The sequence below is a fragment of the Nocardia sp. NPDC057440 genome, from assembly GCF_042802915.1.
Taxonomy (GTDB): domain Bacteria; phylum Actinomycetota; class Actinomycetes; order Mycobacteriales; family Mycobacteriaceae; genus Nocardia.
This window is the reverse complement of the sequence record NZ_JBHVDF010000005.1, coordinates 474,942-517,704: the sequence shown is the minus strand read 5'-3', so window position 1 is coordinate 517,704 and position 42,763 is coordinate 474,942. Positions and strand designations below refer to the sequence as shown.

Here is a 42,763-nt window from a genome sequence, read left to right as displayed (position 1 = left end):
CCGTCGAAGCGCACGCGACGAAGTCGCAAGTCTCGACGGCTCGGAAGCGAGACCAAGGGGGCCGCGAACACGCAGCGCCGCAGGCGCTGCCAAAAAGACACACGCCGCAGGCGCCGCAAATTCAACACAGTAGCCTCGCGGCGTGTCTATTGGTCGCTCCGAGAGCTCCACACCTGCGGATGAGCGGCACGTTTCGCTGCGGAGCGCGCTGCGTGCAAGCCCCGGTGTGCTGCGGCTGGCGATGGTGCGTTTCACCGGGCAGTTCGGTGACGGCATGTTTCAGGCGGCGCTGTCGGGGGCGATTCTGTTCAATCCTGAGCGGGAAACCGATCCGCTCGCGATCGCGGCGGCCTTCGCGGTGTTGCTGCTGCCGTACTCCCTGATCGGCCCGTATGCCGGGGCGCTGCTCGACCGGTGGGATCGGCGCGCGGTGCTGCTGGTGGCCAATGCGCTGCGAGCGGTCCTGATCGGCGCGGTGAGCATCGGGCTATTGGCGGGTGCGGGTGCGAAACCGCTACTGCTGCTTGCGCTTGCGGTGGTCGGGATCAGCAGATTCGTGCTGTCCGGTGTGTCGGCGGCGCTGCCTCGGGTGCTGGACCAGCACTGGCTGGTGGCTGCGAATTCGGTGCTCGCGACGGTCGCTTCGGCGTGCGCGGGCATCGGGGCCGCGGCGTCGGTGTCGATCATCGGACTGATCGGTGCGGGCGATGCCGCTTCAGCGCTCGCGGTGGCGATCAGCGGCGTCTGGTCGATAGTCGGTGCGGTCCTCGCGGCCGGGTTCGCCCCCAGGGTGCTCGGCCCGGATCGGAAGAGCACCACCGAGGGGAGCGCGGTTCGGGCGATCGCCACCGGCCTGCGCCACGGTGCCGCAGCGGTCTGGGGATCGGTGCATGTCACCACCGCGATGCTCGGTATCGGCGCGCACCGGATCGTGTTCGGCACCAACACGCTGATCATGGTGCTGGTGCTGCGTCAGGCGCCCGCCGACGGCAGCACCATGAACAATGGGCTGACGCGGTTCGGGCTCGCCATCGGCGCGGCCGCGGCGGGCATGCTGGTCGCCGCGATCGTGGCGCCATGGCTGATACCTCGGCTGGGCAGGCCACGGACGGTGATCGCCGGGCTACTCACGGCGACGCTGGTCCAATTGGCGTTCGTCACTCCCACTGCGGTCGCCGAGGCCGGTCCCGGCGCGCACCGGGCGCATCAATTGCTGCTCGTCGGTGCGTTTCTGTTCGGATTGGCGGGGCAGACGATCAAATTGACGGGTGACGCAACCATGCAGATAGATATTGATGACACGCGGCGCGGCCAGGTATTCGCGTTGCAGGACACGGTCTTCAACATTGCCTTCGTCTTGGCGATCGCGATCACGGCACTGGTGATCCCGGCCGACGGACGCTCGCTTGCCGTGGTGGTCGCGGGTGCTGGAATATATTGCGCCGGAATAGCGGCCATCGCGCTCAATTCACGGCGCAGACCGATTACCCTCTGACGACTCGCCGACTCGCCCTTCGAAATTGGGCAGTTCGGTCGCACGGTCACCCGTCGCGGCGCGCTGGTTGTGTAATGCGCCGATTTGATCGAGCGGCGCCAACCGGTCGGCAAACGCGGACGGATTGCCGAGCGGCGCATCGGATTCCGCTGGTGCGGCGCCGATTTCCGCGCCGACACCATGGTCCGGCGCCGGGCCGGTGCGCACGATCCAATCGAGCTGCTCGCTGCCCGCATCGGACTCGGCGCCGGTGACCAGGTGATTCCAGGTGCCGAGGCCGGAGGGGTCGGTATAGAAGTGATCGACGACGCCGTCCTCGTCCAGATCCAGCGCCGCCACGTCGGCGATTCCGGCGCTATGGGAATCCCATAGCGCGTCATCGGCAAGGCCGTCACCGTCGAAATCCAGTTGCAGTGCATCGGCGACACCGGGGCCCGACAACTCCAAATCGGCCTGGCTCGACCAGACATGAATCGTGCCGTCACCCGTCCCGAAGACGTACTCGATCTCGTTCATGTCTTTTTGGACGCAACGGGCCCGCTTTCGGTTCCCTGCTGAGCCGGATCGATGCAGATTCAATGGGCTCGCCGTCCCGCATTCGGACGCCGAGGTCCGGTAAGTTGATCTTTCGGCGACCCGATTCGACAGGGAGGCAACATCACATGCGATTTCTGCCGGACAGGTCGCGAGCGTTCCTACCCGCCGCCGCCGCGAAGTGACGACAGAAATACGACCCGACGTGACGTCCCGAATCGGCGTCACTTCTTCCTGCGCCCCCGCACTGTTCGCCGTGCTCCTCGCGGGACTGTTCGCGGTGCCCGCACCCGCGCAGGCAACGCCGCACCCATGGGCGCCGCCACCGGTGAACAGCTGCGGTGAGACCGGCTTCGACCCACTCGCCCGCGAGCCGGACCCGAATGCGCCACCGCAGCCGCCCTTGCCGCCGCAGATCGATATCCCGATACCTATTCCGCAGTTCACGCCGGTCCCGGTGCCCGATCCGCCGCAGGACAACACCCGCATCGATCCCGAGCCGCTGCCCGCGGACCCGTGTGGCAATCCGTGCCCGGACATCCGCGACGCGCCCAGACCGCAAGAAAGCAGCACCGCCCCAGACCCAACCTCCGGCGCTCCTCTGCAGAGCGGCTCGAGTTCCGGCTCGGGCTCAGGTAGCGGCTCGGGCTCAGGTAGCGGCTCAGGTTCAGGTAGCGGCTCGGGCCCAGGTAGCGGCTCCGGGTCCGGTTGGCCGATCACGGTGCCGCGCATCGAGATCAGGCCCGAGATCGAGCCGATTCCGATCGCCGTAGCCGGCGGCGAGGGTGCGCCTGCGCAACCCGCGCCGCCGGCGGTGGTGCATCCGGCCGTGTCCGGCCCGCTCGCCCCGGCGGTCGCCGCGCCTCGAGTGGACTCGGTGCGGCTGGTCGGGCAGCTGACCGGACACGGTTCGGAGAACCGGACCGACATGCGCTGGCAGGTCGACGGCACCGATCTCGGTCTGATGTGGGAGACGAAGCCGGGAGAGGTCGCCGTGGTGTTCGGCGACACCTTCGGCACCGGCTGGAGCGGTGGCGGCGTAGGCGGTGAAGACGAGGATTGGCGCAGCAACGTGCTCGGCTACAGCACCGATCGCGATCTGTCCGACGGTCTGACCATCGACACGATGGTCCAGGACAGCCGCTGCCACGCCGTCGAATTGCTGGGCAGCCGCAAGATCAAGAACTGGGAGACGACCACCATCCCGACCTCCGGGTTCGCGATCGGTGATCGCCAATACCTGAGCTACATGTCGGTGAACCGGTGGAGCCGGATCCCCGGGCTGTGGTGGACCAACTACGGCGGCCTCGCCTACTCCGATGACAACGGGCGCACCTGGACCAAGGATCAGCATGCCAAGTGGGACAACCTCTTCGGCATGGGCCGCTTCCAGGTGGCGGCCATGGCCGCGCAGGGTGATTACGTCTACATGTTCGGCACCCCCAACGGTCGCATCGGCCTGATCGGGCTGGCCAGGGTGCCGAAGGCCGAGGTGTTGAACAAATCGGCCTACCAATACTGGGTCGGTGGAACGTGGGCGCCTGCCGCCGAAAATCAGGCCACCCCACTGGTTCTCGGCATGGCCAGCGAGTTGTCCGTGCGCTTCGACCAGACATCGCAGCAGTGGCAGATGGTGTATCTGGATCCGGCGCGCGGCGCGATCGTGATGCGTACGGCCGCCGCGGCCCAGGGCGCCTGGACCAATGCGGTGCCACTGGTCTCGACCGCCGATTATCCGAAGTCCTACGGCGGCTTCATCCATCCGTGGTCGACCGACAAGGATCTCTACTTCACGATTTCGGCGTGGGACAGCTACAACGTGTACCTCATGCACGCACGACTGAATCCGCCGAGCTGATATCGGCAGAACCATTGCCGGGCATGGTGTTTTCGCCGACCACGATCGGGGTGCTCGATCACCGGGCGCGGCGGAACCGCAGTGGCTGCCCGGGACGGGCCTGGGCCATCGCATCGACGTCGACGTCCACGACCACCGCTATCACCGGATAGCCACCGGTGATCGGGTGATCGGCGAGGAATACCACCGGCTGACCACTAGGCGGCACCTGAATAGAACCGAGCGCCATGCCCTCGGTGGGAAGTTCCCGCGAAACACTGCGCCGCAGCGGGGGACCGGCGCGCCGATCGAGGCGGGCGCCGATCCGATCGGTATCGGCCGACACGACCCACGCACCGTCGAAAAGCGCGTCGGCATCGAGGAACCAGTCGGCGCGCGGACCGAGTACGGCTCGGATCGTCAACGTTGCGGCGGGCAGGTCCGCGACCGGTGCGAACTCGACGTTCGGAAGGGTGTGCGGCGCAGGTCCGATCGGCAGCCGAGCACCGGAACGCAGTGGCCGCGGACCGATCCCGGACAAGGTGTCGCGACTGCGCGAGCCGAGCACCGGCGGCACGTCGACGCCGCCACGCACCGCGACGTAGCTGCGGAGTCCGGTGCTCGCCATACCGAGCCGAAGCGTTTGCCCCGCGGCCAGTTCCAGCACACTCGCGTGTCCGACCGGAGTGCCGTCGACCGAAGCGGGAGCCGGCGCACCGGTCACCGCCATGGTGCACCGCCGGTCGGCCCGCAATGTCAATCCACCGAGCAGTACCTCGATTCCGGCGCACCCCTCGGGGTTTCCGACCAATCGATTGGCCAGTCGGAAGGAAGCCCGGTCGGCCGCGCCTGCCACGCCGACGCCGGAATCGAACCAGCCCGGCCGTCCCAGGTCCTGGATCGTGGCCAGCGGACCCACCTGCTCGACAACAATCATCGGCGGCTCAGTCACGCCGGCCCGCGTCCACGAATCGCACCGGCGCGCCCACCCGAATGAGCGCAGGGGGATCCCGGTCGACATCCCACATCTCCAGGTCGGTGCTGCCGATGAGCTGCCAGCCACCCGGGGTGCTGCGTGGGTAGACGGCCGTATATCCACCGGCCAGTGCGACCGCGCCGGCCGGAATCGAGGTGCGTGCCTCGGACCGGCGCGGAACCGTCAACCTGCCGTCCGGTGACTCGAGATAGCCGAAGCCAGGGGCGAATCCGACGAACGCACACCGCCATAGGGTTCCAGTGTGCGCGGCGACGACCTCGGCGGCGCTCAGCTCGAGCGCCCGAGCCACCTCGTCGAGGTCGATGCCGTCATATCGGACGGGGATCACCACCACGTCATCGTGGATGCCGCTGTGCGGCAGTGTTCCACGGGAAACAATGTTCGAATCCTGCTCGCGCCCAGATTTATACATCTTCGCTATCAACGCACTCAGCTCCCGGCGTACCGGCTCCGAGTCCAGCGCGGAACGCAGCGTCACCAGAATCGTCTCCGCCGCGGGCAACACATCCTGGACACCGGGAATCGGGTCGCGCCGCAGTGCCGCAACGAGTTCTGTCACCGCAGCATGCTCGATCGCGGTGATCAGCAGGGCCCGGTCGCCCGCCGCTCGAATCATCCGATTCGGGTCGAGATCCGTCGCGCCGGATGCGGGGTCGCTCCGAGGGGAAGTCATCACGGCACCGGCCTCAGCAGAATGCGCTCACCGGCACGCCGCCGTCGTCCAGGGCTGCTCGGATATGTCTGGCCATCTCCACTGCGGCGGGCGAATCGCCGTGCACACAGATGCTCGCCGCGGACACCGACACCTGACCGGATCCGTCCGCGGTCCGCGCGGTGCCCGACATCGCAATCGATATCGCCTGGGCGACAGCTTCGTTCGGCTGCAACACCGCGCCGGGCGTGCCGCGCGCCGCGAGGGTCCCGGTCGGTGTGTATGCGCGATCGGCGAACCCCTCGCCGACAAAACGTATCTCGGCGTCCGCGGCGGCGCGCTCGAGCTGAGTGCCCGCGGGGCCGAGCAACGCCAGCTCACGATCGTATTCGGCGAGCGCGGCCAGCACCGCGTCGGCGAGTGCGCGCTCCTTCGAGGCCGAGTGATAGAGCGCGCCATGCGGTTTCACGTAGCGGACCCGATCGCCCGCGGCCCTGGCGAAGGCATCGAGACTGCCGATCTGATAGAGCACCTCGTCGCGCAACTCGGCAGGGGCCATGGTGATCGCGCGCCGCCCGAAGCCCGCGAGATCGCGATATCCGACGTGCGCGCCGATGCGGACGCCCTTCTCGACCGCGAGCGCACAGGTGCGGCGCATGATCGACGGATCACCGGCGTGGAAGCCGCAGGCGATATTGGCGCTGGTGACGATGTCGAGCATCGCCGCGTCATCGCCCATCGTCCACGCGCCGAATCCCTCGCCGAGATCGCTGTTCAGATCCAGCGACATGTGCCTCCTTCCGGTATTCGCTCCGGCCCTACCGCCTAGGACCTGCGTCACACTTCAGCGTGCCACGTCCCGGCGGCCGGATTTGCTCCCATCAGGATGACCGATGTCGAGAATGTCGCATGCCGGGGCGGAAGGCGTGGTCGAAGGATCGGATCGGATCAGCCCGGCCGGAGGACCCTTCCCTCGGTCGATACGGACAAAACACCCACGTGACCGGACTTGCTCGCATGCGCGTGTTCTCCGATGGCAAGTACTCTCGGAGCAATCATGGCCACGTATTTCGATCCGACGTCATGGTCACCGATGCGGGCCGTCGATCTCGGCAAGCGCCTGTTCGACCAGTCCCTGCTCGAGCAGTGGGTCTCCTTCACCACCGCATGGGTGGATCCGGTGGCCGACTTGAGCGCGGGCGCGGTCACGGCGCTGATGCCGGATGTGCTGATGACCGTGCTCAGCGAGGGCATTCTCAGCCGGTTCGGTGGCCAAGAGGTCACCGCGACATTGCTCGGACACGACCTGAACGCCACCTTGCAGGTGCTCAAGGTCCGGCGCCGCGGCGCGCACTTCCAGACCAAGACCGTGCTGTCGCGGATGCGCTGGGACGATCACCGTATCGAGTCGGTGACCGTGATCGCGCACGGCGTCCGCCTGATTCCCGGCATGCCGACCAGGGTGCGGACCCAGCAGCTCGACCTCGACGGCACCGTCACCACCGAAGCACTGGTCGGGTGGCTCAACACACTGCCGCTCGACTGGGAATTGCAAGTCGACGCGAGCGGGCTGATCAAGGCCGTACATCGGCGCAGGCTGATCACCGCGGTGGTGGACGCCGAGGTGCGCGACAACCTGCTGACCGTCGAGATCCGCCGGGCGAACTGGCTCGGCATCCGGGTGCCGCGAAAGATGCTGTCCGCACCCGAGTTACGACTCGCGGGCCTGCCGAACGATGCGCGCGTCGTGCACGCGAGCCGTGAGGGCGACCTGATCCGATTCCGGATCGAGCTGCCGCAGATCACCGGGTCGTTCGATCTGGCGCAGATCCGCTCGGCCATCGTCACCGGGACCACGCTGATCGTCTTCTGACCAGCCGATTCAGCCCTGTCTCTGCCACCATTCCATCAGCGCGGCCTCGGCCTCGTCGCGAGTGAGCGGTCCACGATCCAGCCGCAGCTCTTTCAAAAACCGCCAGGCCTTTCCGACCTCCGGACCCGCGGACAGGCCGAGCAGTTCCATGATGGCGTTGCCGTCCAGATCCGGCCGCACTCGATCCAGATCCTCCTGCTCCTGCAGGTCGGCGATCCGCGCTTCCAGCTCGTCGTAGGTGGCGCGCAATGCCGCGGCCCTGCGCTTGTTGCGGGTGGTGCAGTCGGCGCGGACCAATTTGTGCAGCCGCGGCAGCAGATCGCCCGCGTCGGTGACATACCGGCGCACCGCCGAATCGGTCCACTGCCCCTTGCCGTAACCATGGAACCGCAAGTGCAGGAACACCAGCCGGGCCACGTCCTCGGTGATCTGCTTGGGGTACTTCAGCGCCCGCATCCGCTTGCGCACCATCTTCGCGCCGACCACCTCGTGGTGGTGGAAGCTGACGCCGCCGCCCGGCTCGTTGCGCTTGGTGTCCGGCTTGCCGATGTCGTGCAGCAGCGCGGCCCAGCGCAGCACCAGATCGGGATCGCCCTCCTCCTGATCGATGGCCTGTTCCAGCACGGTGAGCGAATGCCAGTACACGTCCTTGTGCTGGTGATGCTCGTCGATCTCGAGTTTCATCTCCGGCACCTCCGGCAGCACCCGCTGGGCCAGCCCGGTCTCGCACATGATGTTGATGCCATCGATCGGGTGCGCCGCGCCGATCAGTTTGTCCAGCTCGGTGCGCACCCGCTCCGCGGTGATCCGATCGATCTCGGCAGCCATCGCGGCGATCGCGGCCCGGACCCTCGGATGCAGCTCGAAACCGAGCTGCGCGACGAAACGGGCGGCGCGCAGCATGCGCAGCGGGTCATCGTGGAACGAATCCTCCGGCGCCGCAGGGGTATCCAGCATTCCTTCGAGCAGCGCTTCCATCCCGCCGAGCGGATCGACGAACTCCATCGCCCCGTCCGCACCGATCCGCACCGCCATCGCGTTGACCGTGAAGTCCCGGCGGACCAGGTCGCCCTCGAGCGAGTCACCGAAGGTCACCTCGGGATTGCGGGAGACCCGATCGTAGGAGTCGCTGCGGAAAGTAGTGACCTCCAGCTGCTGATCGGCCTTGGACGCGCTCACCGTTCCGAAAGCAAGCCCGCCGGTATCCCACAGATGATCGGCCCAGCCGCGCAGCATCTCCTGCACCTGCTCCGGCCGCGCGTCGGTGGTGAAATCCAGATCCGTCCCCAACCGGCCGAGCACCGCATCCCGCACACTGCCCCCGACCAGGTACAGCTCGAATCCCCGCGCCGCGAACAATTCACCGAGTGGCGTCAGCACGTCGGACAACCTGCCGAGCGTGACCGCGGCCGCAGCCAGCAATCGGGTACGTCGATCCTGCGCTGCTACATCCTCAGACTGGGGCGAAACCACGAATCAGCAGCTTACCGAGCCCCGCCAACCGATATTCCAGCGCAACCCACGCAGCACCCCTCAGATATATAAGGCCCCTCGCATAGCCGACCCCGGATCCCGGCCACGCAGCCGGTTCAGGTCGAACCGGCTGCCACCGACCCGGCCCACCGCGGCGAGCGCCGTCCCACGAATCCACCTTCGTCGCGCGCCGATCGACCGGCGACCACAGGGCCGACCACACATACACCAGATCGCGAGCATCACCCACGACCTACGCACCCACTCGGCACCATGACACCCTCCAAGCGCAGCGAGACCCAGCACCAGAGTCCGCGGCCCGTCTCGCTTCCACAGCCGCCGGAGAGCATCGACCGAAGTCACAAGCCCCGCTACCGACACACCCACTCGGCACGATGACATCTTCCAAGCGCAGCGAGACCCAGCACTAGAGTTCGCGGCCCGTCTCGCTTCCGAGCCGTCGAAGCGCACGCGACGAAGTCGCAAGTCTCGACGGCTCGGAAGCGAGACCAAGGGGGCCGCGAACACGCAGCGCCGCAGGCGCTGCCAAAAAGACACAGCACACACGCAGCGCCGCAGGCGCTGCAAAGGCAACACAGTAGGATTGCTGGGTGTCTCCGGCCGATCGTGCGAACAGTCGACGCCGCCAGCCTCGGCGCCGCGGTTCGGCCGCCAACGCGGCGAAACCTCGCATGCGTACGGTCCGGGAAACCTCGGCCGGCGGGCTGGTCGTCGATGGGCTGGATGGTCCGCGGGAAAAACGCAGCGCGGCACTGATCGGGCGCACCGATCGCCGCGGCAGGCTGCTGTGGTCGCTGCCCAAGGGACATATCGAAGAGGGCGAGACCTCTGAGCAGACGGCGATCCGTGAGGTGGCCGAGGAGACCGGAATCAACGGAATCGTGGTCGCCGAACTGGGCAGCATCGATTACTGGTTCGTCACGGAGGGTCGTCGGGTACACAAGACCGTGCATCATTATCTGCTGCGTTCGGTCGGTGGCGAACTTTCCGACGCCGATGTGGAGGTCACCCAGGTGGCGTGGGTTCCGTTGAGCGAGTTGGATTCTCGATTGGCATACGCCGACGAACGGCGTCTCGCCGAGGTGGCGAATCGGATGATCGACCGGATGGAGACCGGCAAGCGATGACGCGTGGACTGTTCCGGATCATCGTGGCGGTCCTGACCATTCTCAGTTCGGCGACGGTGGCGCCGATGTTGCTCACGCAGCATGCGGCGGCACAACCGACCGGGTCGAGCGGGTCGTCGGCACCGAAATTCTTGAAGCTGTCACTGGATTCGGTGACTCCGACCGCCGTGACTACGGTCAGCGATCCACTGCTGACAGTGTCGGGCACCGTCACCAATATCGGTGACCGGGTTGTCGACAATGTCATCGTCCGCATTCAGCGCGCTGCCGCGGTGACCTCGCCGAGCGTGTTGCGTTCCACGCTGCGCCTCGACCAGGTCAATTACGATGTGACCGGCCCGTTCGAGGATGTGGCCGAGCGGTTGAGCCCAGGGCAGCGCAAGCAGTTCACGTTGGGTATCGCGCTGCGCCCCGGCGGTCGTGATTCGACATCATCGCTGGATATCACCACGCCCGGTGTGTATCCGTTGTTGCTGAATGTGAATGGTGAACCGGCCTACGGCAGTCAGGCCCGGCTCGATGACGCCCGTTTCTTGCTGCCGGTGCTCGGTGTTCCGCCGACGACGGATGCCGAATCGGGCAGCGCTGGGGCACAGGCGGTGGCCGCCGCGACAGATGCGCCGGTGGCGACGACGCTGCTGTGGCCGCTGGCCGACCGCCCCCGACTGGTCGCGGGTGTCCCTGGTTCGGTCAACGGGAAGGTGGAGCTGACCGATGACGAGTTGGCCGCCTCGCTCGGCAAGGGCGGCCGTCTCGATCAGTTGCTCGGTGCACTGGAGTCGGCGGTCGGCACGAACAACGGCCGCGATCGGTCTCTGGCGAGCGCGGTGTGCGTCGCGGTCGATCCGGATCTGCTCGTCACCGTGCAGGCGATGACCAACGGTTATCGCGTGCTGGCGAGTCCGTCCGATCCGGACGGCGCGACCAGGCCGGGCACCGGCGCGGAACAGGCTCAGACCTGGCTGGACCGGTTGCGTGCGCTTGCCGCGTCGGTGTGCACGGTGGCTTTGCCCTTCGCTCAGGTCGATATCAAGGCGCTCGCGGCGGTGAACGATCCTGATCTATCGGCACGTGCCCTCGACGCGCCTGCTGACATCGTCGACTCGATCCTGGCCACCCGGTCGGTGCGCGGGGTGAGCCTGCCCGATTCCGGCAGTATCGACGCGAGCGCCGGAATGTTGTTGCGCAGCCACGGTTTCGGAACCGCGGTGCTGGCGGATACCGCCGCTGTCACGGACGGTTCCGCGGGCTCGGATGATTCCCCGCCCGCGACCAGTGGCGGGGGGCGCGATCAGCCGACTTCGACGCTGAGCTCGGCGAACCAGACGATTCCGGATTCCGCGGCGCCGGACATCGTCCGATTGCCCGAGGTCACTGTGGCATTGCCCGGCGCGAACAGCACTGAGGTCACCGTGCCGGAGCCGGCGCCGACCACAGCCGCGACGCCGACCGCTGCCCCGCCACCCGCCAACGGCGCGAACCCGAACAACCCAGCCCCGCCGGCAGGCCCGGCGTCAGATCCAGCGCTGCATGCCGCGACCTTCGACATCTGGTCCGCGACGGCGCTCGCCGCGGTCGGATCCAATCCGCCGACGCCGTCGTTCACGCCCGCGAAGGTGCGCTACGACGTCACCAACGACTCGCGGATGGCTCGGCTGCAGGACGCGCTCGGCGCCGTCTCTTGGACCGCGCTGAACCCCCAGGCGAATCGGCCGCGCTCGATGCTGCTCGTCCCGCCGCAGCAGTGGGGAGCCAGCCGGGACGAGGCCACCGCCCTGCTACGCCAAGTGGAACTGTTGATGCGCAATAACCTCGCCACACCGCGCGCGTTCCACGAGCTGCTCGCCGAACCGCCCGACGCTCAGCCCCATGAGCTGGACTATCTGCCCCAAGCAGCGCAGGACGCCGTACCTGACCGCTTCGTGCTGCCCACCCGCGACCAAGGGCTGCGGATCAGTGAGCTGATGCGCTCGCTGGTCGAGTTGCCGGAGGCCGAGCCGACCCCGCGCCAATTCCTGACCCCGCTGCGCGACGACCTGCTACGAGTGCTGACCCTGTCCGATCGACGCACCGGCGATGCCACCCAGCCGGACACTTTCGCGCAGCGACGGCTCGACCAGACCACGCGGACGCTGGACAACCTGTATCGATCGGTCACCGTCCTGCCGCCGGGCGGGGTGTACACGCTCGCCTCCGAGCAGAGCCCGTTGTTGCTGGTCGCCCGCAACGAACTGCCGGTCGCCATCCGCGTCAAGTTCCGGATCGAGGCGCCCGCGGAGACGAAAATCACCGATATCGGTGAACAGGTGCTGCCGCCGACCGGGACTCGTTCGTTCCAGATCCCGACCGAGGTCAGCGACAGCCGCAACCTGGTCATTCCGATCTTCCTTACCACGCCCGACGGAATTCCGCTCGGCAATCCCACCTCGGTTTCGGTGCGCTCGAACGCCTACGGTCAGGCGTTGGCAATAATTACGGCGTGTGCCGGAATACTGCTGTTTCTGTTGGCCGGGCGTCGGTTGTGGCGTCGGTTCCGCGGACAGCCGGATCCGGCGGACGAGGGTTTCGATCCGCCAACCCGGCGTCGAGTGAACAGGTACCGGCGTGCGCGGCAACGAGTACTACGGCAACAGGAGCACCAGGAGGCACCGTGAGGGACCCGAACGAAGGGCCCTCACCTGCATCGATTGGCTGTCCCGCAGTGCACGATGGCACAGTGGTGGACAATCACGTTGCGCCCTCGGCGAGGCCGATCGGCCGCGGGCGGTCGGTCGAACTGGGGAGTCACGGTGAGCGGAACAGTCGAAATGCTGCTCACCGAACCGCCGGGATGCGCCCGTTCCGGCGGGTACAGGAGGCATGATGAGCGACGATGACTTATCCGCTCATCGGCATCGACCTGGCGATAGGTACGACGGGCCACCGGCCCGCCGCGCTCCCGCAGCGCCGTGGGAACGACGCTTGCAGCCATCCAACGAGGATCCGGAGATGAATTCCGGCGACCCTTACGGCGACCCGGGCAGGCCGATGCCTCGGATCAGCCGTCCCGCAGGCCCACCACCGGGCCAGCGGATGGCGCCGCCACCGCCTTCCGCCCCTATCCCGCGACTGCCCGGCCCGCCACCGCCTTCCGGCCCGATCCCGCGACAGCCGGGCCCCCCGCAGCGCCCTGTGCCACACCCGCATCCGGGTCAGCGCCAGTACCCGGTGCCGCCGCCGGGTAACTCGGTGCCGCCGCCGGGGCCGAGCCAGGCCCGTCCGCTGCCGCAGAACCAGGGACGTCCCGGACCGGCCCAGCCCAACCGGGTGTCGCCGGAACGTTTCGCGCCGCCACCTGCGCGGCCGCAGCCGTACCCACCGCAACAGCGGCAACAGCCGCCCGCGCCGCCTCAGCACATCCCGGCCGACAACCGCCCGACCACTCGCGAGATGGCGGCCCGGAGCAAGCACGCGACGGATGCCGCGGAACCGAAGCAGAGCGCGAACTCACGTCTGCTGCGCGATTCCGGTTCGATCGCGTTCGCCACGCTGGTCAGTCGCATCACCGGGTTCGGCAAGCAATTGCTGCTGCTCACCGTGCTAGGCCCGGCCATCGCCAGCTCGTTCACCTCCGCGAGCCTGATCCCGAACATGATCACCGAGCTGGTGCTCGGCGCGGTGCTCACGGCCATGGTGGTGCCGACACTGGTCCGCGCCGAACAGGAGGATGCCGACGGCGGCACCGCCTTCGTCCGGCGACTGGTGACCGCCGCGTTCACAGTGCTCGCCGCGGCCGCGCTGCTGGCTACCGCGGCCGCACCGATCCTGGCGACGCACGTCTTCGTCTCCTCCGACGGCAAGGTCAACACCGAGCTGACGACGGCGCTGACGTTCCTACTGCTGCCCGCGATCCTGTTCTACGGCATGTCGGCGCTGTTCACCGCGATTCTGAACACTCGCCAGGTATTCAAACCCGGTGCGTGGGCGCCGGTGCTGAACAACCTCGTGGTGCTCGTTGCCCTAGGTCTCTACGCGCTGACGCCGGGGGAGATCACCCTGAACCCGGTGCGGATGAGCGATCCGAAACTGCTGGTGCTCGGCTGCGGCGTCACGCTCGGCGTGATCACCCAGGCGGTGAGCCTGCTGCCCGCGATCCGCAGAGAAGGCATCGATCTGCGGCCACTGTGGGGCATCGACGCCAGGCTCAAGCAGTTCGGCACCATGGGCGGCGCGATCATCCTGTACGTCCTGATCAGCCAGGTCGGCCTGATTTTCGCCAACAACATCTCCTCGCACGCCGATGTGGCGGGTCCGGCGATCTACTCGCAGGCCTGGCTGCTGCTGCAGCTGCCCTACGGCATTCTCGGCGTCACGCTGCTCACCGCGATCATGCCGCGCTTGAGCCGCAACGCCGCCGCGAACGACACACCGGCCGTCGTGGACGACCTCTCGGTCGCCACCAGGCTGACGATGATCGCCCTGATCCCGGTGGTCACTTTCCTCACGCTTGCGGGCCCACAGGTGGGCGAGGGGCTTTTCGGCTACGCGCGCTTCGCCGAGGACGCCTCCCGCCTCGGCCACGCGGTGAGCTGGTCGGCCTTCGCGCTGATCCCGTATTCACTGGTGTTGATTCACCTACGCGTGTTCTATGCCAGGGAGCAGGCCTGGACGCCGACCTGGATCATCCTCGGCATCACCGGCGTGAAGATCCTGTTCTCGGCGCTGGCGCCGGTGGTCGCGAGCAGTAGCGACGAGGTCGTCATCGTGCTCGGTGTCGCCACCGGCCTCGGTTTCACCGCGGGCGCGGTGATCGGCGGCTATCTGCTGCACCGCAGCCTCGGCGATCTGCGCATGGCCAATGTCAGCCGGACGGTGACCCGCGTGGTGCTGGCTTCGGTCGCGGGCGGCGCGGTCATGCTGATTGTGGACAAGGTGCTCGGGCTGGATCGGTTGTCCGGCGGTATCGGCTCGCTCCTGCGCGTCGCGGTGTCGGCGATCGTGATGTTCGCGGTGGCGTTCGGGCTGATGCGCCTGGCCGGGATTCCGGAAATCGTCGGAATCACCGTGGCGATCTCGCGGCGGCTGGGCCTCACACCGCCTGCTCCCGACCTCGATCTGGACGGCCCGGTGGAGGACGTCTACGCCACGCAGGTGTTCCGCAGGCCTGATCCGTATGCCTACCCACAATTCGACCCGTACATGGATGCTCAGACCATGGTGCTACCCGTGATCAGAGGCGATGCTGTTGACATCACCGGCAAGGGTGAGTTCCCGTACCCTGTTCGGCAGAGAAGCACAAGTGGCGAATTCGCCGGAACCTCGACATATCAGGGCGAAGGAGGACCGAGGGTGAGCGACGACGCGGCAGTGGGCGGCGGCGTCCCGGCCGCCGATTCTTCTGCGGCCACGGCAGGCGGGCTCTCCACTGACGTCCCGCCGAAGGCCGGGGATGCGTCGGATCCCGCATACGCGCACCAGGAGGCCGTCACCGGTCCTCCTGATCGCGATGCGGGACCGGCACCGGGCGAAGGCAAGTTCCACGCACCGGAACGTGATCCGATGTACGACACCGGCATGATTCCGATCCCGCCCCAATTGCCGCCCATGGGCGGCGATGCGAGCGGTCGACGAACTCCGCGCGGCCCCAAGCTGATTCCCGGTGCCTCGGTCGCCGGCGGACGCTACCGGCTGCTGGCCGGCCACGGCGGTTCTCGCGGACTCAAGTTCTGGCAGGCACTCGATATCAAGCTCGACCGCGAGGTCGCGCTGACGTTCGTCGACGCCGATCAGAAGGCGAGCGAGAATTCGGGTCACGACGGTCCGCAGGCGATTCTGTCGCGCACGCTGCGGCTCGGCCGGATCAACTCACCCGGTCTAGCGCGGGTCCTCGACGTCGTGCGCGGCAGCTCCGGCGGCATCGTGGTGGCCGAGTGGACACCGGGCCGGTCACTGCGTGAGATGGCCGAGACCGTGCCGTCGCCGATCGGCGCGGCCAGAGCGGTCCGTGCGCTCGCCTCGGCCGCCGAACTCGCCCATCGGGGCGGCGGCTCGCTATCGATCGATCATCCGGATCGGATTCGGATCAGCGCATCCGGCGACGCGGTGCTCGCATTCCCAGGCACCCTGGGCGATTCCGACGCGCAATCGGACGTGCGTGGTCTCGGCGCGATGCTCTATGCGCTGATCACGGCGCGCTGGCCGATCCGTTCCGGCGGTATCACCGGCTCCGCCGCGACGATCGGTGGACTACGGTTGGCCGATTTCGGCCCCGACGGCACTCCCATCGAACCGAGGCAGATCCGGCCCGAGGTGCCGTTCGAGATCTCGGCGGTCGCGGTGCGCTCGCTGGAATCGAACAAGGGTGTGCGCACTGCCGCGACTGTGCAACATGTGCTCGAACAGGCGTCGGTGGTCGATCAGAAGACCGACTTCATTCCAGTGCTCCGGCTCGGTCAGCGCCCGCCGAGCGCTGTCGAGGAATCACTTGCCGATCCCGAGCTGCTCGCCGCGGAACGGGAGCGTTCGCAGCGGATGATGTGGATCATGGTCGGGCTCGGCATCCTGGCCGCGCTCGTCGTCGGCGTCGTGATCTGGTGGATGGTCAGTGTTTTCGCGCCCGGTGCGTCCGATGCGCCGCTCAACGAGCAACGCAATATCGGTCTGACCACGAACAGTTCGCCCGCGCCCGCACCCGCTCCAGGGTCGAATCCGAACCCTGAGGGCGGCGTTCCCCTTCCGGTCACCCATGTGTCGGTGTTCTCCCCGGAAGGCACGCCCGACGGCATCGGCAGTGTGGGGGCGGTGCTCGATCACGATCCCGCCACCCTCTGGCGGACCGATCAGTACTTCCAGCAGTTCCCGGCCCTCAAGAAGGGGATCGGGCTGATGGCCACGCTACCGAGCCCGGCGAAGCTGACGAATGTGTCGATCACTTCGCCGAGCGCGGGCACCGCGGTCGAAATCCGCACATCGCCGACCGCGTCGCCGACGCTCGACCAGACCCAGCTGATCGGCTCCGCGCGATTATCCGACGGCGACACCGAGATTCCGGTGCGCACCGACCAATCCGCTCGCTATGTGCTCGTCTGGATCACCGGACTCGGCAACTCCGGTGCCCAGTTCCAGACCTCGATCGCCGAGATTCGTTTCGACGCCGCGCCCTAGCCGCCGCTCGCCGCTCGCCGCACGTGTCCGCACCGTGCCGCCGCTGAGTCGTGTTCCGGCCTTGTCGCGCAGGCTTTCTCGCCGCCGTCGTCCCGATCGGTCTGGTTGCTGCCGAATCGTGACTGACGATATGATCTGTTCCGCGCTCTCAGCAGGGGAGCTTCCCGGGTTCTGGTGTTTCGATCCTGGATGCTGCGAAATTTTCGGTTAGCGGTCACCCATGTCCGTTTGCCACCGTGAGCGCTGTCCAAGGGGTTGGCTTTTTGTCCGAACTGAACGACGAGTCCCGTGGGGGGAGATCGCGGCCGGTGACGTATCGCGAGCGCTCGTTCGTACCCGACGAGCTGACCGACATCGAACTGCTCCACGCGCATGTCCGTGGCCAGCGGCAGGCCTTCGCCGAGCTGCTGCGCAGGCACAACGACCACCTCTGGCAGACCGCGTTGCGCACGTCCTACACGCGCGAAGACGCGGCCGACTGCCTCCAGGACGCATTGCTCTCCGCCCACCGCACCGCCGCGTCGTTCCGCGCAGAGGCAGAGGTGCGCAGCTGGCTGCACGCGATCGTGGTCAACGCCTGCCTGGACCGAATCCGGCGCAACAAGACCCGCCGCGCGGTCTCCCTGTCGCCGGAGAACATGCCGGAACCGCGTGATGAGCGCGACAATATGGCCGAACTGGAGATGTCGCTCGTCATCGACCGCGCGCTGTTCTCGCTCCCGCCTGACCAGCGAACGGCGCTCGTCGCGATCGACCTGGAGGGGTATAGCGTGGCGGAAGCGTCCGCCATGCTCGGTGTTCCGGAGGGCACGATCAAGAGCCGGTGCGCGCGCGCCAGGCAGCGACTACAAGAACGCTTGGAATTTCTGCGGGATCCGGGGAACCGGAAGTAGCCGAGATGCGTCATTAACAGTGACGAACCGTTAGACGATGTACTTGCAGTCCCCCGCGTGGGCGGTGGGATCCACGTCAGATGAGAGAACCGGAGGTGCGATGGCGACCCGATCCGTACCGCAGCCTCCGTTCTCGACCGAACTGCTCGCCGATCTCCATGCCGACAACGTCGCGCCGGAGCTGGGGGAGCAGATATGGCCCGCTGTCCGACGCGACCCCGATGCACTGCGGTATCTGCACTCGCTCGACGAGGTGAGCGCGCAGCTGCGCACCCTCGGCCATGACGACAACATCATTCACGCCATGCCCGCCGATATCGCCGCTCGGCTGGAACAGTTCGTCGACGGACTCGACTTCGACGAGGAGCCCGCCGAGCAGGTGGCGACCCTTCACCAGCTGCCGTTCGCGGCCGCTCCCGAATCCGTAGACACCCCAGCGGTTTCCGACCCGGATGCGCGACCACACGACATCGCCGCACCGATCTCCCTGGACGAACGGCGCGGCCGCAGACTCCGCTGGCTCGCCGCCGCGGCGGCCGCCGTCGCCGTGATCGCCTGCGCCGCCGTGGCGGTGTCGACGTTCGGCGGCCGCGAGGTCGCCCCGACCGCCCAGCCGACGACCGGCAATGTCGAACTCGGTGACGATCTGAACGCCACCGCGGCGCTCGCCGCGCTCGGCCGCCACGACGTCACCGGCGCACTCGGCAGCCAAGCCGCCCTGAACCGCTGCGTGCACGCCAACGGCCTCGACCGCACCCTCCTCGGCTCGACCAACACCACGTTCCATGGCCAGGCCTCGGTGCTGATCCTGCTCACCGGCCCCCGCCCGCACAAGATCACCGCACTGGTCGTCGGGATCGGTTGCACCACCGACGATCCGCAGCAACTCGCCCTCACCGACATCGGGTGACGCGGTCGAGGCGTCGACCACACCTTTGCTCGGGAACAACAACGTTTAGGCTGTTGTTGACCGACACGTCCCAAGATTTCTCCCTCGGAAGGGTCACATGAGCACGCCAGTTCGCGACTTGATCATCGTCGGCTCCGGACCCGCCGGCTACACGGCCGCCGTCTACGCCGCCCGCGCCGAGCTCCAGCCGCTGCTCTTCGAGGGCACCCAGTTCGGCGGCGCACTGATGACGACCACCGAGGTCGAGAACTTCCCCGGCTTCCGAGACGGCATCATGGGCCCGGACCTCATGGAAGAGATGCGCGAGCAGGCCAAGCGGTTCGGCGCCGACATCCGCACCGAGGACGTGGACGCGATCGACCTGAGCGGGCCGGTGAAGACCGTGACCGTCGGTGACGAGACGCACCAGGCCTACGCCGTGATCCTCGCCATGGGTTCGGCCGCGCGCTACCTGAACGTGGCCGGTGAGCAGAAGCTGCTGGGTCGCGGTGTGAGCGCCTGCGCGACCTGTGACGGCTTCTTCTTCAAGGGTCAGGACATCGTCGTGGTCGGCGGTGGCGACTCCGCGATGGAGGAGGCCACCTTCCTGACCAAGTTCGCCGCGAGCGTGACCATCGTGCACCGCCGCGAGGAGTTCCGTGCCTCACGCATCATGCTCGAGCGAGCCAAGGCCAACGAGAAGATCAAGTTCGTGCTCAACGCCGAGGTGGCAGCCGTCAATGGCGACACCAGTGTGACGAGCCTTACGCTGCGCGACACCCGCACCGGTGAGACCTCGGAGCTCGCCGCGACCGGTCTGTTCGTGGCGATCGGCCACGACCCGCGCAGCGAACTGGTCAAGGACCAGGTCGAACTCGACGACGAGGGCTACGTCCAGGTGCTGCACCCGTCGACGGCAACCAAAGTGCCCGGCGTTTTCGCCGCGGGCGACCTGGTCGATCACACCTACCGGCAGGCGATCACCGCCGCGGGCACCGGCTGCCGCGCGGCGATCGACGCCGAGCGCTGGCTCGCCGACCAGGGCGACATCACGTCCAACACACTGGACCATGCCGGCACCCCGGTTGCCGTGCCCGCCAACTGATCTTCATCACTTTTTCCATCGCAAGGAGCTACCCATGTCCAAGAGTGCCAACACGGTCACCGTCACCGACGCGTCTTTCGCCGATGACGTGCTGCTCAGCGAGAAGCCTGTGCTCGTGGACTTCTGGGCCGACTGGTGCGGTCCGTGCAAGATGGTCGCCCCGGTGCTGGAGGAGATCGCGGGCGCGCACGCGGACAAGCTGACCATCGCCAAGTTGGACGTGGACGCCAACCCGGGCACCGCCCGCGATTATCAGATCCTTTCGCTCCCAACTATGATGCTGTTTTCCGGCGGTAAGCCGGTCAAGCAGATCGTGGGAGCCAAGGGCAAAGCCGCCCTGTTGCGCGAACTCGACGGCGTCATCTGACGCGAAATCGAGTCCCCAAAGGCCGCCGTTATCCAACGGCGCGCCGTTAGGATGCCTGGATTCGGGAATTGTCGAATTCCCGTCCGGGTCTGAGACAATCGACCGACCTCCGGTCGTGCGAGGGTGTATGCCGTCGCATGAGTGGGTACCCGGGTTGACGGAAGGAAAGGGCTCTCACGCATGCACCGACTTCGTCACGGCGATACCGGTCCAGCCGTCGCCGAGGTTCGGAGCACCCTGGCAAGTCTCGGGTTTCTGCACTCGCACGCCGTCGGCACCGATCACGCCGATGCACGCGAGTATTGGAAGGACACCGACGCCTCCTTCGACCCTCAGCTGGATTCCGCGGTTCGCGCCTTTCAGCAGCACCGCGGGCTGTTGGTCGATGGCATCGTCGGGCCGGCCACTTATCGAGCGCTCAAAGAGGCGTCCTACCGCCTCGGTGCCCGCACCCTGATCTATCAACTGTCCGCGCCTCTCTACGGTGACGATGTGGCAACCCTGCAGCGCAGGCTGCAGGACCTCGGTTTCTATGTGCATCGCGTCGACGGCTACTTCGGCCCGCACACCCACGAAGGCCTGACCGCGTTCCAGCGCGAGATCGGGCTGTCCGCGGATGGCATCTGCGGGCCGGACACGTTGCGGTCACTGGAACTGCTCGGTGCGCGCGTCACCGGCGGCAATCCGCATCGCATCGCCGAGGAAGAAGTGGTGCACCGGGCCGGGCCACAGCTCACCGGCAAGCGCATTGTCATCGACCCCGGCCTCGGTGGTCAGGACAAGGGCCACGCGGTGCCCACAGAGTACGGCGACGTCTACGAGTCGGAGATCCTGTGGGATCTGGCCAGTCGGCTGGAGGGTCGCATGGCCGCCACCGGCATGGAGACGTTCTTGTCCCGGCCCTGGGGCGCCAACCCTTCCGATGCCGAACGGGCCGAGACCTCCAACGCTTTCGACGCTGATCTGATGATCTCGCTGCGCTGTGCGACCAACCCGAGTCCGTCGGCGAACGGGGTGGCGAGCTTCCATTTCGGTAACTCGCACGGCTCCGTGTCGATGATCGGTCAGGTGCTGGCCGGGTTCATCCAGCGCGAGGTCGTTGCACGAACGTCGTTGCAGGACTGCCGACTTCACGCCCGAACCTGGGATCTGTTGCGGCTGACCAAGATGCCGACCGTGCAGGTCGATATCGGCTATCTCACTAATGAATACGACGCGACGGTGCTCACCAACCCGCGGATGCGCGACGTGATCGCCGAGGCCATCCTCATTTCGGTGAAGCGGCTGTATCTGCTCGGTCAAGACGATCAGCCAACGGGCACATACACTTTCGCCGAACTGCTCGCCGAGGAGTTGGCTGCGGCCGACCGCATGTAGTGCGACTCGAACTCCGAAACACCTACGCCCCCGCCGACTTCGGTCAGCGGGGGCGTGGTCGTCTGTGCCCTCGGCAGGCTAGGGCGCGCCGATCCGGAAGGGGACCGTCAGCGCCGCCGCCGCGAGCAGTTGATCAAGGGCCCGCTCCACGTCTTCCTTCCAGCCGTGGTCGGAGTCGAGCTCGAGACGCAGTCGCGGGAACCGATGATGCGGCGCGATCACCTCGAATCCGACGTCCTCCAGAAAGTCCGCGTCGATCATGCACGTTTCTGGCGAGCATGTGGTGGCCGCGGTCGCTGAGCCCGAATCACGGACCGGTGAGCCGATTCGCTCCATCAAGGTCATCGAACCCAGAGATCGATCCGACATCGCCTTGGTCGGGGGATCGGTGCGAATACCGAAGGCCTCCAGCGCCCGAACACCGCGACGCACCAGATCCGCCACCACAGCCGAGATGAGCTGGTGGGCTATGTCGGCATCGGAATAGGGGAATTCGGCGCTCAGCGTGGTCAGCAGGACCGCGTCCGGGCTCACCGGTGACGTGGGGAAGAGAGCGGCACGCGGCACCGCGCTGGGTGGCGAATACAAAGCGCAGCCCGCCACGTTGCCGTTCACGTTGGCCACCTGGCCGCACGAACCCCATTCCAGCATCACTGTCGAGAGCCAGGCCTCCTTCTCGAAGACTGGATCGCTGAACTCTCGCGAGTTCTCCGCGACAGCGGGATCGATCTCCCAGAACACACAGCGCCGAGCGTGTGTGGGGAGCTTGTCCAGTCCGCCGAGGGTAAGTGCTGTGACGCTGGTCGACACCGCTCTACTCAGCCTCCAGCTGTCCGATTCATCCACGCTCACGCCGCATCAGTACTTGCTCGCCAGCAAGAATAAGCGATCAACGAGATCCCGCCTCATTCCACGTCACTGTGCTATTGGTCAGGAGCCGTGCGCCGGTCCCACCGAGGGCCACGCCGACGCTGCATCCCTCTTTTTCCGCGCCGTCACTGTGACGTTTCGGCGCCAGGCCCGTACTTATCGGAAACACGAGGCCATTTTCGCCACTTTCGTCACGTGCCGAGCTGCTGTTGCTCCATCATGCCGACAATCCGCTCGAGATCTTCGACCGAACCGAACTCGACAACAATCTTGCCCTTGCGCTTGCCGAGACTCACCGTGACCCGAGTGTCGAACGATTCCGACAACCGCTCGGCAACGTCCTGCAAACCCGGCATGTGGATCGGCTTGCGTCGGGGAGCGGTCGGGGCCGCGGCGTCCGGATCGCGGTTCGCCAGGGTGACGGCTTCTTCGGTAGCGCGGACCGACAACCCCTCGGCGACGATGCGCGCGGCAAGGACCTCTTGGGCGTCCGCTCCGGCCTCGAGACCGAGCAGGGCACGAGCATGTCCCGCCGACAGCACGCCGGCCGCCACTCGCCGCTGCACGGGGATCGGCAGCTTCAACAGACGGATCATGTTCGTCACGACTGGTCGGGACCGGCCGATTCGCGATGCCAATTCCTCGTGGGTGACATCGAACTCTTCGAGCAGCTGCTGGTAGGCCGCCGCCTCTTCGAGCGGGTTCAGCTGCACCCGATGGATGTTCTCCAACAGTGCGTCGCGCAGCATGGATTCGTCGGCGGTCTCGCGGACGATCGCTGGAATCGTCGTCAGGCCTGCCTCTTGGCAAGCCCGCCAACGGCGCTCGCCCATGACGATCTGGTACCGATCCACCGCGGGCTCGACCCGACGCACCACGATCGGTTGCATCAGCCCGAACTCGCGAATGGAGTGCACCAGCTCGGCGAGCGCCTCCTCCTCGAAAACATGCCGCGGCTGCTTAGGATTCGGCTCGATCTGCTCCGGGCTGATCTCGCGATAGATCGCGCCGCCGGGGGAGGAGAGCTCCTCCTCGGTCGGATCGGGGACCCGATGGAGGAATGCGGAAGCCGGTTGCGGGCCGATCGGATCGAGACCGATGACCACATTCGCCGCGGCACTGCCGAGACCCGGTGTGGCCGCCGGCCCCGTCGGGATCAACGCGGCAAGACCGCGTCCAAGCCCACCCTTCTTCGCCTGAGTCATCGGTCTACCGATCCCTTCTCTGTTCGCCACCACGCCAGTCCAGCCGACCCCTACGGGTCATCGCGCGCCTTCTGCTGCCCCACGCCGGGGCACCGACCGCGCCGCCATCTCACGACCAGCATCGAGATAGCTCATCGCACCTCGGGAGCCTGGATCATAATCGAGCACTGTCATTCCGTAACCCGGAGCTTCGGAGACCTTGACACTGCGCGGGATCACCGACCGCAGCACCACGTCGCCGAAGTGTCCACGCACCTCCTCCGCGACCTGGTCGGCCAGCTTGGTCCGGCCGTCGTACATCGTGAGAACCACGGTGGAGACGTGCAATTCGGGATTGAGATGCGCCTGCACCAAGCCGATATTGCGGAGCAACTGACCGACACCCTCCAGCGCGTAGTACTCGCACTGGATCGGGATCAGCACCTCCTTGGCCGCGACCATCGCATTGACGGTGAGCAGACCGAGAGACGGCGGGCAGTCGATCATTACGTAGTCGATGTCGTAGCCCGCGATGTTGGCCTCCTGGATCGCGGCCTTGAGCCGACCCTCCCGAGCCACCATCGACACCAGTTCGATCTCCGCACCAGCGAGATCGATAGTGGCCGGGATGCAAAGCAGACGCGGACTGTGCGGGCTCTGCTGAATCGCGTCCTTGACCGAGATCTCACCGATCAGCAGTTCATAACTCGACGGGACACCCGAGTGATGCTCGACGCCGAGGGCGGTACTTGCATTGCCCTGCGGATCGAGGTCGATCACGAGAACTGTCATCCCTTGGTGCGCAAGGGCGGCTGCGAGGTTTACCGCTGTCGTCGTCTTACCGACGCCGCCCTTCTGATTGGCAATGGTGATGATGCGCTGCTCGTGCGGTTTCGGCACTGTCACCTTTCCTGGATGCAATATCTGACTGGCGCGTTGCGCTTCGGCCGCGATCGGGGTCTCACTGGCGGAGATGTGCCCGAACGGTGTGCTTCCGAAGGCCTCCGCATCGAGATTGCTGGAGTCCAGCATTCCCGGCACGCGCGACGTAGTTTCCCGTGAAACATTCGCCGGACCACCGCTCGACATAGACAGCTCCTAACGCGAGAACCTCAGATCACGACCCCCCGACGAGCGTCGGCGCCGTGTCATCAATAGCTGTGTCGGATCGAACATGATGCTCAATCGGAACCGCGGCGCCCGATCGACCGAGCGGAGCTCTCGCCGCTGTGACACCCTCCGTGGCACCAACGCTCACGCCCGACGGTGACTAGCTTGCCAGCACCGAGCGTGATTAGAAAGCTGAATCGCGGCAACGCACAAAGGACACGCAAATCTGCGGCGATTCTCACTGCCGCGGTCGATATTTCGACCACTCGAGCCGATGTTTCACATGAAACGTGGTGCCGAATCCGAGCTTCCGCGCCGATCGATCGGACGCGCCAACGCGCACTCCGCCGGGTTCGGACAGCCCCGAATCCTGCTGACGCCGTTGGCTACGCCCACCTCCGCCGCAGACCCGTGGAGGTCACGCCACTCTTACTGGATGCAGATCTCGTTGCACCCCTCGCGTTGTGCCGTCGAGTCACACCACGTGGACACATCACCGGGATGTCGTCGAGTCACGCCGATGGACCTCACTGGGTAACGCTGTCGACGCGCACCGTAGGGCTGAGTCGTTCACACCGTCGAGTCTGACAGTTGGGTCGCCGCACTGGATCGCGCATCATCCTATTGGTTCGTTGTGTCACGCCCTGGACCGAATCGTCGTGGCGCTGGAAGACGTGGTTGAGTCGCGTGGTTGAGTCGCGTGGTTGAGTCGCGTGGTTGAGTCGCGTGGTTGAGTCGCGTGGTCGAGTCGCGTGGTCGAGTCGCGTGGTCGAGTCACACCGTCGAGTCACACCGTCGAGTCACACCGTCGAGTCACACCGTCGAGTCACACCGTCGAGTCACACCGTCGAGTCACACCGTCGAGTCACACCATTGGGGTCCATCGTTGGGGTCCATCGTTGGGGCAGGCCGTTTGGTCTTGAGTCTTCGCTGACCTCCCGCCCGCCACTGGACTGCCCAGGGCGCTCGACCACTTCGGTTGGGTCAAGCTGTTGGAACGCATCATTGAGCGACGCCGCTGGCCACATGTTCGGCGGCACCGTAGAGCCATCTCGTTCGCGTCACTCGGAAATATCCCTGCTGCGCCCTCGCGTCGCGCCGCGCGAGTTCGCGTCGCTGGGCCGCGTCGCCGGGCCGCGTCGCCGAGCTGCGTCGCGTCGCGTAGCTATCGCGGGCGCGCGGGCACACTGTCATTGGGTCTGCGGGCGCAGTTCACCCGTCTCCCTAACCCGCTGCCCAAACTGTCACGTGGAGAATCTGAGCGGTCTGCGGTACCCAGGAAATCACCCGACCCGGGCGGTGTCGCTACTAAGTCGGGTCGTCTGTCGGTGTCGGTCCAGCGCATGATTGTTCTGGGATGCACATTGGCCAGGCTTCACAGGGAACATCGGGCCGAGGCCCGTGTTCCGGCAAAGTTGCCTTCCGGGTCTACCGAGCGGCACTGAGCAGGGATCGCTCGGCGCGGGGGAGGGGAGCGATCGGGCCGGGTTTCACATGAAACATCGGCCGAGACCGTTCGGGTTACGTCGCCTTCCGCGCCTGCCGGGCGGCGCGGCGCGGCGCTCGCTCAGCCCGGGGAATGCGCTCGGCGCTGATCACCAAGGTGGGCGTCGAGACGATTCCTACGCCGCATTCCAGGACAGTCGCGTTGCCTGCGCCAGCACGTGCCAAAGCCGCTCCGTCGCGCTCGAGTTCCTCGGCGGCGCTGACTCCCTTGAGTGCCAGCATCCGTCCGTGATCACGGAGCAGGGGGAGCGACCACTGTGCCAGCTTCGCCAAGGGCGCCACTGCGCGGGAGGTGACCACATCCGCGCCGCCAGCTTCCTTCATCACGCCCGACTGTTCGGCCCGGCCGCGCACCACCGTGACGTCGAGTCCGGCCGCCTCGATGAACTCGCTGAGGAAGACGGTTCGACGCAGCAGTGGCTCCACCAAAGTGATCCGGAGGTCCGGTCGCGCGATGGCCAAGGGGATTCCCGGCAGGCCCGCACCGCTACCGATGTCGACCACCGTCGCGCCCTCGGCGATCAACTCGCCGAGCACCGCACAGTTCAGGATGTGCCGATCCCAGAGCCGAGGCACCTCTCGGGGACCGATCAAGCCGCGCTCCACTCCGGCGGTGGCCAGCGCCGCACAGTAGCGGCGCGCGAGATCGAGACGATCGCCGAACACCGTCGCGGCGATCGCGGGCGCCTCCAGCTCAGCCGGCAGTGCAGTGGCTCCACCGAGATCTCGTTCCACGTGAAACATCCTTCCGAGCTCGAGTCGATCAGGCAGCAGGCGGGTGATCTGTCGACTGCTCGCACGATCGACCGCTGGCGTTGAATCAGGCGACAGACGTGACATGTGACATGAATAAGGGCCCCCGGTCCGAAGACCAGAGGCCCTATCCAACCATTGCTCATCCGGCCGCCAAAAATGGCGTCCCGGAAGCGGTTCAGGAGGGTACGACGACCACGTGCCGATTCGGCTCGACGCCTTCGCTCTCGCTGCTGACGCCATCGACCACAGCCACCGCGTCGTGCACGATCTTCCGCTCGAACGGGGTCATCGGCGCCAATGGCTCCGGCTCACCCGACTCGAGCACCCGTTGCGCGGCAGCGGTTCCGAGGGCACTCAGCTCGGCGCGGCGCTTGGCCCGCCACCCGGCGACATCGAGCATCAGCCTGCTGCGCACACCGGTCGTCTGCTGCACGGCCAGCCGAGTCAGCTCCTGCAGCGCGTCGAGCACCTCGCCGTTGCGGCCGACGAGCTTCGACAGATCGCGGCCACCATCGATGCTGACGATCGCGCGGTCACCCTCGACGTCGAGGTCGATATCACCGTCGAAGTCGAGCACGTCGAGCAACTGCTCGAGGTAGTCGCCGGCGATCTCGCCTTCTTCGATCAGAGCTTCCTCGGCGTCGCTCGCGACATCACCGGGCTCCGCCCCGGTTTCTGATTCACGACCCGCCGTGGTGTCCACCATCGTCGTCGTCGCCACAGTGGCGTCCCCTCCGTCGGTCTCAACAGTCATTTGATTTCCTTCATCTGCTTATCGCGCGGACCCGGTGACGGGGCGCCGGCCGGAAGCGCGATCAGGGGGTTGCTCAATGCGTTCAGCGCCGGCGCTTCTGGTTCGCACGGCCTCGGGTTCCCGGCCGCCGCTGGCCACCGGGCCTGCGTTGTCCGGATGCCTTGCCTGTCGCGGGCTTCGCGGTGCCGTTCGTCGACGGGGGAGCGTCGGCCGACTCGTTGTCAGTCGATTCTGCGGCGTCGACCGCGGTCTGCTTCTTCTTGGTACTGACCGGCTTGGCGCCCGGCTTCGGCGCGTTCTGCGCACGCAGCTCCAGCTTCGCCTGCTTCTTCTCTTCTTCTTCCTTGGCCATGCGGCCGAAGACGAGGTGTTGCTGCCCGTAGGTCCAGATGTTGTTGGACACCCAGTAGAGCAGGATGGCGATCGGCAGGAACGGACCACCGACGAGCACGCCGAGCGGAAACACCCACAGCGCGAGCTTGTTCATCATCGCGGCCTGCGGGTTGGCGGCCGCTTCGGGAGTCTGGCGCTGCACAGACGCCCGCGCGTTGAAGTGGGTTGCCAGACCGGCGATGACCATCAACGGAATCGAGACGAGGGCGATGCTCAGCTTCGACGGCACGCCGCCGTAGTCGGCGAACGCCTCGAGCTGACTCATCGGGCTGGTGATGAAGGCCGAGATGGGGGCGCCGAAGATACGCGCCGTCAGGAAGGACTGGACGTCGGTAGCGCTGAAGACATAGTTCGGCGTGTGCGCGTTGTCGTAGGCCGACATACCGAGCTGTCCGATGCCGGTGCCGGTGCGGTTGAAGGAGCGCAGCACATGGAACAGACCGAGGAACACCGGTACCTGCGCCAGGATCGGCAGGCAGCCCATCACCGGGTTGAAGCCGTGGTCCTTCTGGAGCTTCTGCATCTCCACCGCCATCTTCTGGCGGTCGTTCTTGTACTTCTTCTGCAACTCCTTGATCTGGGGCTGCAGCTCTTGCATCTGCTTGGTCGTGCGGACCTGCTTGACGAATGGCTTATAGAGCAACACTCGCAGCGTGAAGACCAGGAACACCACGGCAAGGGCCCAGGTGAGTCCATTGTCCGCGCCGAACGCGAACCCGAAGACCCGATGCCAGAACCAGAGGATCCAGGACACCGGGTAATAAATGAAGTCGAGCACGGCTCTATGCACTCCCGTCGTTCGTGTCGCCGATCACCGCGCGCGGTGATCCTTTACAAGCATCTGGCGCCGGCGTCTCAGGGTCGGCGGCCGACTCGTTCCCTGCGCGTTTTCTGCGCTCCGGAACGGGGTCCCACCCACCAGGGTGCCAGGGCGCACATTTCGCCAATCGCACGACCGTCAATACGAGGCCGACGAACAGTCCGCGCGTGCGAAGCGCGGTGACGGCGTACTCGCTGCAGGTCGGGGTGAAACGGCACACCGGCATGCGAGTGGGGGAGACGTAGGTGCGGTACAGCTCGATCACAAAGATCAGGGCATTGGCAGGCAGTCGAACAAGGGTCGCCTTCACGACCGATCACCAGCGGCCGCGCCACGGGGCTCTGTTGTGATGCCCAGCTTGCGTAATGCGCCGCGTAGCTGACGAAGCAGTTCTTCCGAGTCGGCCTCCGCCGCGCCGGGTAGCGCGCGGATCACGATGTCGGTCTCGGCGGGCACGTCGGCGGTCACCTTGGCGCACATATGACGCAGGCGGCGGGCCACCCGGTGTCGAACCACCGCGGAGCCCACCGCCTTGCTGACAATCAATCCGAACCGTGGCCCGCCAATGCGAACCACCGATCCGGCTGTTGCCGGATCGTCCTGTCGTCCACTCGCGCCCACGATTCCGTCATACCCCTGCGCAAGCGCATGTACGACCAGATCTCGCCTCCCGATTCGCTGGCCGCGGCGCACCGTCCGGGAGAAGTCGGCACGATGATGCAACCGATACGGCTCAGGCAGCACCCGAGCGTCCGAAAGCGAAGATCAGGCAGTGAGGGTTTTGCGGCCCTTGCCGCGACGCGCGGAAACGATGGCGCGACCCGCACGGGTCCGCATCCGGAGACGGAAGCCGTGAACACGCGCCCGACGACGGTTGTTCGGCTGGAACGTCCGCTTGCCCTTGGCCACGGTCAACACTCCTCGAGTAAGTGGGCGCCAGTCGGCACCCGAAGTATGGGTATTACGTATTCGCGATGAATCGCAGTCTGGTCATCATCGGCGCGCGTCGGTCCTGGCGCACAGGTCTGGCTTGACCAACCGCGGTCAGCACAGGACCGCCACCGCACCAAGGGGTGACTGTACGAGGGTACTGATCGGCCAGGAGCGGGTCAAACTCGGCCCACCTCTGCGCAGGTTACGAATTCGCGTGGTCTGCGTGAGTTCGTCCACACCCCTAGCCGCAGGCCACCTCGGCAACCTGTGCTTGTAGCCAGAAGCTTGCTGAAGAACTGCAGGTCCGGGCGTTGTCACGGACGAATGCGAGCACGTTTCACCTTTCCCCAGAGTTCTCCACATCTGTGGATAATTGTGTGGAAAGACCCCTGGAGTGGCATATTCGTAGGGCCGACGGTGCCACGTCGCCGCCTGGGATGGGGGAATCCGGGCAGCGTCCGAACCTAACGGACGTACGCAGGATCATCAAAATCTACCTTGCCCGGTAGCTGCCCGCGTACCCCGGCCGTCTGCTCCTATCGCCTACTTCCGGGGAGGAACCTGCATGGACGACGAGCAGAACGTGTTGGCCACCGTGTGGCCAGAGGTGGTTGCCGAGCTCACCACCGGCTCACCTGATGGTGCCATCCCGCCGGTGACCAGGGCGCAGCAAGCCTGGCTGAAACTGGTCAAGCCGCTGACCGTGGCCCAGGGTTTCGCTTTGCTCTCGGTGCCCTCGTCGCTGGCTCAGGAAGCCATCGAACGCGATCTGCGCGAACCCATCCTGCGCTCGCTGGCCCGGCGCCTCGGCCCCCAGGTGGAAGGACTCGGCGTCCGGATCGCGGCGCCGACCACCCAGCCGTCGGAGCGGCCCGGCAATTCGGCGCGCCACGCCAGGATGACAAGCAGGCCGGAGCGGAGCAGGGACACCGGTCGTGGGCCTGCCGGGTATCCGTCGGCCGACTATCCCGGCCGCAGTGACTATCAAGCGCCGCGCTACGCCCCCCAGAGCGACTTCCCAGCGCCGTCCAATGACTACGCACCGCAGTCGAACGACTACGCCCCTGCGTCCAATGACTACGCGCCGACGTCGGACTACCCGGGTGCCGACTACGAACCTGAGTACGTGCCGTCCCAGGACTACGTGCCCGCCGCCGAGTACACACCCAACGGCGACTACCACACCGATGATTACCCGACCCGTGGCGACTACCCGAGCCAGGGCACTCGCAGGGAAGGCCCCGGCGGACCGACGCCGGAGGTAATGCCCGCGCCGCGCCGCGACTCCGGGATGCCGCCGCGCCGCGACTCCATTCCGCCAGGACAGGAGTCACTGTTCACCCCGGAGCCTCCGCCGATGCGCGGTCCGGCCAGGACGCCGATGCGTGAGGACAGCCGCCCGAGCGAAGATCCAGCGATCGCCGCGGCACACGAATCGGTCCGTGAGCCGATGTCCCGTGAACAGATGTCCGACAATCCGCGCGACCGCGACGACGAGCCCGTCGTCAACGTGCGCAACTCCTGGCCCACCTATTTCACCAAGACCCAGGAGACCCCGGCGCAGTCGAACTCCTCGGCCAGCCTCAATGCGAAGTACACCTTCGAGACGTTCGTGATCGGCGCATCCAACCGCTTCGCGCACGCCGCCGCCGTGGCCATCGCCGAGGCCCCTGCCAGGGCTTACAACCCACTGTTCGTGTGGGGCGCTTCCGGTTTGGGCAAAACGCATCTGCTGCACGCGGCCGGCCACTACGCCCAGCGGCTGTTCCCCGGGATGCGGGTGAAGTACGTCTCGACCGAAGAGTTCACCAACGACTTCATCAACAGCCTGCGCGACGACCGCAAGGTCGCCTTCAAACGCCGCTACCGCGAGACCGACATCCTGCTTGTCGACGACATCCAGTTCATCGAGGGTAAGGAAGGTATCCAGGAGGAGTTCTTCCACACCTTCAACACCCTGCACAACGCCAACAAGCAGATCGTCGTCTCCTCGGACCGGCCGCCCAAGCAGCTGGCCACTCTGGAGGAGCGGCTGCGGACGCGGTTCGAGTGGGGCCTCATCACCGACGTGCAGCCGCCGGAGCTGGAGACGCGCATCGCGATCCTGCGCAAGAAGGCACGAATGGACCGGCTGGACGTGCCCCACGATGTGCTGGAGCTCATCGCGGGCCGGGTCGAGCGCAATATTCGTGAGCTGGAAGGCGCGCTGATTCGGGTGACCGCCTTCGCCTCGCTGAACGGTCAGCCGCTGAATCTTCCGCTGGCCGAGGTGGTGCTGCGTGATCTGATGCCCGATACGGCCGCCCTGGAGATCAACGCGGCGACGATCATGGCCGTCACCGCCGAGTACTTCAACACCACGCTCGAGGAGCTCACCGGACCGGGCAAGGCGCGGCCGCTGGCACAGGCCAGGCAGATCGCGATGTACCTGTGCCGTGAGCTCACCGATCTTTCACTGCCGAAGATCGGTCAGGCCTTCGGGCGCGACCACACCACGGTCATGTACGCCGACAAAAAAGTACGCAAGGAGATGACCGAGCGCCGCCGGGTCTACGACCAGGTGCAAGAACTAACAGCCCGGATTAAACAGCGTTCGCGCTGATCGCAACTAACACCCACTGCACCGCCCCTGAACTGGGGCGGTGCATTTTTTTGGCTTGTGGATTCCTCGAGGAATCCCTGTGGAGTCCTCGAGGAATCTCCTAGTTGTGCACCGGTTCGTGCACAGGGCGGAGGAGCGGGTCCGGCGCCGGGACTAACAGGGGTGGATTCAACAGTCTCCACAGCGGTTGCTCCCCAGGCATCCTGACCAGCGCACTACTCGGTCAATGCCTTGTGGATTCCTCGAGGAATCCATGTGGAGTCCTCGAGGAATCCTCGAGTTGTCCACGAATCGGTGCACACGTGTGAACAACAGGGTGAATCTGGTGGAACAACTCGAGGAGCACTCGAGGATGGATGCTGAACAACTTCGGAGCCTCCACAGACCCCTCCCGTTCATCCTCGAGTCGCCCAATGGCCATCCCCACGGCACCACACCCTCGGACCTGCGAAGACCGCCCTAGTCCACAGATTCCACAGTGCCTACTACTACTTCAGTTCTTCTTCTTAGAGAACTCTCTTCAAAACAGGGTGTGTGGAAAGTTCGTTGGTGAGCGTCGCCTCCGTGCCACTCGCCGAAAAGCCGGCAAGGACGCAACCGGAGACCGATCCACAGACAGGTCCGACCGGCATCGGACAACCGAGGAGTTCCGCGCAGTCACGCGTCGAGAAAGACGCGCACTCGGTTGATCGGCTCGGAGGGTCGGACTAGGTTCAGGTGCCGCACGCGAGTACGGTTTGGTGTCGGTCGCCTGTGCCACACTTTTCAAGGCGGCCGATTCAGCACCCGTTCGAGAACTGACGAGCCGAGATAGATCACGGAACCGGGAGAGGACAGATCGGGCGATGGAGCTTGCAGGCATGAAGTTTCGGGTCGCACGAGAAGACTTCGCCGAATCCGTTGCGTGGGTCGCTCGTAGCCTCCCGTCCCGGCCTCCCGTCCCGGTGCTCGGCGGTGTGCTGCTGGTCGCCGATGAAGGCGGGCTCACCGTCTCCGGCTTCGACTACGAGGTCTCCGCGCAGATGCGGGTCGCGGCCGAGGTCGCGGGTCCCGGCCAGGTGCTTGTCTCCGGCCGACTGCTCGCGGACATCACCAAGGCACTGTCCAACAAGCCGGTCGATGTCTCGCTCGACGGCACACGGGTGCTCATCGCGTGCGGCAGCGCGAAGTTCTCGCTGCCGACCATGCCGGTCGAGGATTACCCCCAGCTTCCCGAGGTGCCCCAGCAGACCGGCGAACTGAGTGTCGAGGTCTTCTCCGAGGCGGTCGGCCAGGTCGCTGTCGCCGCAGGCCGCGACGACACCCTGCCGATGCTCACCGGCATCCGGGTCGAGATCGAGGGATCCAAGGTCGTGCTCGCGGCCACCGACCGGTTCCGGCTCGCGGTCCGGCACATCGAATGGCAGCCCGCCCGATCCGATATCGAGACCTCGGTGCTCATCCCGGCACGGACGCTGTCGGAAGCGGCGAAGACACTCGGCCCCTCCGATGCCCCGGTTCAGCTGTCGCTCGGCACGGGCTCCGGCTCGGGCTCGGATGGTCTGCTCGGCATCGTGAACGCTGGGCGCAGGACCACGACTCGACTGCTCGATGCCGAGTTCCCCAAGTTCCGTCAGCTGTTGCCGAAGGAACACACCTCGATCGCCACCCTCCAGGTGGCCACGCTGACCGATGCCATCAAGCGCGTCGCGCTCGTCGCCGAGCGCGGTGCTCAAGTGCGTCTGGAGTTCTCCAGCGAGGGCCTGCTGCTGTCCGCGGGCGGCGACGACGCCGGGCGTGCGGAGGAGTGGCTCGAGGCCGATTTCCGTGGCGAATCGCTCACCATCGCCTTCAACCCCGGCTACCTCATCGACGGACTGTCCGCGCTGCATACCGACCGGGTCACCTTCGGATTCACCACTCCGAGCCGTCCCGCGGTGCTGTTGCCCGCCAGTGACGAGGAGCCGAAGGTGCTCGAATCCGGTGCGTTCGCCGCGCTGGATAGTGTGTACATCTACCTGCTGATGCCGGTTCGGCTTCCGGGCTGAGCGTCTGTGCATGATCGGGTGCTGCACGCTCCGGCGCAAGCGACAGCGCGGCACAGCGGTTCGAACCTCATAGGGACGCAGCGGTATTCGTTGTCCACACCATCCACACGGGCGCGATCCATCCACAGTTCTTCCACAGCATGTGATTGGCCCTCAATTCCTTCGGCGTTCGCACGACCACACCCGATCCCGTGGCCTCTACCAGCGGCGATGACAATCAGGTCGAGGTAGGCGGGATGTTCATCAGGGCGCTGTCGCTGCGTGATTTTCGGTCCTGGGAGCACGCGGAACTCGAATTATCCCCAGGTCGAACGGTTTTCCTCGGCGCCAACGGCAATGGCAAGACCAACCTGCTCGAGGCGATCGGTTATCTGGCCACCCTCGGCTCGCATCGGGTCGCCGCGGACGCGCCGCTGATCCGGCTCGGGACCGAACGCGCCAGAATCGGCGCCACCGTCGTGAACGCCGGTCGTGAGCTCCGTATCGATCTGGAACTGAACCAGGGCGCCGCCAATCGCGCCCAGATCAACCGCTCACCGGTCCGCAGGCCGCGCGAGATTCTCGGCATCCTCCAGACGGTGCTCTTCGCGCCCGAGGATCTCGCGCTGGTGCGCGGTGATCCCGGTGAGCGCAGACGGTTCATGGACGAGTTGTGCACAGCCAGATTGCCTCGGCTCGCCGCGGTCCGCGCCGACTACGACCGCGTGCTGCGGCAGCGTTCGGCGTTGCTGAAAACCGCAGGGCGCCAAGGGCGATCGAGGGGATCCGGCGCCGCCGAACTGACTACCCTCGATGCCTGGGACGGGCACCTCGCGTCGCATGCCTCGGTGCTGCTCGCCGAGCGCTTGCGGCTTGTCCACGACCTGTATCCCTATCTCGCACAGTCCTATGCGTCGATCGCGCCCGAATCACGGCCCGCCGCAATCGGTTACCGCAGTGCCACGCTGCCTCCGGAATTCCTGGATCCCGCCCGGGCGCCACTGCCCGGGGACATCGAGGCATTGGAGGCGATCATGCTGCGGGAGCTGGCGGCGGCGCGACCGAAGGAGTTGGAGCGCGGCGTCTGCCTGGTCGGCCCGCACCGCGACGATCTCGACCTGATGCTCGGCACCGCGCCTGCCAAGGGGTTCGCCAGTCACGGCGAATCATGGTCCTTCGCCCTTGCCCTTCGCCTCGGTGCCTTCGAACTGCTGCGTGCTACCGCGGCGGAGCCGGTGCTGTTGCTGGATGATGTTTTCGCCGAACTCGACCGCCGCAGGCGCACCGCACTCGCGGCGGTGGCCGCGGGCGCGGAGCAGGTATTGATCACCGCCGCCGTCCCCGAAGACGTGCCGGCGGAACTGGCGGCGGTTCCGCTACGCGTGGAAACGAGTGGTGGGTCCGACGGCCGGATCTCCCGGATCGTGGAGTCGGTAGCCGAGGCGCTCGACTCACCTTCGGACGAGGGCGCAGGTGTCGGCGACGACATCGCGACCAGCCCGGATAACGCCTCCGCGACCAACTGACGGGTTCGGGCACCCTGTCGGTGTGCTCCCGTACAGTGACCCATGCGTCGGCGGTGCTGCCACCGGCGCGGATAGGTCGGCCGGACTACCAACACTTGTGGATAAGTTCGGCTCGGTAAGCCGCTTCCCGGACCGGTGGATCCCGACTCGGTGTGGCATCGACCGCTGCCGGGCAACAAAGAAAACGCCGAAATGGGCGTGGAATGTGATGGCCCACACCCTTGGCTGATCGTTCGGTCGCGGAATCCCTCGCCGCGCACCAGCGAGCGGGCGGCTGGGGACAAAGTGAACAAAACTGGGGACAAAGCAAGTGCGTGCGAACGGAGCAGGTCGATGAGCGATCAGCCTGAGCAGAGCGCCTCCGCACCGCAGCCCGGTGCGGAGCCGGAGCTGCGTGGGATAGATCTGGCGCGGCGGGCGCTCGAGGAAGCCCGTGCGGCCGCCAAGGCCAGCGGCAAGTCGGTGGGGCAGGGACGTGCGTCACCGCGCCGGAATCTGCGGACCGGCGCCAGGCGGCGCACCGGCTGGTCGGGCGCGCGGCCGGACGAGCGTGATCCACAGCTGCTCGGCCGGCTGACCGGGTCGATCGCGAAGAACCGTGGCTGGTCGACGAAGGTCGCGGAGGGCATGGTTCTCGGCCGTTGGTCCGGCGTGGTCGGTGACGACATCGCCTCCCACGCCACGCCGGTGACACTGAAGGACGGCGTGCTCAGCATTGCCGCCGAATCCACCGCATGGGCCACCCAGCTGCGCATGCTGCAGGGACAGATCCTGGCGAAGATCAATGCCGCGGTCGGCCAGGGCGTGGTCACCTCGTTGCGCATCTCCGGCCCGGCGGCGCCGAGCTGGCGAAAGGGTGAACGGCATATCAAGGGGCGCGGACCCCGGGATACGTATGGCTAGTCATCGATCGGCCGTGGGCGTTCCACGTGAAACCGCTCATCGGGATCATCGAGGTGGCAACCGATTTCATGTTCCGGACATCGCGACGGAGTCGGACGTCAGCTGGGCCGTGGCGCGACAGCGGTGGTAGTCGGGTCACGCGCCCGGCCGCCGATTCTCCACTCGGCGATGCCCGACGCCCCGGTCCGCAATGGGCATACGATGCGTTGGCGGGCCTGTCACCTGCCCTGACAGTCCCGCTCCGAGCCGCCGCGCGGCAACCGAAATCTCGTCCCGAATGAAGCTCGGCAGACGACGGCGAAGCCGGGGCTCGGGCAATAACTCTCAGGGCAGCCGAGATGGATCGAAACCCTCGGAAGGCGGAACGGACCCGTCGTCGCTCGTTTTCTCGCATCCACGGAGCCGCCAGGGGTGTCGTAGGTGCATTGTGGCTTGGGTCTACCAGTAGGATGGTGACGTAACTAGCGGCGATACCTTCGGCGCGTTCGGCACAGCCCGCGCGTGGACCCCTGAATCTCGAGCAGACAAAGACCGGGCCCCACGTGTGCTATCCGACCGCTGTGCCGAGGATCAGCAAGTAAGGAGAGCTACCGACCAGTGGCTGCCAACGACTCCAATGAATCGGGCTCGACCAACGCAACATCGGGCAAGCAGGATTACGGTGCCTCTTCCATCACGGTCCTCGAGGGACTCGAGGCGGTCCGCAAACGGCCGGGCATGTACATCGGCTCCACCGGCGAGCGCGGCCTGCACCACCTGATCTGGGAAATCGTCGACAACTCCGTCGATGAGGCGATGGCCGGATACGCGAGCAAGGTCCAGGTCACCCTGCTCGCCGACGGCGGCGTCGAGGTCGTCGACGACGGCCGCGGTATCCCGGTGGCCCTGCACGCACAGGGTGTGCCGACCATCGAGGTCGTCATGACCCAGCTGCATGCCGGCGGCAAGTTCGATTCCGATTCCTATGCGGTGTCCGGCGGTCTGCACGGTGTCGGTATCTCCGTGGTGAACGCGCTGTCATCCCGGTTGGAAGCCGAGATCGACCGCGACGGCTACCACTGGAGCCAGAGCTACAAGGCCTCCGAGCCGGGCAAGCTGGTCCAGGGCGAACCTTCCAAGAAGACCGGAACCACCATCCGCTTCTGGGCTGATTCCGAGATCTTCGAGACCACCACCTACAACTTCGAGACGGTCGCGCGCCGCCTGCAGGAGATGGCGTTCCTGAACAAGGGCCTCACCATCGTCCTCACCGATGAGCGCGTCACCGACGCCGACGTCATCGATGAGGTGGTGAGCGAGACCGCCGAGGCGCCCAAGCACGCCGACCCGAACGCGCCCGCCGCGCCGGTCGAGCACAAGGTGAAGACGCGGACCTACCACTACCCGGGTGGTCTCGAGGACTTCGTCCGGCATATCAACAGGACCAAGCAAGCCATCCACAACTCTGTCGTCGGGTTCACCGGCAAGGGCACCGGGCACGAGCTCGAGGTGGCCATGCAGTGGAACTCCGGTTACTCGGAGTCGGTGCACACCTTCGCCAACACCATCAACACCCACGAGGGCGGCACCCACGAAGAGGGCTTCCGCGCGGCGCTCACCACGGTGGTCAACAAGTACGCCAAAGACAAGAAGCTGATCAAGGAGAAGGACGGCAGCCTCACCGGTGACGACATCCGCGAGGGTCTCGCCGCGATCGTCAGCGTGAAGGTCAGCGAGCCGCAGTTCGAGGGCCAGACCAAGACCAAGCTCGGCAACACCGAGGTCAAGTCGTTCGTGCAGCGCACCTGCAACGAGCACCTCGCGCACTGGTTCGAAGCCAACCCGGCCGACGCGAAGACCATCGTGAACAAGGCGGTCTCCTCGGCGCAGGCGCGCGTCGCCGCGCGTAAAGCGCGCGAGTTGGTGCGTCGCAAGAGCGCCACCGACCTGGGTGGACTGCCGGGCAAGCTGGCCGACTGCCGGTCCAAGGACCCGAGCAAGTCCGAGATCTACATCGTCGAGGGTGACTCCGCAGGCGGCTCGGCCAAATCCGGCCGAGACTCGATGTACCAGGCGATCCTGCCGCTGCGCGGCAAGATCATCAACGTCGAGAAGGCCCGTATCGACCGGGTGCTCAAGAACAACGAAGTCCAGTCGATCATCACCGCTTTCGGCACCGGCATCCACGACGAGTTCGACATCGGCAAGCTGCGCTACCACAAGATCGTGCTGATGGCCGACGCCGATGTCGACGGCCAGCACATCTCGACGCTGCTGCTGACACTGCTGTTCCGCTTCATGCGTCCCCTGGTCGAGCACGGGCACGTGTATCTCGCGCAGCCGCCGCTGTACAAGCTGAAGTGGCAGCGGTCGGAGCCGGAGTTCGCCTACTCCGACCGGGAGCGTGACGGGCTGCTCGAGGCGGGTCTCGCCGCGGGCAAGAAGATCAACAAAGACGACGGTGTCCAGCGCTACAAGGGTCTCGGCGAGATGAACGCCAAGGAGCTGTGGGAGACCACGATGGATCCCGCGGTGCGGGTGCTGCGTCAGGTCACCTTGGACGATGCCGCCGCGGCCGACGAGCTGTTCTCCATCCTGATGGGTGAGGACGTCGAGGCGCGTCGCAGCTTCATCACCCGCAATGCCAAGGACGTTCGCTTCCTCGACGTGTAGCCGACGTGAATTGCGCTGCGTCAACGCGAATTCCACGTCCGGTTCCTAAGGAGACCTACAGATGACTGAAACCACGCTGCCACCGAACGGCGGAGCGGGCGACCGGATCGAGCCGGTCGATATCCAGAACGAAATGCAGAACAGCTACATCGACTACGCGATGAGCGTGATCGTCGGCCGCGCGCTGCCCGACGTGCGTGACGGCTTGAAGCCGGTGCACCGGCGCGTGCTGTATGCGATGTACGACAACGGCTATCGGCCCGACCGTGGGTATGTGAAGTCCGCCCGCCCGGTCGCCGAGACCATGGGTAACTACCACCCGCACGGCGACGCCTCGATCTACGACACCCTGGTCCGGATGGCCCAGCCGTGGTCGCTGCGCTACCCGATGGTCGACGGCCAGGGCAACTTCGGTTCCCGAGGCAACGACGGCGCGGCCGCCATGCGGTACACCGAATGCCGGCTGACCCCGCTCGCGATGGAGATGCTGCGGGAAATCGACCACGAGACGGTCGATTTCGTCCCGAACTACGACGGCCGCTCCCAGGAGCCGACCGTGCTGCCCGCCCGGGTGCCCGCCCTGCTGATGAACGGCAGCAACGGCATCGCCGTCGGTATGGCGACCAATATCCCGCCGCACAACCTCAATGAGTTGGCCGAGGCGATCTACTGGGCGCTGGAGAACTACGAGGCCGACGAGGAGTCGACCCTCGCGGCGTGCATGGAGCGCGTCAAGGGCCCGGACTTCCCGACCTACGGCCTCATCGTCGGTGGTCAGGGCATTCACGACGCCTACACCACCGGTCGCGGTTCGATCCGGATGCGTGGTGTCGTCGAGATCGAAGAGGACAACCGTGGGCGCACCACGATCGTCATCACCGAGCTGCCGTACCAGGTCAACACCGACAACTTCATCAACTCCATCGCGGAGCAGGTGAAGGACGGCAAGATCGCGGGCATCTCCGATATCCACGACGAGTCCTCCGACCGTGCCGGTATGCGGATCGTGGTCACCATCAAGCGCGATGCCGTGGCCAAGGTGGTGCTGAACAACCTCTACAAGCACACCCAGCTGCAGACCAGCTTCGGCGCCAACATGCTCTCGATCGTCGACGGCGTGCCGCGCACGCTGCGCCTGGATCAGATGATCCGGTACTACGTCGAGCACCAGTTGGAAGTCATCGTCCGGCGCACCCGCTACCTGCTGCGCAAGGCGGAGGAACGGGCCCACATCCTGCGCGGCCTGGTCAAGGCGCTGGACGCGCTCGACGAGGTCATCGCGCTGATCCGGCGCTCGGCCAACACCGACACCGCGCGCACCGGCCTGATGCAGTTGCTCGATATCGACGAGATCCAGGCCACCGCCATCCTCGACATGCAGCTGCGCAGGCTGTCTGCCCTGGAGCGGCAGAAGATCGTCGACGAATTGGCCAAGATCGAGGCCGAAATCGCCGACCTCAAGGACATTCTCGAAAAGCCGGAGCGTCAGCGTGCGATCGTGCGCGACGAGCTGGTCGAGATCGTCGAGAAGTACGGCGACGAGCGGCGCACCAAGATCGTGGCCAACGACGGCGATATGGCCGACGAGGACCTGATCGCCCGCGAGGACGTGGTCGTCACCGTCACCGAGACCGGCTACGCCAAGCGCACCAAGACCGACCTGTACCGCAGCCAGAAGCGCGGCGGCAAGGGCGTGCAGGGCGCGGGGCTCAAGCAGGACGACATCGTCAAGCACTTCTTCATCAGCTCGACGCACGATTGGCTGCTGTTCTTCACCAACAAGGGCCGGGTCTACCGCGCCAAGGCCTACGAGCTGCCCGAGGCGAGCCGGACCGCGCGCGGTCAGCACGTCGCCAACCTGCTGGCGTTCCAGCCGGACGAGAAGATCGCCCAGATCATCCAGATCAAGGGCTATGAGGATGCCCCATACCTGGTGCTGGCCACCAGGAACGGCTTGGTGAAGAAGTCCAAGCTCTCGGACTTCGATTCCAACCGCAGCGGCGGCATCGTCGCGGTGAACCTGCGCGACGAGGACGAATTGGTCGGCGCCGTGCTGTGCTCGGCCGAAGACGATCTGCTGCTGGTTTCGGCGCAAGGCCAGTCGATCCGGTTCTCTGCCACCGACGAGGCGCTGCGTCCGATGGGCCGCGCCACCTCGGGCGTGCAGGGCATGCGGTTCAACGCCGACGATGAGTTGTTGTCGCTCAACGTGGTTCGCGAGGGTACCTATCTGCTGGTCGCCACCTCGGGTGGTTACGCCAAGCGCACCGCCATCGAGGAGTACACGGCCCAGGGCCGCGGCGGTAAAGGCGTATTGACTATCCAATACGACATCAAGCGTGGCACCCTGGTCGGTGCGCTCATCGTCGACGACGAGGATGAGTTGTATGCGATCACGTCCGGAGGCGGAGTTATCCGGACGGCGGCGAAGCAGGTTCGTAAGGCTGGACGGCAGACCAAGGGCGTGCGATTGATGAACCTCGCCGATGGCGATACGTTGCTTGCTATCGCGCGCAATGCCGACGAGCCCGAATTGGTCGACGGCGACGACGACACCACCGGTTCTCCCCAGCAGTAACCCCCAGCGGCGGCAACGAACGGATCTAAGGATTCCCATTGACCACTCCGAATCAGCCGAATGACGAGCGGCACCAGACGAACGGCGTGACCGAACGGATCGCACCGTCACCGATTCCGCCTCGGCCGATCCCTCGGCCGGTCGCTTCGGCCGAGAACGGGCAGCAGGGTGGCCCGCAGGGTGGTGCCCAGCCGCATGAAATGTCCAACCAGCAGAGCGATTTCGCCCCCAAGCAGGGTTCGCCGCAGCAAGCGGCCGCGCAGCAGGGTACGCCGCAGCAGTCGGGGGGGGGGGGGGAAGGACGCCCCCCCCGGCGGCGCAACTAGTCTCCACACTCGAGGCGGGCGGTGACATGAGCACCAGCCACCACGCCTGGTCGGGGTGCGG

At 66.2% G+C, this 42,763-nt stretch carries 31 protein-coding genes; 17 read left to right on the top strand and 14 right to left on the bottom strand.

Going from position 1 to position 42,763, the window contains the following annotated elements; translation table 11 throughout:
• Positions 1-142: 142 nt before the first annotated feature.
• Complete coding sequence (locus ACFU4Z_RS13635; RefSeq protein WP_379062504.1) at positions 143-1,495, top strand: MFS transporter; 1,353 nt, start codon at positions 143-145, stop codon at positions 1,493-1,495.
• On the opposite strand, the gene ACFU4Z_RS13630 is transcribed toward ACFU4Z_RS13635, so the two are convergent.
• A complete protein-coding gene (locus ACFU4Z_RS13630) occupies positions 1,469-2,011 on the bottom strand; it encodes a hypothetical protein (protein ID WP_379062502.1) in 543 nt (180 codons plus the stop codon). The two genes, ACFU4Z_RS13635 and ACFU4Z_RS13630, sit on opposite strands and share 27 nt — an antisense overlap.
• A 223-nt stretch (positions 2,012-2,234) precedes the next feature.
• On the opposite strand from ACFU4Z_RS13630, the gene ACFU4Z_RS13625 reads away from it, so the two are divergent.
• Positions 2,235-3,887: a DUF4185 domain-containing protein gene (locus tag ACFU4Z_RS13625; protein WP_379062500.1), complete on the top strand. Its 1,653-nt coding sequence runs from the start codon at positions 2,235-2,237 to the stop codon at positions 3,885-3,887.
• 58 nt (positions 3,888-3,945) lie between these two features.
• On the opposite strand, the gene ACFU4Z_RS13620 is transcribed toward ACFU4Z_RS13625, so the two are convergent.
• The 3 genes from ACFU4Z_RS13620 to ACFU4Z_RS13610 are packed head-to-tail and all read right to left on the bottom strand — an operon-like array spanning position 3,946 to position 6,305.
• Positions 3,946-4,803 carry a biotin-dependent carboxyltransferase family protein gene (locus ACFU4Z_RS13620; protein WP_379062498.1) on the bottom strand — a complete coding sequence of 286 codons (858 nt, stop codon included), beginning with the start codon at positions 4,801-4,803 and terminating at the stop codon, positions 3,946-3,948.
• A gap of 7 nt (positions 4,804-4,810) precedes the next feature.
• Positions 4,811-5,536, bottom strand: a complete 726-nt coding sequence (locus ACFU4Z_RS13615; protein ID WP_379062496.1) for an allophanate hydrolase subunit 1 — start codon at positions 5,534-5,536, stop codon at positions 4,811-4,813.
• A 13-nt stretch (positions 5,537-5,549) separates the two neighbouring features.
• On the bottom strand, positions 5,550-6,305 hold the full coding sequence (locus ACFU4Z_RS13610; protein ID WP_379062494.1) for a LamB/YcsF family protein: 756 nt from the start codon (positions 6,303-6,305) through the stop codon (positions 5,550-5,552).
• Between the two features lie 267 nt (positions 6,306-6,572).
• On the opposite strand from ACFU4Z_RS13610, the gene ACFU4Z_RS13605 reads away from it, so the two are divergent.
• Positions 6,573-7,388: a hypothetical protein gene (locus ACFU4Z_RS13605; protein ID WP_379062492.1), complete on the top strand. Its 816-nt coding sequence runs from the start codon at positions 6,573-6,575 to the stop codon at positions 7,386-7,388.
• A 9-nt stretch (positions 7,389-7,397) separates the two neighbouring features.
• On the opposite strand, the gene ACFU4Z_RS13600 is transcribed toward ACFU4Z_RS13605, so the two are convergent.
• On the bottom strand, positions 7,398-8,861 hold the full coding sequence (locus tag ACFU4Z_RS13600; protein ID WP_379062490.1) for a CCA tRNA nucleotidyltransferase: 1,464 nt from the start codon (positions 8,859-8,861) through the stop codon (positions 7,398-7,400).
• 611 nt (positions 8,862-9,472) lie between these two features.
• On the opposite strand from ACFU4Z_RS13600, the gene ACFU4Z_RS13595 reads away from it, so the two are divergent.
• The 8 genes from ACFU4Z_RS13595 to ACFU4Z_RS13560 all read left to right on the top strand — a co-directional run bounded on the left by ACFU4Z_RS13595 (position 9,473) and on the right by ACFU4Z_RS13560 (position 21,783).
• On the top strand, positions 9,473-10,009 hold the full coding sequence (locus ACFU4Z_RS13595; RefSeq protein WP_328407709.1) for an NUDIX hydrolase: 537 nt from the start codon (positions 9,473-9,475) through the stop codon (positions 10,007-10,009).
• Positions 10,006-12,663: a hypothetical protein gene (locus tag ACFU4Z_RS13590; RefSeq protein WP_379062487.1), complete on the top strand. Its 2,658-nt coding sequence runs from the start codon at positions 10,006-10,008 to the stop codon at positions 12,661-12,663. Before ACFU4Z_RS13595 ends, ACFU4Z_RS13590 begins: the two co-directional genes overlap by 4 nt.
• A 775-nt stretch (positions 12,664-13,438) precedes the next feature.
• Positions 13,439-17,152 carry a murein biosynthesis integral membrane protein MurJ gene (locus ACFU4Z_RS13585; RefSeq protein ID WP_379062572.1) on the top strand — a complete coding sequence of 1,238 codons (3,714 nt, stop codon included), beginning with the start codon at positions 13,439-13,441 and terminating at the stop codon, positions 17,150-17,152.
• A 308-nt stretch (positions 17,153-17,460) separates the two neighbouring features.
• A complete protein-coding gene (sigM, locus tag ACFU4Z_RS13580; protein WP_379062485.1) occupies positions 17,461-18,045 on the top strand; it encodes an RNA polymerase sigma factor SigM in 585 nt (194 codons plus the stop codon).
• Positions 18,046-18,145: 100 nt separating this feature from the next.
• Positions 18,146-18,955, top strand: coding sequence for a hypothetical protein (locus ACFU4Z_RS13575; RefSeq protein WP_379062483.1), 810 nt, complete (start codon positions 18,146-18,148; stop codon positions 18,953-18,955).
• A 97-nt stretch (positions 18,956-19,052) separates the two neighbouring features.
• Entirely contained in the window at positions 19,053-20,039 is a 987-nt protein-coding gene (gene trxB, locus ACFU4Z_RS13570) for a thioredoxin-disulfide reductase (protein WP_379062481.1), read from the top strand.
• Between the two features lie 34 nt (positions 20,040-20,073).
• Entirely contained in the window at positions 20,074-20,406 is a 333-nt protein-coding gene (trxA, locus tag ACFU4Z_RS13565) for a thioredoxin (protein ID WP_328407721.1), read from the top strand.
• Positions 20,407-20,586: 180 nt separating this feature from the next.
• Entirely contained in the window at positions 20,587-21,783 is a 1,197-nt protein-coding gene (locus ACFU4Z_RS13560; RefSeq protein ID WP_379062479.1) for an N-acetylmuramoyl-L-alanine amidase, read from the top strand.
• A 78-nt stretch (positions 21,784-21,861) separates the two neighbouring features.
• Here ACFU4Z_RS13560 and ACFU4Z_RS13555 read toward each other — a convergent pair whose 3' ends face one another.
• The 9 genes from ACFU4Z_RS13555 to rpmH all read right to left on the bottom strand — a co-directional run bounded on the left by ACFU4Z_RS13555 (position 21,862) and on the right by rpmH (position 30,085).
• A complete protein-coding gene (locus ACFU4Z_RS13555; RefSeq protein ID WP_379062477.1) occupies positions 21,862-22,593 on the bottom strand; it encodes a GNAT family N-acetyltransferase in 732 nt (243 codons plus the stop codon).
• Positions 22,594-22,844: 251 nt separating this feature from the next.
• A complete protein-coding gene (locus ACFU4Z_RS13550; protein ID WP_364904870.1) occupies positions 22,845-23,858 on the bottom strand; it encodes a ParB/RepB/Spo0J family partition protein in 1,014 nt (337 codons plus the stop codon).
• Between the two features lie 57 nt (positions 23,859-23,915).
• Complete coding sequence (locus tag ACFU4Z_RS13545; protein WP_379062570.1) at positions 23,916-24,869, bottom strand: ParA family protein; 954 nt, start codon at positions 24,867-24,869, stop codon at positions 23,916-23,918.
• A gap of 1,599 nt (positions 24,870-26,468) precedes the next feature.
• The gene (gene rsmG, locus ACFU4Z_RS13540) at positions 26,469-27,197 is read right to left on the bottom strand and encodes a 16S rRNA (guanine(527)-N(7))-methyltransferase RsmG (protein ID WP_379062475.1); all 729 of its coding nucleotides are present in this window, start codon (positions 27,195-27,197) and stop codon (positions 26,469-26,471) included.
• A 187-nt stretch (positions 27,198-27,384) separates the two neighbouring features.
• Entirely contained in the window at positions 27,385-27,915 is a 531-nt protein-coding gene (locus tag ACFU4Z_RS13535; protein WP_379062568.1) for a protein jag, read from the bottom strand.
• Between the two features lie 130 nt (positions 27,916-28,045).
• Positions 28,046-29,134, bottom strand: a complete 1,089-nt coding sequence (yidC, locus tag ACFU4Z_RS13530; protein ID WP_379062473.1) for a membrane protein insertase YidC — start codon at positions 29,132-29,134, stop codon at positions 28,046-28,048.
• 4 nt (positions 29,135-29,138) lie between these two features.
• Positions 29,139-29,486, bottom strand: a complete 348-nt coding sequence (gene yidD, locus ACFU4Z_RS13525) for a membrane protein insertion efficiency factor YidD (RefSeq protein WP_379062471.1) — start codon at positions 29,484-29,486, stop codon at positions 29,139-29,141.
• Positions 29,483-29,920 (bottom strand): ribonuclease P protein component, encoded by a 438-nt coding sequence (gene rnpA, locus ACFU4Z_RS13520; protein ID WP_379062469.1) that lies wholly within the window; start codon positions 29,918-29,920, stop codon positions 29,483-29,485. Before rnpA ends, yidD begins: the two co-directional genes overlap by 4 nt.
• A 21-nt stretch (positions 29,921-29,941) precedes the next feature.
• Positions 29,942-30,085 carry a 50S ribosomal protein L34 gene (gene rpmH / locus ACFU4Z_RS13515; RefSeq protein WP_209885332.1) on the bottom strand — a complete coding sequence of 48 codons (144 nt, stop codon included), beginning with the start codon at positions 30,083-30,085 and terminating at the stop codon, positions 29,942-29,944.
• Positions 30,086-30,674: 589 nt separating this feature from the next.
• On the opposite strand from rpmH, the gene dnaA reads away from it, so the two are divergent.
• The 6 genes from dnaA to gyrA all read left to right on the top strand — a co-directional run bounded on the left by dnaA (position 30,675) and on the right by gyrA (position 42,376).
• The gene (dnaA, locus tag ACFU4Z_RS13510) at positions 30,675-32,711 is read left to right on the top strand and encodes a chromosomal replication initiator protein DnaA (protein ID WP_379062467.1); all 2,037 of its coding nucleotides are present in this window, start codon (positions 30,675-30,677) and stop codon (positions 32,709-32,711) included.
• A gap of 845 nt (positions 32,712-33,556) precedes the next feature.
• The gene (gene dnaN, locus ACFU4Z_RS13505; protein ID WP_379062465.1) at positions 33,557-34,738 is read left to right on the top strand and encodes a DNA polymerase III subunit beta; all 1,182 of its coding nucleotides are present in this window, start codon (positions 33,557-33,559) and stop codon (positions 34,736-34,738) included.
• A gap of 236 nt (positions 34,739-34,974) precedes the next feature.
• Positions 34,975-36,243 carry a DNA replication/repair protein RecF gene (gene recF, locus ACFU4Z_RS13500; protein WP_379062566.1) on the top strand — a complete coding sequence of 423 codons (1,269 nt, stop codon included), beginning with the start codon at positions 34,975-34,977 and terminating at the stop codon, positions 36,241-36,243.
• Positions 36,244-36,576: 333 nt separating this feature from the next.
• The gene (locus ACFU4Z_RS13495) at positions 36,577-37,146 is read left to right on the top strand and encodes a DUF721 family protein (RefSeq protein WP_379062463.1); all 570 of its coding nucleotides are present in this window, start codon (positions 36,577-36,579) and stop codon (positions 37,144-37,146) included.
• 597 nt (positions 37,147-37,743) lie between these two features.
• A complete protein-coding gene (gene gyrB / locus ACFU4Z_RS13490) occupies positions 37,744-39,798 on the top strand; it encodes a DNA topoisomerase (ATP-hydrolyzing) subunit B (RefSeq protein WP_379062461.1) in 2,055 nt (684 codons plus the stop codon).
• 61 nt (positions 39,799-39,859) lie between these two features.
• Positions 39,860-42,376 (top strand): DNA gyrase subunit A, encoded by a 2,517-nt coding sequence (gene gyrA, locus ACFU4Z_RS13485; RefSeq protein WP_364904906.1) that lies wholly within the window; start codon positions 39,860-39,862, stop codon positions 42,374-42,376.
• Positions 42,377-42,763: the final 387 nt, after the last annotated feature.

Excerpts from the sequence above, each read along its gene's own strand:
- rsmG (WP_379062475.1), bottom strand. The coding sequence starts at position 27,197 with ATGTTTCACGTGGAACGAGATCTCGGTGGAGCCACTGCACTGCCGGCT.
- ACFU4Z_RS13550 (WP_364904870.1), bottom strand. The coding sequence starts at position 23,858 with ATGACTCAGGCGAAGAAGGGTGGGCTTGGACGCGGTCTTGCCGCGTTG.
- trxA (WP_328407721.1), top strand. The coding sequence starts at position 20,074 with ATGTCCAAGAGTGCCAACACGGTCACCGTCACCGACGCGTCTTTCGCC.
- trxB (WP_379062481.1), top strand. The coding sequence starts at position 19,053 with ATGAGCACGCCAGTTCGCGACTTGATCATCGTCGGCTCCGGACCCGCC.
- ACFU4Z_RS13495 (WP_379062463.1), top strand. The coding sequence starts at position 36,577 with ATGAGCGATCAGCCTGAGCAGAGCGCCTCCGCACCGCAGCCCGGTGCG.
- ACFU4Z_RS13620 (WP_379062498.1), bottom strand. The coding sequence starts at position 4,803 with ATGATTGTTGTCGAGCAGGTGGGTCCGCTGGCCACGATCCAGGACCTG.
- ACFU4Z_RS13575 (WP_379062483.1), top strand. The coding sequence starts at position 18,146 with ATGGCGACCCGATCCGTACCGCAGCCTCCGTTCTCGACCGAACTGCTC.
- gyrA (WP_364904906.1), top strand. The coding sequence starts at position 39,860 with ATGACTGAAACCACGCTGCCACCGAACGGCGGAGCGGGCGACCGGATC.
- ACFU4Z_RS13560 (WP_379062479.1), top strand. The coding sequence starts at position 20,587 with ATGCACCGACTTCGTCACGGCGATACCGGTCCAGCCGTCGCCGAGGTT.
- ACFU4Z_RS13590 (WP_379062487.1), top strand. The coding sequence starts at position 10,006 with ATGACGCGTGGACTGTTCCGGATCATCGTGGCGGTCCTGACCATTCTC.
- ACFU4Z_RS13535 (WP_379062568.1), bottom strand. The coding sequence starts at position 27,915 with ATGGTGGACACCACGGCGGGTCGTGAATCAGAAACCGGGGCGGAGCCC.
- ACFU4Z_RS13615 (WP_379062496.1), bottom strand. The coding sequence starts at position 5,536 with ATGACTTCCCCTCGGAGCGACCCCGCATCCGGCGCGACGGATCTCGAC.
- ACFU4Z_RS13545 (WP_379062570.1), bottom strand. The coding sequence starts at position 24,869 with ATGCTGGACTCCAGCAATCTCGATGCGGAGGCCTTCGGAAGCACACCG.
- ACFU4Z_RS13605 (WP_379062492.1), top strand. The coding sequence starts at position 6,573 with ATGGCCACGTATTTCGATCCGACGTCATGGTCACCGATGCGGGCCGTC.
- dnaA (WP_379062467.1), top strand. The coding sequence starts at position 30,675 with ATGGACGACGAGCAGAACGTGTTGGCCACCGTGTGGCCAGAGGTGGTT.
- ACFU4Z_RS13630 (WP_379062502.1), bottom strand. The coding sequence starts at position 2,011 with ATGAACGAGATCGAGTACGTCTTCGGGACGGGTGACGGCACGATTCAT.
- dnaN (WP_379062465.1), top strand. The coding sequence starts at position 33,557 with ATGGAGCTTGCAGGCATGAAGTTTCGGGTCGCACGAGAAGACTTCGCC.
- ACFU4Z_RS13610 (WP_379062494.1), bottom strand. The coding sequence starts at position 6,305 with ATGTCGCTGGATCTGAACAGCGATCTCGGCGAGGGATTCGGCGCGTGG.
- recF (WP_379062566.1), top strand. The coding sequence starts at position 34,975 with ATGTTCATCAGGGCGCTGTCGCTGCGTGATTTTCGGTCCTGGGAGCAC.
- ACFU4Z_RS13585 (WP_379062572.1), top strand. The coding sequence starts at position 13,439 with ATGGCGGCCCGGAGCAAGCACGCGACGGATGCCGCGGAACCGAAGCAG.